General features: G+C 68.4%; 47 protein-coding genes. 14 read left to right on the forward strand and 33 right to left on the reverse strand.

The genetic code is table 11. From position 1 onward, the window contains the following. Positions 1-717 (forward strand): aminotransferase class I/II-fold pyridoxal phosphate-dependent enzyme (locus RMO97_RS16895; RefSeq protein ID WP_310542188.1); only part of this gene is annotated, 717 nt, incomplete at its 5' end. Positions 718-759: 42 nt separating this feature from the next. On the opposite strand, the gene RMO97_RS16900 is transcribed toward RMO97_RS16895, so the two are convergent. Beyond that, positions 760-996, reverse strand: a complete 237-nt coding sequence (locus tag RMO97_RS16900) for a DUF2171 domain-containing protein (RefSeq protein ID WP_310542189.1) — start codon at positions 994-996, stop codon at positions 760-762. A 126-nt stretch (positions 997-1,122) separates the two neighbouring features. Between RMO97_RS16900 and RMO97_RS16905 the strand changes: the two genes are divergently transcribed. Together RMO97_RS16905 and RMO97_RS16910 are read left to right on the forward strand one after the other, a co-directional pair. Next, positions 1,123-2,010 (forward strand): DUF6807 family protein, encoded by an 888-nt coding sequence (locus tag RMO97_RS16905; RefSeq protein WP_310542190.1) that lies wholly within the window; start codon positions 1,123-1,125, stop codon positions 2,008-2,010. Next, complete coding sequence (locus tag RMO97_RS16910) at positions 2,007-2,183, forward strand: DUF4169 family protein (protein WP_310542191.1); 177 nt, start codon at positions 2,007-2,009, stop codon at positions 2,181-2,183. Before RMO97_RS16905 ends, RMO97_RS16910 begins: the two co-directional genes overlap by 4 nt. Here the strand turns inward: RMO97_RS16910 and RMO97_RS16915 are convergent. Both RMO97_RS16915 and RMO97_RS16920 read right to left on the reverse strand, forming a co-directional pair. Then, positions 2,180-2,899 carry a Coq4 family protein gene (locus RMO97_RS16915; RefSeq protein ID WP_310542192.1) on the reverse strand — a complete coding sequence of 240 codons (720 nt, stop codon included), beginning with the start codon at positions 2,897-2,899 and terminating at the stop codon, positions 2,180-2,182. The two genes, RMO97_RS16910 and RMO97_RS16915, sit on opposite strands and share 4 nt — an antisense overlap. 56 nt (positions 2,900-2,955) lie before the next feature. Then, positions 2,956-3,726 carry a Coq4 family protein gene (locus RMO97_RS16920; RefSeq protein ID WP_310542193.1) on the reverse strand — a complete coding sequence of 257 codons (771 nt, stop codon included), beginning with the start codon at positions 3,724-3,726 and terminating at the stop codon, positions 2,956-2,958. A gap of 135 nt (positions 3,727-3,861) precedes the next feature. Here RMO97_RS16920 and RMO97_RS16925 point away from each other — a divergent pair, with 135 nt between their 5' ends. Then, positions 3,862-4,071, forward strand: a complete 210-nt coding sequence (locus RMO97_RS16925; RefSeq protein WP_310542194.1) for a ribbon-helix-helix domain-containing protein — start codon at positions 3,862-3,864, stop codon at positions 4,069-4,071. 130 nt (positions 4,072-4,201) lie between these two features. Here RMO97_RS16925 and RMO97_RS16930 read toward each other — a convergent pair whose 3' ends face one another. Further along, a complete protein-coding gene (locus RMO97_RS16930) occupies positions 4,202-4,417 on the reverse strand; it encodes a hypothetical protein (protein WP_310542195.1) in 216 nt (71 codons plus the stop codon). Between the two features lie 2 nt (positions 4,418-4,419). Next, a complete protein-coding gene (locus tag RMO97_RS16935; protein ID WP_310542196.1) occupies positions 4,420-4,602 on the reverse strand; it encodes a hypothetical protein in 183 nt (60 codons plus the stop codon). A 120-nt stretch (positions 4,603-4,722) separates the two neighbouring features. On the opposite strand from RMO97_RS16935, the gene RMO97_RS16940 reads away from it, so the two are divergent. Then, on the forward strand, positions 4,723-7,065 hold the full coding sequence (locus RMO97_RS16940) for a UvrD-helicase domain-containing protein (protein WP_310542197.1): 2,343 nt from the start codon (positions 4,723-4,725) through the stop codon (positions 7,063-7,065). A gap of 39 nt (positions 7,066-7,104) precedes the next feature. On the opposite strand, the gene RMO97_RS16945 is transcribed toward RMO97_RS16940, so the two are convergent. Further along, positions 7,105-8,961: a hypothetical protein gene (locus RMO97_RS16945; protein WP_310542198.1), complete on the reverse strand. Its 1,857-nt coding sequence runs from the start codon at positions 8,959-8,961 to the stop codon at positions 7,105-7,107. Positions 8,962-9,176: 215 nt separating this feature from the next. Between RMO97_RS16945 and RMO97_RS16950 the strand changes: the two genes are divergently transcribed. Then, positions 9,177-10,079, forward strand: coding sequence for an alpha/beta hydrolase (locus tag RMO97_RS16950; RefSeq protein WP_310542199.1), 903 nt, complete (start codon positions 9,177-9,179; stop codon positions 10,077-10,079). Here the strand turns inward: RMO97_RS16950 and RMO97_RS16955 are convergent. After that, positions 10,076-10,246 (reverse strand): hypothetical protein, encoded by a 171-nt coding sequence (locus RMO97_RS16955; RefSeq protein ID WP_310542200.1) that lies wholly within the window; start codon positions 10,244-10,246, stop codon positions 10,076-10,078. The two genes, RMO97_RS16950 and RMO97_RS16955, sit on opposite strands and share 4 nt — an antisense overlap. A 252-nt stretch (positions 10,247-10,498) precedes the next feature. Here RMO97_RS16955 and RMO97_RS16960 point away from each other — a divergent pair, with 252 nt between their 5' ends. The 3 genes from RMO97_RS16960 to RMO97_RS16970 all read left to right on the forward strand — a co-directional run bounded on the left by RMO97_RS16960 (position 10,499) and on the right by RMO97_RS16970 (position 12,376). Then, entirely contained in the window at positions 10,499-10,963 is a 465-nt protein-coding gene (locus RMO97_RS16960; RefSeq protein WP_310542201.1) for a hypothetical protein, read from the forward strand. A gap of 41 nt (positions 10,964-11,004) precedes the next feature. Beyond that, positions 11,005-11,871 carry a 50S ribosomal protein L11 methyltransferase gene (locus RMO97_RS16965; protein WP_310542202.1) on the forward strand — a complete coding sequence of 289 codons (867 nt, stop codon included), beginning with the start codon at positions 11,005-11,007 and terminating at the stop codon, positions 11,869-11,871. Positions 11,872-11,941: 70 nt separating this feature from the next. Beyond that, on the forward strand, positions 11,942-12,376 hold the full coding sequence (locus RMO97_RS16970; protein WP_310542203.1) for a hypothetical protein: 435 nt from the start codon (positions 11,942-11,944) through the stop codon (positions 12,374-12,376). Positions 12,377-12,392: 16 nt separating this feature from the next. Here the strand turns inward: RMO97_RS16970 and RMO97_RS16975 are convergent, their stop codons facing one another. The 3 genes from RMO97_RS16975 to RMO97_RS16985 all read right to left on the reverse strand — a co-directional run bounded on the left by RMO97_RS16975 (position 12,393) and on the right by RMO97_RS16985 (position 13,972). Then, positions 12,393-12,932: a carbonic anhydrase gene (locus RMO97_RS16975; protein ID WP_310542204.1), complete on the reverse strand. Its 540-nt coding sequence runs from the start codon at positions 12,930-12,932 to the stop codon at positions 12,393-12,395. A gap of 66 nt (positions 12,933-12,998) precedes the next feature. Then, the gene (locus RMO97_RS16980) at positions 12,999-13,340 is read right to left on the reverse strand and encodes a GIY-YIG nuclease family protein (RefSeq protein WP_310542205.1); all 342 of its coding nucleotides are present in this window, start codon (positions 13,338-13,340) and stop codon (positions 12,999-13,001) included. A 68-nt stretch (positions 13,341-13,408) separates the two neighbouring features. Then, positions 13,409-13,972, reverse strand: coding sequence for a GNAT family N-acetyltransferase (locus RMO97_RS16985; RefSeq protein ID WP_310542206.1), 564 nt, complete (start codon positions 13,970-13,972; stop codon positions 13,409-13,411). A 249-nt stretch (positions 13,973-14,221) separates the two neighbouring features. Here RMO97_RS16985 and RMO97_RS16990 point away from each other — a divergent pair, with 249 nt between their 5' ends. Continuing rightward, positions 14,222-16,036 carry an aminopeptidase P family protein gene (locus RMO97_RS16990; RefSeq protein WP_310542207.1) on the forward strand — a complete coding sequence of 605 codons (1,815 nt, stop codon included), beginning with the start codon at positions 14,222-14,224 and terminating at the stop codon, positions 16,034-16,036. Here RMO97_RS16990 and RMO97_RS16995 read toward each other — a convergent pair. The 10 genes from RMO97_RS16995 to RMO97_RS17040 all read right to left on the reverse strand — a co-directional run bounded on the left by RMO97_RS16995 (position 16,033) and on the right by RMO97_RS17040 (position 30,203). Further along, on the reverse strand, positions 16,033-17,226 hold the full coding sequence (locus RMO97_RS16995; RefSeq protein WP_310542208.1) for a class I SAM-dependent methyltransferase: 1,194 nt from the start codon (positions 17,224-17,226) through the stop codon (positions 16,033-16,035). The two genes, RMO97_RS16990 and RMO97_RS16995, sit on opposite strands and share 4 nt — an antisense overlap. Beyond that, a complete protein-coding gene (gene ligA, locus RMO97_RS17000; protein ID WP_310542209.1) occupies positions 17,226-19,574 on the reverse strand; it encodes an NAD-dependent DNA ligase LigA in 2,349 nt (782 codons plus the stop codon). The genes RMO97_RS16995 and ligA overlap by 1 nt, the downstream gene beginning before the upstream one ends. Next, positions 19,567-21,264, reverse strand: a complete 1,698-nt coding sequence (gene recN, locus RMO97_RS17005; RefSeq protein WP_310542210.1) for a DNA repair protein RecN — start codon at positions 21,262-21,264, stop codon at positions 19,567-19,569. Before recN ends, ligA begins: the two co-directional genes overlap by 8 nt. Positions 21,265-21,304: 40 nt before the next feature. Next, on the reverse strand, positions 21,305-22,210 hold the full coding sequence (locus RMO97_RS17010; protein ID WP_310542211.1) for an outer membrane protein assembly factor BamD: 906 nt from the start codon (positions 22,208-22,210) through the stop codon (positions 21,305-21,307). Between the two features lie 160 nt (positions 22,211-22,370). Continuing rightward, positions 22,371-23,264: a UDP-3-O-acyl-N-acetylglucosamine deacetylase gene (gene lpxC / locus RMO97_RS17015; RefSeq protein ID WP_310542212.1), complete on the reverse strand. Its 894-nt coding sequence runs from the start codon at positions 23,262-23,264 to the stop codon at positions 22,371-22,373. 244 nt (positions 23,265-23,508) lie between these two features. Then, complete coding sequence (ftsZ, locus tag RMO97_RS17020; protein WP_310542213.1) at positions 23,509-25,119, reverse strand: cell division protein FtsZ; 1,611 nt, start codon at positions 25,117-25,119, stop codon at positions 23,509-23,511. Between the two features lie 384 nt (positions 25,120-25,503). Next, positions 25,504-26,829: a cell division protein FtsA gene (gene ftsA / locus RMO97_RS17025; protein ID WP_310542214.1), complete on the reverse strand. Its 1,326-nt coding sequence runs from the start codon at positions 26,827-26,829 to the stop codon at positions 25,504-25,506. 23 nt (positions 26,830-26,852) lie between these two features. Further along, positions 26,853-27,764 carry a cell division protein FtsQ/DivIB gene (locus RMO97_RS17030; RefSeq protein ID WP_310542215.1) on the reverse strand — a complete coding sequence of 304 codons (912 nt, stop codon included), beginning with the start codon at positions 27,762-27,764 and terminating at the stop codon, positions 26,853-26,855. Continuing rightward, positions 27,712-28,707, reverse strand: a complete 996-nt coding sequence (locus RMO97_RS17035) for a D-alanine--D-alanine ligase (protein WP_409035333.1) — start codon at positions 28,705-28,707, stop codon at positions 27,712-27,714. The genes RMO97_RS17030 and RMO97_RS17035 overlap by 53 nt, the downstream gene beginning before the upstream one ends. Positions 28,708-28,916: 209 nt before the next feature. Next, a complete protein-coding gene (locus RMO97_RS17040) occupies positions 28,917-30,203 on the reverse strand; it encodes a M28 family peptidase (protein WP_310542217.1) in 1,287 nt (428 codons plus the stop codon). Between the two features lie 224 nt (positions 30,204-30,427). Between RMO97_RS17040 and RMO97_RS17045 the strand changes: the two genes are divergently transcribed. After that, positions 30,428-30,898 (forward strand): MAPEG family protein, encoded by a 471-nt coding sequence (locus tag RMO97_RS17045; RefSeq protein ID WP_310542218.1) that lies wholly within the window; start codon positions 30,428-30,430, stop codon positions 30,896-30,898. Between the two features lie 397 nt (positions 30,899-31,295). On the opposite strand, the gene RMO97_RS17050 is transcribed toward RMO97_RS17045, so the two are convergent. From RMO97_RS17050 to RMO97_RS17080, 7 genes are all read right to left on the reverse strand, one after another. After that, on the reverse strand, positions 31,296-32,336 hold the full coding sequence (locus RMO97_RS17050; protein WP_310542219.1) for a sulfate/molybdate ABC transporter ATP-binding protein: 1,041 nt from the start codon (positions 32,334-32,336) through the stop codon (positions 31,296-31,298). Between the two features lie 15 nt (positions 32,337-32,351). Beyond that, positions 32,352-33,194, reverse strand: coding sequence for a sulfate ABC transporter permease subunit CysW (gene cysW / locus RMO97_RS17055; protein WP_310542220.1), 843 nt, complete (start codon positions 33,192-33,194; stop codon positions 32,352-32,354). After that, on the reverse strand, positions 33,191-34,054 hold the full coding sequence (gene cysT, locus RMO97_RS17060) for a sulfate ABC transporter permease subunit CysT (protein WP_310542221.1): 864 nt from the start codon (positions 34,052-34,054) through the stop codon (positions 33,191-33,193). Before cysT ends, cysW begins: the two co-directional genes overlap by 4 nt. Beyond that, positions 34,051-35,094 carry a sulfate ABC transporter substrate-binding protein gene (locus tag RMO97_RS17065; RefSeq protein WP_310542222.1) on the reverse strand — a complete coding sequence of 348 codons (1,044 nt, stop codon included), beginning with the start codon at positions 35,092-35,094 and terminating at the stop codon, positions 34,051-34,053. The genes cysT and RMO97_RS17065 overlap by 4 nt, the downstream gene beginning before the upstream one ends. Positions 35,095-35,131: 37 nt before the next feature. Further along, positions 35,132-36,646, reverse strand: a complete 1,515-nt coding sequence (locus tag RMO97_RS17070) for a porin (protein WP_310542223.1) — start codon at positions 36,644-36,646, stop codon at positions 35,132-35,134. A gap of 412 nt (positions 36,647-37,058) precedes the next feature. Next, positions 37,059-37,652 carry an NUDIX hydrolase gene (locus RMO97_RS17075; RefSeq protein WP_310542224.1) on the reverse strand — a complete coding sequence of 198 codons (594 nt, stop codon included), beginning with the start codon at positions 37,650-37,652 and terminating at the stop codon, positions 37,059-37,061. 32 nt (positions 37,653-37,684) lie between these two features. Beyond that, positions 37,685-38,194 carry a GrpB family protein gene (locus RMO97_RS17080; protein WP_310542225.1) on the reverse strand — a complete coding sequence of 170 codons (510 nt, stop codon included), beginning with the start codon at positions 38,192-38,194 and terminating at the stop codon, positions 37,685-37,687. A gap of 164 nt (positions 38,195-38,358) precedes the next feature. Between RMO97_RS17080 and RMO97_RS17085 the strand changes: the two genes are divergently transcribed. The 3 genes from RMO97_RS17085 to RMO97_RS17095 all read left to right on the forward strand — a co-directional run bounded on the left by RMO97_RS17085 (position 38,359) and on the right by RMO97_RS17095 (position 43,326). Then, positions 38,359-39,882: a phospholipase D-like domain-containing protein gene (locus tag RMO97_RS17085; RefSeq protein ID WP_310542226.1), complete on the forward strand. Its 1,524-nt coding sequence runs from the start codon at positions 38,359-38,361 to the stop codon at positions 39,880-39,882. A 171-nt stretch (positions 39,883-40,053) separates the two neighbouring features. Then, positions 40,054-40,923: a phosphotransferase gene (locus RMO97_RS17090; protein ID WP_310542227.1), complete on the forward strand. Its 870-nt coding sequence runs from the start codon at positions 40,054-40,056 to the stop codon at positions 40,921-40,923. Between the two features lie 270 nt (positions 40,924-41,193). Then, positions 41,194-43,326: a TonB-dependent siderophore receptor gene (locus tag RMO97_RS17095; protein ID WP_310542228.1), complete on the forward strand. Its 2,133-nt coding sequence runs from the start codon at positions 41,194-41,196 to the stop codon at positions 43,324-43,326. 36 nt (positions 43,327-43,362) lie between these two features. Here the strand turns inward: RMO97_RS17095 and RMO97_RS17100 are convergent, their stop codons facing one another. From RMO97_RS17100 to RMO97_RS17125, 6 genes are all read right to left on the reverse strand, one after another. After that, complete coding sequence (locus RMO97_RS17100) at positions 43,363-44,151, reverse strand: alpha/beta hydrolase (protein WP_310542229.1); 789 nt, start codon at positions 44,149-44,151, stop codon at positions 43,363-43,365. Then, positions 44,148-45,107 carry an aldo/keto reductase gene (locus tag RMO97_RS17105; RefSeq protein WP_310542230.1) on the reverse strand — a complete coding sequence of 320 codons (960 nt, stop codon included), beginning with the start codon at positions 45,105-45,107 and terminating at the stop codon, positions 44,148-44,150. Before RMO97_RS17105 ends, RMO97_RS17100 begins: the two co-directional genes overlap by 4 nt. Beyond that, complete coding sequence (locus RMO97_RS17110) at positions 45,104-46,066, reverse strand: phytanoyl-CoA dioxygenase family protein (protein WP_310542231.1); 963 nt, start codon at positions 46,064-46,066, stop codon at positions 45,104-45,106. Before RMO97_RS17110 ends, RMO97_RS17105 begins: the two co-directional genes overlap by 4 nt. Before the next feature lie 91 nt (positions 46,067-46,157). Then, a complete protein-coding gene (locus RMO97_RS17115; RefSeq protein WP_310542232.1) occupies positions 46,158-46,736 on the reverse strand; it encodes a histidine phosphatase family protein in 579 nt (192 codons plus the stop codon). Then, positions 46,706-47,611 carry a UDP-N-acetylmuramate dehydrogenase gene (murB, locus tag RMO97_RS17120; protein WP_310542233.1) on the reverse strand — a complete coding sequence of 302 codons (906 nt, stop codon included), beginning with the start codon at positions 47,609-47,611 and terminating at the stop codon, positions 46,706-46,708. Before murB ends, RMO97_RS17115 begins: the two co-directional genes overlap by 31 nt. Continuing rightward, a partial coding sequence (locus tag RMO97_RS17125) for a glutamate ligase domain-containing protein (RefSeq protein WP_310542234.1) occupies positions 47,608-48,179 on the reverse strand: 572 nt, incomplete at its 5' end. The genes RMO97_RS17125 and murB, both read right to left, overlap by 4 nt.

Below are 48,179 nucleotides of genomic sequence, written 5' to 3' on the forward strand. Positions count from 1 at the left end.
CCGAAGACCAAGTGGGTGTTCCTGAACTCGCCGTCCAACCCCTCGGGCGCGGCCTATACCAAGGCCGAACTGCGGGCGATCGCCGACGTGCTGATGCGCCATCCCCACGTCTGGATCCTCACGGACGACATGTACGAGCACCTGGTGTTCGGCGACTTCCAGTTCTGGACCATCGCCCAGGTGGAGCCGGGCCTCTACGACCGCACCCTGACCATGAACGGGGTCTCCAAGGCCTACGCCATGACCGGCTGGCGAATCGGCTACGCCGCCGGCCCCGAGGCCCTGATCAAGTCCATGGCCAAGGTCATGAGCCAGACGACGTCCAACCCCTCCTCCATCTCACAATGGGCGGCGGTCGAGGCGCTGAATGGCACTCAGGACTTCATCAAGCCCAACGCCAAGCTGTTCGAACAGCGCCGCGACCTGGTTGTCTCCATGCTGAATCAGGCCAGCGGCCTGCACTGCCCCACCCCGGAAGGCGCCTTCTACGTCTATCCGTCGGTGGAGAAGCTGATCGGCAAGACGGCCCCCAGCGGCAAGGTGATTGAGAGCGACGCCGACTTCGCCGTCGAACTGCTGGAGCAGGAGGGCGTCTCGGTGGTGTTTGGCGCGGCCTTCGGCCTCTCGCCCTACTTCCGCATCAGCTACGCCACGGCCAACAGCGTTCTGGAGGACGCCTGCGGTCGCATCCAGCGATTCTGCGGCTCGCTGAAATAGGATGCGAAACCACCCTCTCCTTTCATGGGGAGGGTGGTGTCCCTAAGGCCTTTCGCGCCAGGCGGCCTTGGCGGCGTCCTTGGTCATGTTGAGCTGCACCTTCTGGTCGACGATCTGTTCGACCCAGGTTAGTGGGATCAGGTGGTGCTTGAGGCCGGCGCCAAGGTCCATCTTGGCCAGCTCGATGTCCGTGCCGAGCACGTGGTCCACACGTCCGACGTGACCGCCGTCCGAGCCGACGACCTCCATATGTTCAAGGATATCTGAAGTGGCGATCATGCTCGTCTCCTGGGTTTGGGTCAGGGACAAACCCCCAGCAGCGGGGCTGGGTTTCATAACGCCGGCTTTCCAAAGTTTCATGCGTGGCCGGATGCGCGACGCCGCGTCAGAAGCTAGGCTGCAATCATGAGCAAGCTCGCCTCCGCCCTCGCCGCCCTGCTGGTCCTGTCCGCGCCTGTCGCCGCGCAGGCGGCCATCGACGCCAAGCTGGCGGCCGACAGCGTCACCCTCACCGACGACGGCCGAACGGTTCTCATCTACCGGACCCAGACCAACGACCTGGCCCAGCCCGGCCGGCTGAACTACGTCCATCCGCTCTACGCCCCGGACGGCACGGTGCTGACCGAGGACCGGCCCGCCGACCACCTGCACCAGCGCGGTCTGTTCTGGAGCTGGCATCAGGTACGGCTCGGCGACGAGGTCGTGGCCGACGGCTGGTTCATGAAGGGCCTGACCTTCTTCGTGCGCGGCACGAAGTTCCAGGGCCAGCCGGACGGGTCGGGCGTGCTCACCGTCGACGTCGACTGGATCGTCAATTCCAAGCCCGAGCTGGTCTATGTGGCCCGCGAGATCACCAAGGTGACGGTCCGCCCGGCGACCTCGGCCGGCCAGAGGATCGAGTTCGACACCACCCTCACCGCGCGCATGCCCGGCCTGAGCCTCGGCGGCAGCGACGATGTGAAGGGCTATGGCGGCTTCTCGATGCGCCTGGTCCAGCCCGACCGCCTGAGCTTCGCCTCGCGCGGTGAAGCGGTGACGCCGGCGGTCGAGGCCGTGGCGGCCGGCCCCGCCATGGGCTTCGCCTGGCCCGTCGCCAACGCTTACCCGGCCTGGGCCGTCGGCCTGGCCTGCAAGGCCCAGGGCCAGCCGATCACCCGCTGGATCCTGCGCCGCGAGCTCTCCATGCAGAACTGCGTCTTCCCCGGTCGCGCGCCCTACGCCATTCCCGTCGAGCGGCCCCTGCACCTGGAATCGACGGTGGTCATCCAGCCCCGGGAGTCGGCGGCGCGATGAACGACGTCGTGAACTTCAACAAGGCGAAGAAGGCCCGCGCCAAGGACACCGCCAAGGCCCAGGCCGCCGCCAATCGCGCCAAGTTCGGCCGTACCAAGGGCGAGAAGGCGGTTGAAAAGGCTGAGGCCGCCAAGGTCGTCCGCCTGCTGGATGGCGCCAAGCGCGAGGATTAGGCCGCGGCGGCCATCTGTGGCGCGAAGGCCCGCAGGATCTGGCGGTAGGTGTCGGGCGGGCTGATGCCCAGCCGTTCACAGGCGCTCTCCAGGGGCTCGGCGAACAGCCGCTCATAGTCCTCCCCCGGCAGCCAGGCCGCGCGGCGCCCGGCCAGGTAGGCCCGCCAGACGGCGGCGAAGAACGGCAGGTCGGGCCGGGTCTGCTTGCCCGTCCGAGCCACGTGCAGGGCGATGAAGGCCAGGCCCAGGCTGCCAGTCTGGGCGTAGGAGAAGGCCACGACGCACCCCTCCCCCAGCCCGTCGGTCCCGTAGCCGGTCAGCACGTGCCAGACATCGTGGATGTCGCGGCTGCGGCGGCCATACCAGGCGTGGGGGTGCTCGTACTGCGGCTGGCCCACAGCGGCCCGCTTGCTGGCGTCGGCCAGGCCGGCGGCGGAGATGTTGTTGCGAGCGATGAAGTCCCGGTAGGCCGCGCCCACCGTGCCGGGCGCGAAGCTCCGCAGCCAGGCGTCATCGCCGAACCGCTCGCACAGCTCCACCCGCTCATAGGCCATGCGCCCCCCCTGGGGGGTGGTGAGCAGGCGGGCATAGCCGGCCGGCGGCTTGCGCGAACTTAGGGCGCGAGTGATCTCGAACACATGCTTGGTGTCACCGGTGGCGCGCAGGCGCCCCAGCGCCGCGATCGCCTCGCCAAGTCCGCGCTTGGGCTCTTCCATGGCGTCCATCCCTTGTTTTCGAAAGGATGCGCCCGACCGAGGCGTTAGAGCAAGAGTTAGGCGGCCATCGCCAGTTGCTCGGGGCTCCAGTCGCGAGCCTCCGGCGGGATAGCGATGTAGTGAGTCGCCGGCGTGATGTTCAGGCGCTTGCGGGCGGCCTCGAGGGGCTCGTTGAGCAGGCGCTCATAGTCCTCGCCCAGCAGCCAGGCGGCCGCCTTGCCGCGCTTATAGCCCTGCCAGATCGCCTTGGCGTAGGGATGGTCGCCCTTGCGGGAACGGATCGCGGCGCCGACGCCGATCAGCGCCCAGCCCAGGCCACCGGTCTGGGCGTAGGAGAAGGCGACCAGGCAGGCCTCACCCAGGCCGTCGCGGTGATAGCCCGACAGGATGTGCCAGATGTCATGCACGTCGCGGGTTCGACGGCCCATCCAAGCGTAGGGGTGCTGCAGGTCGATGCCGCCCTGCGCGCCCTCGCGGCTGATCTCGGCGAGGCCCTCGGCGGATAGTTGCTCTGTGCGGATGAAGTCACGATAGGCCGCGCCGACGGTGCCTGGCGCGAAGCTGTCGAGCCAGGCGTGGTCCATCAGCTTGTCGGCCAGTTCGGGACGCTCATAGGCGATGCGCCCGCCCTGTGGCGTGGTCAGCAGCTTGAGATAGCCGTCGCGAGTCGAGGTGCCGTTCAGGGCCCGCATGATCTCGAACACCTGGTCGGTGGCTTCCTTGTCGTTCAGCAGGCGGCCCAGGGCCTTCAGAGCCACCCGCCACTGCAGGGCGGGCTTGGGCATCGGCTGGGTGGAGTAGCGCACATCGACAACGGCGGGGGTCATGGGAGGGACCTTTCGAACCATGTTCGGATTAAAGATGACGCCAGCGTCATTTTTTGGCAAGTCCCATTTTCGACGGCGCGCGCTCGTTCGAAGGATGTTGCGTCGCCGCCGCGACACCTGAAACTAAGGGTGCAAATGCCCAGATTGCGTAAACGCTCGATCCTGCTCGCCGGCCACGCCACCTCGATGGCGCTGGAGCCGGAGTTCTGGGCGGTGCTGGAGGAGATGGCGCAGGGCCAGGGGTTGAGCCTGGCTGGCCTTATCGCCCGCCTGGACGAGACCCGCGGCGAACGTCCCCTGGCCTCGGCCTGTCGCGTGGCGGCTCTGACGTTTGCAAGGGGCTGACATCGAGCAGAGTCATCCTGGAAAGCGTGTCAGCGCTTGTCCGGTCTTCATAGGCGCGGGGCGTGCAGGATGGATCGGTGCTTCTGGGCCCCGGTCATCCGCGCTGCGGAAACGGGGATGACACCAGGAATTACCTCGGAACCGGGATCGGAGCGTCAGGTAGCCTTGGCGCGTCCGGCATCGGCGGCGGTTTGGGCAGGGTCAGGTTGAAGTCGACGTTCTGCCCGAGGTCCGGCGCGGCCTGCCGTCCCGCATAGACGAAGTAGCTGATCACGGCGACCGCCACGATCAGCCCTCCAACCAGAAAAGCCAGCCAGGGGCCCGTCCCGTCGGAGCGTTTCGCCAAGTTCAGCCGCCCGGTTTTGCGGGGGCGGAGATGTCCGGCGCCTTGATGTTGACGTCCACGCTCTTGGACTGACCAAGGCCACCGCCCGAATACATCATGAAGCCTATGACCGCGACGACCACCAGCAGGCCGCCAACGATGAAGGCCAGGACGGGGGTTCCGCCGTTTCCAGAGTTCTCAGCCATTCTTGCCTCCCAGGTTTAAAGTCGGGAAGATAACGAACTCCCGTGGTCAAGGTTCCTTGGGGCGCAGATCGAGGCGCGCGGCCCCTTAAGTCGGCGAGCCGATGTGCTACATATGTTCCAATGTCGTCCTATGACTCGTTTGAAGACTCCCCCCTCCCCGCCCCGCGGATCAGCGATCTGGCGCGGGTTCGGGGCCCCGATTATCTGGAGGGGCTAAACCCCGAGCAGCGGGCCGCTGTCGAGGCCACCGAGGGCCCGGTCCTGGTGCTGGCGGGCGCCGGCACCGGCAAGACCCGGGTGCTGACCACGCGGCTGGCCCACATCCTGGCGACGGGCCGGGCCAAGCCGTGGGAACTGCTGGTGGTCACCTTCACCAACCAGGCCGCGCGCGAGATGCGCGAGCGGATCACCGCCATCATCGGCCCCCAGGCCGAGGGCCTGCGCTGGCTGGGCACATTCCACTCCGTGGCCGCCCAGGTGCTGCGCCGACACGCTGAACTGGTGGGGCTGAAGTCGAACTTCACGATCCTCGACACCGACGACCAGGAGCGGCTGATCAAGCAGGTGCTGGAAGCCGAGAACATCGACGCCAAGCGCTGGACCCCCAAGACCCTGGCCGGCCTGATCGACCACTGGAAGAACCGCGGCTGGACGCCCGACCGCCTGCCCGCCAACGAGGGCAAGGAGTTCGCGAACGGCAAGGGCCAGGCCCTCTACCGCCTGTACCAGGAACGCATGCGGGTGCTGAACGCCTGCGACTTCGGCGACCTGCTGCTGCACAATCTGACCATCTTCATGAGCCAACCCGAGGTGCTCGCCGAGTTCCACCGCCGGTTCCGCTACATCCTGGTGGATGAGTACCAGGACACCAACGTCGCCCAGTATCTGTGGCTGCGCCTGCTGGGCCAGGCCAGCCAGAACGTCTGCTGCGTGGGGGACGACGACCAGTCGATCTATGGCTGGCGCGGCGCCGAGGTGGACAACATCCTGCGCTTCGAGCGCGACTTCCCGGGCGCGACCGTGGTGCGCCTGGAGCGCAACTACCGCTCCACCAGCCACATCCTGGCGGCCGCCTCGGGCCTGATCAGCGCCAACAAGGGCCGCCTGGGCAAGACCCTGTGGACCGAGCAGAACGGCGGCGAGAAGGTCATCGTGCGCGGGGTCTGGGACGGCGAGGCCGAGAGCCGGCTGATCGCCGACGAGATCGAGCGCGCGAAGAAGGGCGGCACGGAGAAGGAGCCGCGCAAGTACCGCGACATGGCCATCCTGGTGCGCGCCTCCTTCCAGATGCGCGCCTTCGAGGAGCGGTTCGTGCTGCTCTCCAACCCCTACACGGTGGTGGGCGGGCCTCGGTTCTTTGAGCGCGCCGAGATCCGCGACACGCACGCCTATCTGCGCCTTATCCAGTCGCCCGACGACGACCTGGCCTTCGAGCGCATCGTCAACACCCCCAAGCGCGGGATCGGCGACACCACGGTCCAGAAGCTGCTGCAGATCGCCCGGCTGAACGGGGTGCCGGTGATGACGGCGGCCCGCGAGGTGGTGCTGACCGACGAGCTGGCGGCCCGCACCCGCACGGCGCTGTCCAACTTCCTGCGCGACCTCGACCGCTGGCGGGCCCAGGCCGAGACCCTGCACCACGCCCGGCTGACCGAGCAGGTGCTGGAGGAGAGCGGCTATACCGACGCCCTGCGCCTGGACAAGACGCCCACCGCCCAGACCCGACTGGAGAACCTCAAGGAACTGGTTCAGTCGATGGGCAATTTCGACACCCTCCAGGGCTATCTGGAGCACGTCTCCCTGGTGATGGACATGGATCGCGGGCCCCAGGCCGACGCGGTGCAGATCATGACCCTGCACGCCGCCAAGGGCCTGGAATTCCCCCTGGTCTTCCTGCCCGGCTGGGAGGAAGGCGTCTTCCCCTCCCAACGCAGCATGGACGAGAGCGGCGAGAAGGGCCTCGAGGAGGAACGCCGGCTCGGCTACGTCGGCATCACCCGGGCCCGCGAGGAGGCTCGCATCTCCTTCGTCGCCAACCGCATGGTCTACGGCCGCTGGACCAGTCAGCTCCCCAGCCGCTTCGTCGACGAGCTGCCCCTGGCCAATGTCGAGGCCTCGTCAGAGACGGGTTATTACGGCGGTGGCCCCGGCATGCAGCAGCAGCACGGCAGCACCTGGGATGCCACCCCCGCCTTCGGCTCCGGCTATTCCTCGCCCGGCTGGCAGCGCGCCCAGTCCCGCGGCTACCAGGGCAGCCATCCGGGCCGCCAACAGGTCATCGAGGGCGAGGGCCGCCTGGTGGCCGAGAGCTCGGCGGCCAGCGACTACAAGCGTGGCGACCGCGTGTTCCATCAGAAGTTCGGCTACGGCCAGGTGAAGGGTGTCGACGGCAATAAGCTCACCGTCGCCTTCGACAAGGCCGGCGAGAAGAAGGTGATCGACTCGTTCGTGGAGAAGGGGTGAGCCCCCTTTCCCTTCTCCCCTTGCCGGAGAAGGGCGTTCTTACGCCGGCACCGCCTCGGCCACAGGCGCCGCCACCACCGTCGGCGGCAGCGTCGAGATCTCCGGCGGTTCCCCGCCGTCCTTGAAGGCCACGTGGATGTGGCTCTTGCCCAGGTCCCTGCCGAGGAACTCCAGGCCGCTGGGGATGATCCGGGCGTAGCTCTCCAGGTCCTTGGTTTCGATGACGATGGTCCGGCCGAACTTGGTGTCGGTCAGCTTGATCACCGGCGGCATGGCCTCCAGGCCCAGGAACGACGAGAAGCCGTTGGTGGTCAGGATGCCCAGCTGGCGCCACTTGCCCGGCTGCGGATCGACGCCGTTCCAGTTCAGGCCCAGCGAGGTCGAGGAGATGTGGTCCACCTCGATGTCGGTGATACCGATCAGGTTGGCGGTCGCCCACTGCTGGAAGAACCAGGTGTCGACGCTGCCGGCCGAGCAGAAATCCTCGCTGACGATCTTCGGCCAGGTGTCGCGGATCGCCTTGGCCCTGGCGTTGAACAGCTGGAAGTAGCCGTTGGGCTCCAGGTTCACCTTGTCGAACTGGCCCTCCACCGGGGCGTTGTCGCGCCGCGCGGTGAAGTAGAGGCAGCCGGGGTTCCAGGAGTGGCCGAACATCACGTCGCGCAGTTGCGGGTTCACCGCGATGTCGGCGTCGGTGAAAACGATCCAGTCCGGCTCCTTCAGCACCGCCAGGCCGTCATTGAGCATCTTGCCCTTGTTGAAGGCGTGGTCGTCGTCGAAGCAGCGGTCGGAAATCACCACCGTGGCGCCATGCTCGGCGGCCACCTCCTGGGTGCGCAGGTCGGTGGAGGTGGTGACCACGATCATGTCGTCGAACTGGTCGATATTGCGCGGCAGGGTCTGGGCCAGGGCTTCGCCATAGCCGACCGAAACCAGCACGCAGGACAGCTTCTTGGGCTTGGTGGAGTTGTGGCCGATGCCGACCCGGCGGCCGGCGCCGTCATTGCCGACATAGTTGTCGCGGCTCTCGACCTCGCGCTTTTGCTTGTGCAGGTCGCGGTCGAAGATCTCGTAGTTGTGCTTCTTGATCGCCGGGCTGCCCAGCTTGCGCAGGATGTCGCGGTGCTGCGGGCTGATGATGTCGCGCTCGAGGATATCGAGCTGCGACGGGCCGGGCTGGGCGAGCGCGCAGTAGTTGCAGAGCTCGAGCTGGTCGCCGAAGTCGCCCGGCTGGCGCTGCCACCAGCCGTGCTCGACCGGCCAGGCGTGCTTGCCGCCGAAGTACAGCCGGTCGATGGCCCCGGCGACCTCGCAGAAATAGGCCCCCTTGTCGTTGATGGTCGCCGACCAGAGCTTCTGGACCCAGCAGTTGTCGCGGTTCTGCTCCCACTGCAGCTCGGAGATTCCCGTCGCGGCGATGTAGTCGGCCCGGGTGATCAGCAGCGCCTGGTGCTGGCCGGCGGACTCGTGGGTGTTGGTGTTGAAGTGGCTATAGACCGACATGATGGTCTCGTAGTTGCGGTAGAAGCCCGCGCCGAGACTGGTCCACAAGCCGCGGCCGTTCGAACGGTCGAACAGGCGCTCATTGGCGAAGTCGTTGAAGTCCTTGATCGGGAACTTGCCGTTATTGGTGTTGTCCCCGCCCCACAGCTCGGCGAAGCGCAGCGAGATCTGCTCGAAATTGGCGTGCAGGGTCGGCTCGCCGGCGATGATGCCGATCAGCTTGTTGGGGCCGTTCCAGCCCTCCATGCTCTGCACGGCGCGCTCGAAGGTCTCCAGCTCCATGTCCGCCCGCTGGGTCTGGTGCGGGATCAGCCGGGTGCAGTTGGAGCATTTTAGGTGGCACTTGGTGCTGATGTCGATCTGGACGATGTCCATGTCGGCGGGCGATCGCATGGTGTCTTCTCCAGGTCGCTCTCGCCGGGGTCCGGGCAGCGACGGAAGGCGTCGCCAAGACGCCGATCAACGCTCTTTGACCCTCCTTTGAGTCGCTCGGAAAGCTAAACTTTTTGCCGGGTCGTGCGGCAAACAGTTGCATCCCTGCGTGGCCTTGCGGACCCGGGTCTTCGCAAGCAGAGTGACCGTCAATCATCACCTGTCCGGGAGGGCGAATGCCCCAGATCACCGCCAACGGCATCCCCCTCGAATATGCGGTCTACGGCCCGGAGAAGGGCGAGGCGGTCCTTCTGATCATGGGCTTCGGCGCCCAGATGACCCGGTGGTCGCCGCAGTTCATCCGCGAGCTCACCAACCGGGGCTACCGCGTCATCGTCCACGACAACCGCGACGTCGGCCTCTCCCACCGTTTCGAGGACCACGGCGAGCCGGACATGACGGCGATCTATACCGCCCTGATGAGCGGCCAGACGCCGGACGTGCCCTACCATCTGGCCGACATGGCGCGTGACAGCGTCGGGCTTCTGGACGCCTTGGGCGTTTCGCGGGCCCACGTCGTCGGGGCCTCCATGGGCGGGATGATCGCTCAGCTGGTGGCGGCCAATCATCCGGAGAAGACCGCTTCCCTGGTCTCCATCATGTCCACCACCGGCAACCCGGCGGTCCCGCCGGCCAAGCCCGAGGCCATGGCGGCCCTCACCAAGCCTGGCGTCGACCCCGCGGTGGATATGGATAAGCACGTCTGGAGCGGGCTTGAGAGCCAGAAGGTGATCGGCAGCCCCGGCTACCCGACCCCCGACGAGATCCTGATCGAGCGGATCCGCGCCGACGCCCGGCGCGCCTACTATCCGGTGGGTCGTGCGCGCCAGATGGCCGCCGTGGTCGCCTGCGGCGACCGTCGTCCGCTGCTGGCCGCGATCACCGCGCCCACGGTGGTGATTCACGGCGAGGCCGATCCGCTGGTGCCGGTCGAGGGCGGCCGCGACACCGCCGCCTCCATCCCCGGGGCGGAGCTGCATACCATCCCCGGCATGGGCCACGACCTGCCGCACCAGCTCATCCCGCGCATCGCCGACCTGATCGAGCGGGCGACGGCGCGGGCGCGGGAGAGCGCCTAGGCGGCCGTGGGCCTGGCGCTGGCCAGGCGGTCGATCAGGGCGAAGGCCGGCCAGAAGAGCACCAGCAGAACCAGGGCCACAGCGTTGGCGGCGTGAACCAGCAGCATCGGCGCCCAGTGATCGAAGAACGGGTCTTGGGTTTCTTCCTCAAGAGCTTCAAGGGTCATGGTCGTCTCCTTCAGGCGAACCGGCGTGAACCACGCAGGTCCGCCTGAGCCCTGCGCAAGAGCAGGGCCAGCCGCCCCCCCGGGACATTCCCCGGACGGTGAATCTTCAAGGGTTCGACATATTCATCTGGGCGAGTTCGCCGTCGGCGCCGCGAACCGGCCGCTTCCTCTCGCATCGTATTGGCACACGCCAACCTTGACTGAACCAGATCGGCTTTTGCGCGCTATAGTCAGCAATAGGGGAGTCGAGAGATGCACGATTTGCGGCAGGCCTTTTACGGAATGGCCATCGCCACCGTGGCGGGGCTAGTGATCGGCGGTGTCTCCAAGCCCGACATCCGCGAAATGACCCATCTGGACGGCCCACAGCTGCTGTCGGGGACGTCGGGTGAGCGGCTCGGCCCCGGCATCCGCCAAAACGCCAGTTGGACCAGCTATGGCGGTCAGGTCCCCGACTACGTCATCGGCACCGACTGGACCCAGCCTGCCTATCCGGTGGAGATGGCCCAGGCCGAACCCGAGCCCGAACTTGAGCCGGCGCGCGTGGTCGACGAAGGCCCACCCGTCCGCATGGCCCCGGTGAAGTACGTATCCGAAGTCGCCCCGGCCCCCTCCTACCCGTCCATGGGCGGTGATATCCTCGCCGGACTGCAGGCCGCAGACCCTTCGCCCACGCCCGAAGCGGCGCCCGACGAAGCCGCGACGCCGCCGGCCTAACCCCCTCGCCTTTCCGCGCGTCCGCCTCTAGACGGATGCGCATGACGAAAGACGCCGTTCAGATCATCGCCCGGGGCCCCCGCGCCGTCGCCGAAGCCGCCGCTGAGGCCATCGACGCCGATCCCATGCTGGAGAGCGCCACCTACTCCATCCTGGAGGAGGACGAGGACCGCGACGTCTGGCGCATTGACGCCTTCCCCACTTCCGACGACGAGGTGGAGGGCCTGACAAACACTCTCTCGGCCTATCCCAAGCTCAAGGTGCTGGTGGAGAAGCTGGCCGACGCGGACTGGCTGGCCATGGCCCTGTCGGGCCTGCCGCCCGTGCGCGCCGGCCGGTTCTTCGTCTATGGCGCTCACGACAAGGGCCGCGCCCCGGTCAACGCCGTCAACGTGAGGATCGAGGCGGGCGCCGCCTTCGGGACCGGCCACCACGGCACCACCGTCGGCTGCCTGCAGGCCTATCATGACCTGCTGAAGGCGCACCGCTACCAGCGCGTCCTGGACGTCGGGGCCGGCACCGGGGTGCTGGCGATCGCCGCGGCGCGGACCGGCACGCCCATCGCGGTGGGCACCGACATCGACGCGCCCTCGGTCCGCATCGCCGGAGAAAACGCCGTGCTCAACAAGGCCAGGGTTCGCTTCCTGCACGCCTCGGGGCTGGGCCATGCCTCGGTGCGGGAGAAGGCGCCCTACGATCTGGTGTTCGCCAATATCCTGGCGCCGCCCTTGGTGGCCCTGTCCCACGACATCAAGCTGGCCTTGAGGCCCGGCGGGGTCGCGATCCTTTCGGGCCTGCTGCGCACCCAGGAACGGCGCGTCCTGGCGGCCTACCGGTCAAAGGGCTTCACCCTGGTCCGCCGCATCCATCGCGACGCCTGGGCGACCCTGGTGATCAAGCGGAACTAGGAACCGCCCTCGCGGATCGGCGTTTTCAAGCGCGACGGTGGTCTTCACCACCGAAATTGAGGACGCCCCCATGAGCAATCCCAACGACCCCTACGTTGAACGCACCGTTGTCGAGCAGCCGGCCACCGTCCGCACCGAGTACACGGCCGCTCCCGCCGCTCGCGGCTCAGGCGCCGCCGGCTGGTGGATCGCCGCCATGGTGGCCGTGGTCGCCGTCGTCGGCCTGCTGTTGATGTTCAACAACAACCCCGACTCGACCGACCTGCAGGCCGCCACCGAGGCGGGCCGTAGCCAAGCGATGATGGAAACCGCCACGGCCCAGGCGCAGTCTGCGGCTCAGGCAGCCAGCGAAGCCTCGGCCAACGCCGCCTCCAGCATGGCCGCCTCCACCCAGGCCGCCGCCGATAGCGCCCGGAACGCCGCCAACCGCACCGCTGAAGCGGCGCAGGATTCGGCAGCCGCCGCGTCCAACGTCGCTGAAGAAGCCGCCGACGCGCCCCAGTAGGCTTAGGGAGGGGCGGTCAGACGATCTGCGTGACCGCCCCGTCCAACCCCATCAGGCCAAGCTCCACCTCCATATGGGGGTGTTTCGTGGTGACCTGGGACCGCAGAGCATAGAGCTGCCTTACATGGCTCCTGAATTCGGTCTCGGCGTCCTTCACCGCGCCCTCGCCCAACACCAGCTTGTAGGCGCCGCAGTCGCGGTGATCGATAACCATCAGGCGATGCACCTGGTGCAGCTGCACCGCCAGGTCCAGGTGGGTCCAGAACACCTCGTTCCATATGGGGTACTTGTCGTTGAGAGCGCCCAGAGATGCGCCCGCCAGCACCACGTGATCGAATTTGTGCCTCAGGCCGCGGGCCGTCATGTAGGCGTCCACCTCACTGTTCAGCCGATAGTCCATGCAGGTGAGCAGCAAGGCCTCGCAGTGGCCGGCCGCTCGCGAGACGCCAGGCTTGAGACCGCTGTTCAGGAGAACCCCGCCCCCCACCGCCATGGCGCCCATGACGCCGCGCCGGGAAAGCTGGGGCCAGCTGGCATGCTTGGAACAACAGGTCATGGCGGTCTCCGATCACTTTAGGCTGCACCTTGCCGCGCGACCATTAACCAACCCCCACCGTCAAGCTCAGGCGACGATAGGGCGAGCCTCCAGGGCCGCGATCCAGTGTCGCAGTCGCGCCTTGAGCCAATCCTCCTTGCCGATCGGGGTGAGGTCCTCTTCCAGGCTCTCGACCACCGCATAGGCGAAGGCGGCCTCGCCGTGTGACTTCCAGGCCGCCTGCAGGGTGGCGTTGCGGTGCGAACCGAGACGCAGGCTCATCAAGGCGGAATTGGCGGCCCCGTCCAGGTTGCGGCTCATGCCGATCCAGGTCTCGCCGGTCGGTTCGCAGCGCAGACTGAAAATGCCCACGGGGACCTTCCGCTCCTTGTATTCCCGGGCGATGTCCCGGCGGCGTTGCTTGTCCACGGTCTGATCCTTGGCTGGAGGCGGACCTTCTAGCGCGCGGGCCCGCCTCCGTCAATTATACCCGGCTATTAATGTCGGTTAGCCGCCCGCCATTCGTCGGCGAGCAGGGCGTAGACATAGCTGTCGCGCCAACCGTCATGGGCCTTGGTGTCCTTCAGCAGGTGGCCCTCCCGGCGCATGCCCACCTTCTCCATGATCGCGTAGGAGCCGCGGTTGCGGGCGTCGCAGGTGGCCCAGATGCGGTGATGGCCGAGTTCCGTGAAGGCGATTCTGGCCAGGGCCTTGGCGGCCTCGGTCCCATAGCCTCGCCCCCAGGCGTCACGGCTGTAGCAGTAGCCGAAGGAGCTGTTGTCGGTGTTGACGTCGTGCAGGGACACGACGCCGATCATCGCGCCGGTGGCCTTCACCTCCACCGCCAGGTCCAGTTGCTCGCGCGGCCAGGCCTTCTGGCGCTCCAGATTGCGGTCCAGCACCTCGCGGGTGACCTCCGGCGTGTTGGGGCCCCAGGTCATGTAGCGCACGACCTCGGGATCGGTGGCGTAGGCGTGGATAGGGTCGAAGTCCGCCTCGCGGAAATCACGCAGCAGCAATCGCTCGGTTTCGATGGGTAGCCAGGGCGGGGTGGTGGTCATGAGAACGCTCCGATTTGAAGAAGATCGGACGGGTTCTCTGGTCTGTCAGACCCCGGCCGATGCTGGCGGGGTCTGGTTCGAGGCGGCCCTGGCTTAGGGCGTGCGCGTCCGAACGACCCCGATGGGACCGCTGGAATTGGAGCAAGCGAAGGCCTGGGCGCGAACCATGGGTCGTTTCTAGCCGAGCTTGCCGCCAAACCGCAAGCTTGGGCCCTTTGCGAGCCCGCGCCGAACGGCTTACATGCGCCCATGCGCCAGACCTTCGAAGAAACCACCGACCGCTCCTTCGGCCCCCGCCACGTCCCCCTGATCCGCCAGGCCATGGCCGCCCAGGGCCTGGACGGCTTCCTCGTGCCGCACGAGGATGAGCATCAGAACGAATACCTGCCGGAGGCCAACGATCGGCTGGCCTGGGCCACCGGCTTCACCGGCTCGGCCGGCGCGGCGGTGATCCTGACGGACAAGGCCGCGGTCTTCGTCGACGGCCGCTACACCCTGCAGGTTCGCGACCAGGTGGACCAAGCCACCTTCGAGATCCGTGACCTGGTGGAGGGCGGCGTCCCGGCCTACCTCGAGACCGCCACGGCCAAGGGCCAGGTGGTGGGCTACGACCCCCGCCTGCACAGCCCCGACGCCCTCGATCGCCTGAAGACCGCCATCGCGCGGGCGGGCGCTCAGTTGAAGCCCGTCGCGGCCAACCCGCTGGACCAGGCCTGGGGCGCCGCGCGCCCCGCCCAACCTGTCGCCCCCGTCGTCGCCCAACCTTTGGAGTATTCCGGCGAGGACTCCGCTGACAAGCGCGCCCGTATCGGCAAGGCCCTGGCCGCCCGGGGCGCCGACGCCACCGTGCTGACCGCCCCCGCCTCCATCGCCTGGTTGTTCAACGTCCGGGGCGGCGACGTCATCCGCTCGCCCCTGCCGCTCGCCCAGGCCATCCTCAACAAGGACGGCACGGCGCGCCTGTACCTCGACCCGGCCAAGGTCACCGCCGACCTGCCGGCCTGGCTCGGCAACCAGGTCACCCTGGAGACCCCAGACGACCTGCCGGGCGCGCTCGCCGACCTCAAGGGCAAGCGGGTCCTGGTGGACCCGGGTCTCTCCTCGGCCTGGTACTTCGAAACCCTCACGCAGTCCGGTGCCGAGGTCGTGCGCGGCGAGGACCCCTGCGCCCTGCCCCGAGCCGCCAAGAACAGCGTCGAGATCGCCGGGACCACTGAGGCTCACGCCCGCGACGGCGTGGCGCTCGCCCGCTTCCTCCATTGGCTGGCCACCGAGGCCCAGACCAGCCTGCCCGACGAGGTGGAGGTGGTCACCAAGCTGGAAGGCTTCCGCGAGGAGACCGGGGCGATGAAGGACCTCTCCTTCGACACCATCGCCGGGGCGGCCTCCAACGGGGCCATCGTCCACTACCGCCCGACCACGCGCCTGAACAAGCAGACCGTGTCAGGCTCCCTGCTGCTGGTGGATTCCGGCGCCCAGTACCTGGACGGCACAACCGACGTCACCCGCACGGTCGCCATCGGCGAGCCCAGCCAGGAGATGCGGGAACGCTTCACCCTGGTGCTGAAGGGCCACCTGGCGCTCGCCGCCATCCGCTTCCCGGCCGGCACCACCGGCTCGGCCCTGGACATCCTGGCCCGCGCGCCGCTCTGGGCCCGAGGCTTCGACTTCGACCACGGCACCGGCCACGGAGTGGGCTCCTATCTCGGCGTGCACGAAGGCCCGCAGCGGATTTCCAAGCTGCCCAACTTCGTGGCCCTGCAGCCCGGCATGATCCTGTCCAACGAGCCCGGCTACTACAAGGAAGGCGCCTACGGCATCCGCATCGAGAACCTGCAGTATGTGACCGAGGCCGCCCCCATCGCGGGCGGGGAGCGCCCCATGCTGGGCTTTGAGACCCTGACCCTGGCCCCCATCGATCGTCGCCTGATCGAGGTGTCGCTGCTCTCGCCCGAGGAGCGCGCCCAGATGGACGCCTATCACGCGCGGGTTCAGGAGGTCATCGGCCCCCGCGTGCCTGCCGACGTGCGGGCCTGGATGGAAGAGGCCTGCGCGCCGCTCTAGGTGGTTCGCATCCAGAACGAGGCGCCATAGAGATCGAGGCCGCTGAGCGGCCCCTTCTGCAGCAGGCCCTTGGCCTGGACGCGGAGCGCGGGATCGCGGCCGATGAACCAGCAGGGGAACAGGATCTCGAAGCGGTCTGGCCCAAACAGCAGGGCGGTGGCCAGCAGGTATTGCTCATTCCAAAGTCGCCATAGGTGGCCGCTGAGATAGTCGTCAGGCAGGTAGATGTCGTGGATGTGGACGATCACCCCGGGCTTCAGCCGCGGCAGGATCTCCAGGAAGAAGACCGTGACGTCTGAGCCTTGGAAACTGCGGTGGGACGAGTCCAGGAACAGGATATCGCCCGCCTCCAGGCCGGCGAACATCGCCAGGTCCACCCGCTCCAGCGGCTGCCGGATCACCCGGTCGCACAGCCTGTCGACCTCGCTACGCGGCTCCGGATCGATGGAGGCCAACTTGGTGCGCAGGCCGTAGGTCTGCACGGCGCGGCGGGCGAACTTGGTGGAGAGGCCCGAGCCGATCTCGACGAAACGCTGCGGATTGTAGCGCCGCAGCATCTGGGTCAGGGCCATGCCGTCCAGGGCCGGGAACCAGCTGTTCAGCCAGAAGGGCGTCGGGTCGTCGTAGTTTCCCCCCAGCGGGATCTGCGCGAAGTCGGCCTGAATGTCCCCGAGCTCGGTGAGAAAGGTCTCGTACCGCTGACGCCCCGCGCCGATCTGGGCGGCGAGCTCCGGATGCGACGGACGGCCCGACCCGTACCGGACGGTGGCGGTGTAGGGGTAGTCCACCATGGTGAAGCCGTGGACCAGGCGGTCCGACGACAGCGAGAGTTGGGCCAGGGGCGGCAGCGGGACGGCGTCGGGATCGCTCCCCAGCAGGCTGACAGCCCGGGCGTGGGCCTGGGCGGCGGCCTCGCCCTCGCCCACGTCCCGCAGCACGATAGAGAGGTCCCACCAGCCGATCTGGACGTCGGGCGCCAGGGTCGTCGCGGCCCGCAGGCGTTCGAGGGCCGTGCCGCTGTTCCCCAGCTTGTGCTTGGTCACGCCAGCCAGCCGCAGGGCCACGGCGTTGTCGGGCGCCTTGACCACCACCCGGTCGAAGATCAGTTCGGCCAGGTTGAGCATGTGCTCGCGCAGCCGCTGCAGGCCGATGTTGAGCTCTTCCTCGATGGTGGGCGCGGCCTCGGGCATCAGCCCGCCACCAGGGCCAGCCATTCGTCCTCGGTGATCACCTCGATGCCCAGGTCCGTGGCGGTCTTGAGCTTGGAGCCCGCGCCGGGGCCCGCCACCACCAGATCGGTCTTCTTGGAGACCGACCCGGAAACCTTCGCCCCGAGCCCCTCGGCCTGGGCCTTGGCCTCGTCGCGGGTCATCTTTTCCAGCGCGCCGGTGAAGACGACGGTCTTGCCCGCCACGGCGGTGTCGGTCTTGGGCCGGGCCACCGCCTGCACCTCCCGCAGTTCAGAGGCGAGGTTGGCCACCATGTCGCGGTTGTGCGGCTCGCCGAAGAACTCGGCGATCATCCGGGCGGCCACCACGCCGACGGCGTCCACCGTGGCGAGCTCCAGGAAGTCGTCGCCCGGCCCCTGCCCCGCGGCCTTGGTCACCGCGGCCTCGAAGGTCGCCCAGTCGCCGAACAGGTCCACCAGGGCCTGTCGCGCGCGGCTGTTGATCCTGGGGATCGAGAGCCGCAGTCGTTCGTCCATCGAGGCCTGCGCGGGGACGAGCACATCGGGCTTGGCCCGCGCCCAGGCGATGATCGCCTCAAGCGCCGTAGGGCCGATGCCGTCCAAGGTGGATAGCCCCAGGTAGTCAGGGCCGAGCCGCTGCTCGGCCGCGGATTGTCCCGCCTGGATAAAGGCCTCGACGGTCTCATAGTGCCGCGCCAGGGCCAGCGACGTCGTCTCACCGATGTGGCGGATGCCCAGGCCGAAGATGAAACGGTCCAGCGGGATATGCCGACGCGCGTCGATCCCGGCCACCAGGTTGCTGATGCTGGTCTCGCCATACCCATCACTGCCCCGCAGCTCCGCCAGGCGTTCCTCATCACGGGCCAGGCGGAAGATGTCGGCGGGCTCGCGCATCCAGCCGCGCTCATAGAAGGCGGTGAGCTGCTTTTCTCCCAGGCCCTCGATGTCGAAGGCGCGGCGGCTGACGAAATGGCGCAGGTGTTCGATGCGCTGGAAGGGACAGGCGAACTCGCCGGTGCAGCGCCGCACGACCGTCTCGGCGCCGGACGCCGTGGTCTCGCGGGCCAGCGGCGTGCGCAGCGGGCACGGGCAGTGGGTTGGGTACTGGAAAGGTACGGCGTCGGCCGGCCGCTCGGCCAGCACCGCCTCCACCACCTGGGGGATCACGTCGCCGGCGCGCTGGATGATGACGGTGTCGCCGACCCTCAGGTCCTTGCGCGCGATCTCGTCAGCGTTGTGCAGGGTGGCGTTGACCACCACCACGCCGCCCACCGTGACCGGGCGCAGCCTGGCCACCGGTGTCACCGCGCCGGTCCGACCCACCTGCAGGTCGATGGCCTCCAGCACGGTGCGCGCCCGTTCCGCCGGGAACTTGCGCGCGATGGCCCAGCGCGGCGTCCGGGTGATGAAGCCCAGCCGCGCCTGCCAGTCCAGGCGGTCGGCCTTGTAGACCACCCCGTCGATGTCGAAGGCCAGCTTCGGCCGCGCGGCCTCCATCTCGCGATAGGCGGCCAGCAGGCCTTCGCGGCCCACCACCCGCTGCGACTGCGGCGTGGTCTGGAAGCCCCAAGCCTTCAGCTTGGCGAGCGCCTCCCACTGGGTGTCGGCGAAGGGGGCGCTGATCAGGCCCCAGGCATAGGCGAAGAAGCGCAGGGGCCGGGTCGCGGTGATCCTCGGATCGATCTGGCGCAGGGAGCCCGCCGCGGCGTTGCGCGGATTCGCGTAAGTCTTCTGCCCCGCCGCCTCAGCGTTGGCGTTCAGCGCCGCGAAACCGTCGTGGCAGAGATAGACCTCGCCCCGCACCTCGATGACATCGGGCCATCCTGAGCCCTTCAGGCGGTGAGGAATGTCGGCGACGGTCCGCAAGTTCTGGGTGACGTCTTCCCCGACCCGGCCGTCGCCGCGGGTCGCGCCCTGGACCAGCACGCCTTTCTCGTAGCGCAAGGAGGCCGACAGCCCGTCGATCTTGGGCTCGGCGGTGTAGGCGATGGGTTCGGCGTCGGCCCGAAGGAACCGCCGCACCCGGGCGTCGAACTCCACGGCCTCCTCGTCGGAGAAGGCGTTGTCGAGGCTCAGCATGGGCACGCCATGCTCGACGGGCGAGAACTGCTCGGCCCGCGCGGCGCCGACCCGCAGCGACGGGGAGTTCTCGCGGATCAGCTCCGGGAACCGCGCCTCTATCTCCAGGTTTCGGCGCTTCAGAGCGTCGTATTCGGCGTCCGAAATCGTCGGCGCGTCCTGCTGGTGATAGGCGAGGTCGTGCCTCGACAGCTCGTCGGCAAGCTTGGTCAGCTCCTCGACGGCCTCGCCCTCGTCGAGATCGGCGACCGGTTTGGCGGCCTCAAGCATGCATCAACGCCCGGGCGGCGGCGCGGGCCGCGTCGGTGATGTGAGCGCCGGCCAGCATGCGAGCGATCTCTTCCTCGCGGTCGGCGGGCGACAGGGTCTCCACAGCGGTGCGCAGGCGCTCTCCGTCCCCGGCCTTGGCGATCCGCCAGTGGGCGTCGGCGCGGGCGGCGACCTGGGGGCTGTGGGTCACCACCAGCACCTGGGCGTCGGCGGCCAGGCGGCGCAGGCGCAGGCCCACCGCGTCGGCTACGGCGCCGCCCACGCCCTGGTCCACCTCGTCGAAGATCATCAGCGGCTGCACCCCCTCGGCGCGGCCGGCCAGGGCGGCCTTGAGGGCCAGGGCGAAACGCGCCAGTTCCCCGCCCGATGCGATGGCCCCCAGGTCGCCGAACGGCGCGCCCGGATTGGTGGCGATCTCGAAGACGATGCGGTCGGTCCCGGTCGGTCCCGCGCGGTCCTCGGCCAGGGTCTCGACGGCCACCTGGAAGCGGGCCTTGTCCAGTTTCAGCGGCGGCAGCTCGCTCATCACGGCCGCAGCCAGGCGCTCACCGGCGGCGCGGCGGAAAGCCGAAAGCTTCTGCGCCTCGGCCATATAGGCGGCGCGGGCCCGGGCCACGGCGGCATCGGCGGCCTTCAGGTCGTCCTCGCTGGACTCCATCGCCCGCAGCCGCTCGGCGAAGCGGACACGCAGGGTCGGCAATTCCTCGACCGAGACCCGCAGCTTGCGGGCCATGCCGCGCAGTTCGAACAGCCGCTCCTCGGCCTTCTCCAGACGGTCAGGGCGGAAGTCGAAAGCCTCGGCGGCCGCGTCCACGGCGGCCTCGGCCTCCTGGGCCTCGCCGAACACCCGGTCGATGGCCGCGCTGGCCACGGTGAGGCGGCTGACGGCGGGCCCGTCCTCGGCGGCGCCGGCCTGGATGGCGCGGGCGCGCGCATGCTCCACGGCGCGGACGGCGGCCGCCAGCTTGCTGCTCAGGCCCTCGAAGGCGCCCCGCGCGTCATTGATGTCGGCGATGGCCTTTTCGGCGGCGCCCAGAATGGCGCGCTCCTCGGCCAGGGCCGTCTCCTCGCCCGCCTGTGGGGCGAGGCGGTCCAGCTCGGAGAGCCGTAGGGTCAGTTCCTCGGCGTCGGCGGCGGCGCGTTCCACCGCCTCGCGCAGTTCGTCAGCCTTGGCGCGCGCGTCGCGCCAGGCGGTCCAGCGGTCGCCCACGGTCCTGGCCAGCGGCCGCAGTGAGCCATAGGCGTCCAGCAGCGGCCGGTGGGTGCGGGCGTCCAGCAGGCCGACGGTCTCGTGCTGGCCGTGGACCTCCAGCAGGTGCTGGCCCAGCTCCTTCAGCACTCCCACGCTGGTGGTCTGGTCATTGACAAAGGCGCGGCTGCGGCCATCCACGGACAGGGTCCGGCGCAGCACCAGATCCTCGTCCCGGGCATAGGCCAACCCCTTCTCCTCCAGAATCTCCCACACCGGGTGGTCCAGGGGCGGGGCGAAGACGGCTGAGGCCATGGCCTGGCTGGCGCCCTGGCGCACGAGGCCCGCGTCAGCGCGCGCGCCCGTCGCCAGGCCGAGCGCGTCGAGGATGATCGACTTGCCTGCTCCGGTCTCGCCGGTAAGCGCCGTCAGGCCCGGCCCGATGGACAGGTCCAGGGCCTCGATGAGCACGACGTCGCGGATCCAAAGCCCGATCAACATGGCCGGCAAGATCGCCTGGAATCAGACGCGCTGGAAGGGATCAGTTCGCCTTAGGTTCTTCAATCGGAGCGGACGGCGGCTTGATGGTCGCGGTCTTGTCCTTGCGGAACGGCAGGTTGCGCAGCAGGCCGCCCTTCTTGCCCGTCGGCTCGATCGCGGGACGCAGGCCCCGGTCGGTCAGCAGCTCGTAGGCGTCGCCGTACCAGGCGTCGCCCGGATAGTTGAAGCCCAGCACCGCACCATTGCGCTTGGCCTCCTCGGCCAGCCCTAGGGTCAGATAGGCCTCCACCAGGCGGTAGAGGGCCTCTGGCGCGTGGCTGGTGGTCTGATAGCGGTCGATCACCGTGCGGAAACGACCCAGGGCCGCGATGGTGTCGCCCTGACGCAGGTACCAGCGGCCAATGGTCATTTCCTTGCCGGCCAGTTGGTCATTGACCATGTCGATCTTCAGACGCGCGTCGGCGGCGTATTCGCTACGCGGATAGCGCTGAACCACCTCCTGCAGGTTGGCCAGCGCCTGGCCCGTAGCGGCCTGGTCGCGTCCCACGTCGACGATCTGCTCGAAATAGCAGATGGACTTCAGGTAGTGGGCGTAGGTGGCCGCCGGGTTGCCGGGGTACAGCGAGATGAAGCGGTCGGCGTCGCCGATGGCCTCGGCGTAGTTGTTGGCCTGATAGTGGGCGTAGGCGGTCATCAGGATCGCCCGGCGCGACCATTCCGAATAGGGGTGCTGACGCTCCACCTCCTGGAAATAGTCGACGGCCTGGTTCCACAGGCCCCGGTCCAGCCGATCGGCGCCTGTAGCGTAGAGCAGCTCCACCGGGCGCTCCTCATAGGCCAGCTTGGGCCGCTTTTCTTTACCGGCGCAGCCGGCCAAGGCGAGGGCGACGATGCAGGCGACGAGCGCCGGGCGACCCCAGGAATTGCGAAGCAAGGACACCGTCACCTCAAACAGACCAAATGCGCGGCCCCGCGCTGCGAGTCCTCGCTTCTACACCACGCTCGGCGGGGCGCAAACGGAAGGGCGGCGAGGACGCAGGGAACCACCCGACGATGGTCGAGCTAAAGCTCGAGATTGTCGAAAGAGAGGCGAGCCCGAAAGGGGCTCAGACCGCCTGAGCCAGATTGTCCACCAGGCTGCGATAGCGCCAGGCCTGGGGCTGGGCCACTAGGGCGCGGACCACGGCGTTATTGATGCCGTGACCGGCCAGCACGCCCTCGAAGCGGCCAAGAATCGGCGCGCCGAGGACGAACAGGTCGCCGATGGCGTCCAGCGCCTTGTGACGCACGAACTCGTCCGGACGGCGAAGGCCCTCCGGGTTGAGAATGCGGTCGCCCTCGATGACGACGGCGTTTTCCATGGAGCCGCCACGGGCCAGACCCATGGCGCGCAGGGCCTCGACCTCGTGCAGGAAGCCGAAGGTGCGGCAGTTGGCGAGTTCGCTGCGGAAGGCGCGCTCGTTCATCGGCAGGTCGACCCGTTGACGGCCGATGGCCTTGGAGTCGAAGGCGATCTCGAAGGCGACCTCGAATTCGTCGGCGGGGCTAAGGGTGGCGCGCTTGTCGCCGTCCACGACTTCGACGGTGTCCAGGATCTCAATGTAGCGGCGCGGGGCGTCCTGGCCCCGGCGGCCCGCGCGGTCGAGAATCTCCACGAAGGGCAGCGACGAGCCGTCCATGATCGGCATTTCGGGGCCGTCGAGCTCGACGACGGCGTTATCAATGTTCAGCATCACCAGGGCGGCCATCAGGTGCTCGATGGTGGCTACGGTGACGTCGGCGGCGTTGGTGATCACGGTGCCCAGCTGGGTCTTGCAGACCGCTTCGGCGCTGACCGGCACGCGGTTGTCGCGATCGGTCACATCGGTGCGGACGAAGACAATGCCGGTGTTGGCGGGCGCGGGGCGAACCGAGACGCGGGTGTGGGCGCCGGTGTGCACGCCGACCCCGGCGAAGATCGCCGGGCCCTGCAGGGTGTGTTGAAACGCGGATGCGGTCAAAACCGGAGCCCTCTTCGAGTCGGGGCGCGGGCCGGAAGTGGCCACGGCACGCCCCAGCTGCCCTTTTACGGTTATGCTGCGGCGCCGCAAGACACGTCCTGTTTCCGAATGTTTCGATTCCGGAGTTAGGATTTGTTAGCGGAATCAAGACGTAGCGTCCCTCGCCTCACACGCGAACAGCCGCCCCCAATGCAACAAGGCCGGGGTTGAGCCCGGCCTTGCGCGAAGTGTGGATGCGGATCGCCTAGTTGGCGAGGCGGCGCAGGAAGGACGGGATTTCCAGATCTTCCTGCCCCTCGACCTGCTCTTGCGGAGCCGGAGCCTCAACGGGTTGGGCGCCGCCCCGGGCGGCGGGACGGGCTGCCGGCGCGGGCGCCGGGGCGTCGTAGCGCGGACGGCTGCCGAACAGGCTCAGAAAGCCGCCGCTGCGTTGCGGACGGCGATCTTCGAAGGCCGCGTCGGTGAACAGCGGCTCATCCTCGTCGTCGGCCACGGACGGATCGACGATCCGGGTTATGGGCGGAGCGGGCGGGGCCGGGGGCGTGGCGGCCTGAGTGATCTGCGGCTCGACCCGAACCGGCGCGGGGGCCGGAGCAGGCGCGGGAGCCGCGGCGTAGAGATCGCCCTGGGCCTCCAGGTCCTCGTCGAAGCTGGCCTTTGGAGCCGGCGTCGGCGCAGGGGCCGGAGCGGCGGCGACCGGGGCGCGATAGGCCGGCGCCTCGTAGCGAGGCGCCGGCGCCTGGGCGGCCGGAGTGGCGTAGATCGATCGCACCGGCTCGGGGGCGGGCACGGGCGGCGGCGAATAGGGCTGGTGCGCCTGTTCGGTGGCGCGCAGCGGCGGCGCGGTTAGCGGGCGACGCTCGACCTTGGGCTCGATGGCGGCGATCGAGGCGCCGTCCATTCCGGTGGCCACGACGGAGACCCGGATCATGCCCTCAAGGGTCGGATCAAAGGCGGCGCCGAAGATGATGTTGCCCTCAGGATCAACCTGTTCGGAGATCGCGTTGGCCGCCTCGTCGACTTCCAGAAGGGTCATGTCGAGGCCGCCGGTGACGTTGACCAGCACGGCCTTGGCGCCCTTGAGCGAGACCTCGTCCAGCAGCGGGTTCTGGATCGCGTTCTGGGCGGCCATCAGGGCGCGGTCCTCGCCCGACGCCTCGCCGGTGCCCATCATCGCCTTGCCCATTTCGGTCATGACCGTGCGGACGTCAGCGAAGTCGAGGTTGATCAGGCCGGGCAGCACCATCAGGTCGGTGATGGAGCGGACGCCGGAGTGCAGGACCTGGTCGGCCATGCCGAAGGCTTCGGCGAAGGTGGTCCGCTCGTTGGCGACCCGGAACAGGTTCTGGTTCGGAATGACGATCAGGGTGTCGACATAGCGTTGCAGCTCGCTGATCCCGGCGTCGGCCAGGCGCATGCGGTGACGGCCCTCGAAGTGGAAGGGCTTGGTGACCACGCCCACCGTCAGGATGCCCCGCTCGCGGGCGCACTTGGCGATGATCGGCGCGGCGCCGGTGCCGGTGCCGCCGCCCATGCCGGCGGTGATGAAGACCATGTGGGCGCCGTCGAGGTGCTCACCGATCTCGGGGATGGATTCCTCGGCCGCGCTCATCCCGACTTCCGGGTGGGCCCCGGCCCCGAGGCCCTGGGTCACCTGGACCCCCAGCTGGATGCGCCGGTCGGTCTTGGAGAACGACAGCTGCTGGGCGTCGGTGTTGGCGACGACGAACTCGACGCCCTCCAGCCCAGCTTCGATCATGTTGTTGACGGCGTTACCGCCTGCCCCACCGATGCCGAATACAACGATGCGCGGCTTCAACTCGGTCGCGCGCGGCGCGGAAAGTGCAATAGCCATTGGGACCTCTACGTCCTCCGTCATTCATTCTGGGAGACAAGGCGACCCGCCCGCCAGGCTCCCTCGACGGATGGCGTTAAGGAAACGCCTACCATCGTTAATTGGCGGTTAACTGCATAAGGCGAGTCGGAGGTCCGTCGAGCCGCTAACCAACCTAAATTTGTTGGCGCGTAAGGCTTGGGTGCGTTTCGCCAACCCGAACTGCGACACCCTGACTCACACTTTTCGTCAAGCCGCTGATCACATTCGAAGAACAGGAACGCGACTCAACTGAGTCGAATGTGAGTCGGCAGGCGATGACGAGTCGCTTTGAGGTCAAAAACCCAAGTTGAGGTCACTACAGCTTCAGCATGAACCTGTGGATGAACCGCCGAGATCGGTGGGTTAAAGGTTCTCGCGGAGCCAGGCGGCCGCCTTGGCCACCGGGTTGGCGCCCGGGTCCACCGGATCGCGGCGCAGCTTGGCCGAGGCGAGCGCCTTGGCCGAGACCGCCTCGCGGGGACCAAAAGCGTGACGGTGCAGGACCCCGGCCGCCGCGCAGAAGGCGGGACCCGAGGCGGCGTCGGCCAGGTGCGGCACGCGGCGCGGACGGCCCAGTCGCACGGGACGGTCGAAGACACGCACGGCGACTTCCCGGACGCCGGCCAGCTGGCTCGCGCCGCCGGTGAGCACCAGGCCCGCGCCGGGCTCGACAGGCGCGCCCGAGGCCTTCAGTCGGTCGCGCAGCAGCTCAAGGGTCTCTTCGACGCGGGGGGCGATGATGCCCTTCAGCAGGGAGCGGGGCGCGATCACCGGGCCCGCCCCCGGATCGTCGCCGCGCGGCGGCGCTTCGATCATCTCGCGGTCTTCGTTGGCCGAGGCGATGGCCGAGCCATGCAGGGTCTTGATCCGCTCTGCGCCGGCGATGGAGGTGGAGAGGCCGCGCGCGATGTCGGCGGTCACGTGGCTGCCGCCGACGGGCAAGGTCTCAACGTGGACCAGGCTGCCGCCGGAGAAGACGGCCGCCGAGGTCGAGCCGCCGCCCATGTCGATGCAGACGGCGCCCAGGTCCATCTCATCCTCCTCGAGGGCCGCCAGGGCCGACACGAAGGGAGCGGCGACCACGCCATCGAATTGCAGGTGGGCCCGCTCCACGCAGGCGCCCAGGGTCTGGAAGACGGCCTCGGAGACCGAGACCACCAGCAGCTCCACGGCCAGGACACGGCCGAACATGGCCCGCGGATCGCGGATGCCCGACTGGCTGTCCACCGCCCAGGCGACGGGTAGGATGTGCGCAGCGCGGCGCCCGGGAAGCTTGATCTGCCCCAGGGCGGCCTGGATGGCGCGCACTAGGTCGTGATCGGAGATCGCCCGCGCGCCCAGGGACACCCGGCCAGAAATCCGATGGCTGGTGAGCGCGCCGCCGCCCGTGGCGACCGTGACGCCCTGCACCTGGACGCCGGCCACGTTCTCGGCCCGCTCGACGGCCTGGGCGATGGCGTCCGACGCCTCGTCCAGATTGACGATGGCCCCGCCGCGCACGCCGCGCGACTGCACATAGCCGACACCGGCCGCGGTCAGGGTGCGGTCGGAACGGCGCACGCCGTCAGGCTTCATGATGAAGCAGCTCACCTTGGACGCCCCAAGGTCCACCGCGGCGATCACCGGCTGGCGGCCAAGCGCGGCCTTCAGCCCTTCGCGGCTCTCCTTGCGGTCCTCAACACGGGTCACCAACGGGTCCGCCCTCTTCTTCCTCAAACGCCGTTCGCGACGAGTTGCCCGGGAAGGGCCCCGTCGCGCGGCCGCACCGCCACCACGCTCGGATCACGCAGATCGATCCGCTCGAAACCCAGTTCCAGGATGCGCTGGCTCTGATCCAGCTGCTCCAGTTTTATCAGGGCGCCGTCTTCGTCCACCGCCGGCAATTGCACCAGCGAGCCGTCCTTCAGCCGCAGGTCCCAGCGGCGGTTGTCCACGCGCACCAGGGCCTCGATCCGCTCCATCAGGCGCGGCCGCGCGGCCACCTCCGGCAGGATCTGGGCGGCGTATTCGTTGGCCCCCTCGCCGACGATCAGCGGCAGGGTCGGAAACTTGTCGGACCGGGCTTCGGGAATGATCCGGCCATGGTCGTCGATCACGTGGCTCTGGCCGCCGTGCTGCCAGACGGCCAGCTGCCTGCGCTCCACCACCGCCAACACCAGGGTGTCGGGGAGCAGGCGCACGATGCGGGCCTCCTTGACCCAGCCGACGGCCTCGACGCGTTGGCGCAGGGCTTCCAGGTCCAGGCCCAGCAGAGGCTGATCCTTGTAGACCCCGGCGGCGGCCAGGATGTCGGCGGTGGCCATGGCCGAGGCGCCCTGGACGTGGACGGCCTTCAGCCGGAAACCGAGGTGGGCGAACTGCCCGCCCACGGCGCCGCTGATCGCTTCGGAAGCCTTGTGGGCGCGGTCGCCGGTGGCCAGGGTCGCGATCAGGACGAGGGCCAGCACGCCGCCGGCGGCCATCAGGGCGTGCTGCGGGGAGAGGCCGACGTTTCGGGCGGCGCCCAGCTTCGCGGGGGCGTACCCCGCAGGCGCCTTGGCCTGGGAGCGAGACTTGGAGCCAGCGGGCTTTCTAGCCCGGGGTTTCGCCGAAACTCGCGATCCCCCCCGCAGCACCGCGGGCATAAGCGTCCTCCGTGATCCAAAGCACCAGGTTGTCAAAGTCCACGCCCTTCATGGCCGCTTGCTCGGGGACGAGCGAAGTCGGCGTCATGCCGGGCTGTGTGTTGACCTCCAGAAGGACCAGAATGTCGTTAATGTCGTCATAACGAAGATCAGATCGGGTAACCCCGCGACAACCAAGCGCAGCGTGGGCGCGCTCGGCCAGCTCCATGGCTTTCTCCAGGGTTTTCAACGGAATCCTGGCCGGCAGGATGTGCTCCGACCCCCCATCCCCGTATTTGGCCTCGTAGTCATAGAAACCCGATTTGGGCACAATGTCGGTCACGGTCAGGGCCTTGCCGTCCATCACGGCCACGGCGAGCTCCTTGCCGCGGATATAGGGCTCGATCATCACCTCCTCGCCGAAGGTCCATTCGGGCGCGATGATCTCCTGGGGCGGCCGGTTGGCGCCGTCCAGGACGATGAAGACCCCGACCGAGGACCCCTCTGCGTTGGGTTTCACCACATAGGGTGGGGGCATGACGTGCTCGGCGGCGGCCTCGAAGCGGTTGAACAGGCCGCCGCCCGGGACGGTCACGCCGGCGGCGGCCAGCACCGCCTTAGACTTGGCCTTGTCCATGGCGAGCGCCGAGGCCAGCACGCCGGAGTGGGTGTAGGGCAGGTTCAGGGTCTCCAGCACCCCCTGGACGCAGCCGTCCTCCCCCCACTCACCGTGCAGGGCGTTGAAGCAGACGTCGGGCTTCAGCCGGGTGAGCACCTGAGCCAGGTCACGCCCAGCGTCGACCCGGGTGACCCTGGCGCCCAGGCGCTCCAGGGCGTCGCCGCACTCGCGGCCGGAGACCAGGCTGACATCGCGTTCAGAGGAGAGGCCGCCAAGCAGCAGGGCCACATGGCGGCCGGAAAGGGGTTGGCTCACTTGGCCTCCGTGGCGAGCAGGGCGGCCCAGGCGGCCGCGGTCTTTTCATCCTTCGGCGGTGCGACAGGTGGGGCGGAGAGTCAAGCCGGGCGCCCTCGTTTCACCGGTCGGTCGGCGTGGATGGAAGACAAGGCCCTTCACGCGCCCCGCATGGGCCGCGAGGCGTTGCGGCACAAGGCGTCGCGGACTTGGCGGCCGGCCGACGAGGGCCGACATGTGACCGTCGAGGTCCCGTGCGTCTAGGCCAGGGACGCCGCGATCGCCGCCCGGAAGGCCGCGGCCACCGGCGCCACCAGGTCACCCGAGACGCAGCGCAAATCGTCGCCGGCGGTGTGGAAGTAGCGATGGCCGCCATACTGGCCGATTGCCGGGGCGTAGCCCGCCTCGATCACGTTCACCAGTTCGCCCCCGGCGTGGGCCCGGTCGGCGGGATAGACGGCCTCCAGGCCGCTGATCCCCTGGAAGGCCGCGCGCACCGCGTCGATCACCTCCGGGGTGGCGGTCAGCACCCGCTGGGTGTCGGCGCTGGGCAGGGGCCGCAAGCGGCCGCCGAACTCGTGCCAGTCGCGCGCCGCTGCGCTGGCCCCGATATGGACCCACATCCGCGTGGCCGCCGGCCGGGGCGCGCGGTGCTCGAGATACTGCTCGCCGCCGAGATAGATGTACTCGTGGCCGCTGGTGGCGACGAACTCCAGGTTCACCCCGGGCGCGGTGGCCGCCAGCCCGTGGGCCAGGGACAGCCAGACCGCCAGGCCCGACCCCCGCTCGGCCACGCAGTTGTGCCAGCCGGAGCGGGGCGTGGTGACGATCAGGGTCTTGGCCGCGCCGCGGTCGAGGCGGGCGATCAGGTTGAAGGCCGGCCGCCGCCCGGACGCGGCGTCGACGGTGAGCGTGGCGCCCTGCCCCTGCCGGGCGGCGGCCACAAAGGGCTCGGCGTCCTGGGGCGCCAGGACGGCGACGGGCTTGCCGAAGCCCGGCTTGGTGGCGCTGACGTTCAGGGCCACGGCCTCCCCCGTCGGTCCGGTGGTGACCAGCACCGCCGCCGCGGCGCCACGGCCGAAGGCGTCGGTGAGGGCGCGTGAGACCGCAGGCTCCGCCAGGCTCACCCAGCGCCGGAACGGCAGGACGATCAGCGCGATCGCCCCCTCCAGGCGCCCCTCCGAAGCGGCCAGCCGCAGGGGCGCGGACAGTCCGCCGGGACCGGTCGCGATCACCAGGGCCTGGGGAAACACCGTCGCCTGGTGGTCGCCCGCCGTGAGCGTCGCCGTCCGCACCTCGGCATAGGGAACCTCGAAGGCCTGACGTTCGCAGGCATAGCCCAGCCCGGCGAGCTCGGCCTCGAGCCAGGCGCCGCACGCGGTGTCGCCCGGCCCGCCCGAGGCCTTGATCCCGAAGCCCGCGAAGCGCTCGAGCACCGTCTGGAACCAGGCCGCGTCGTGCTCGACGGCCGGCGTCGCAGCCTGCGCCCCCGTCCCCGCCGCCAGGGCGCCCGCCCCCAGAATCACACCCCGACGTGACGCGCCCATGCCGACCTCCGTGTCTGGCGGCACCCTAGCATCGGTCGATGGCACCCGCGCGGCGGATCGTGGGCCTTGAGCGCCCCGTCCCCAACCCGCCCCGCGTATGGCGGACGACGGCTTGCGGCCGCTCGCGACCCGAAGCGGACCTTGTGCAGCCTACCGCGCAGAGCGACGCGCTTTCGCCCTCAGTCATTTCGGCTAGGATCAACCTAGACGCGCCAGTAGAGGGCATGATGGATAAGCTCAGCCTGCACAATCCGCTGTTCAATACCTACGTGGTGGCAGCTACCCTCATGATCCTCAAGGTGGTCGGGATGTCCTGGCTGACCGTGATACGCATGATGCAGGTAAAGGGCGGCTTCCGTTCGCCCGAGGACCTGAAGAAGACCGCTTTGAATCCTCACCCGAATCCGACGCAGACACAGCCGAACGAGTCCGTTGATCGCATCCGGCGCATGCAGCTCAACGACCTGGAGAACGTTCCATTCTTCCTGGTCGCCGGCTTCCTGTTTGTTCTTGCGGACCCTCCGCTGCTCCTCGCGCAGTGGCTGCTCTATGGCTACGTCATTTCCCGTTTCGCCCACTTCGCGGCCTATTTCACGGCTCGAACCCATGACACCCGTGCAGCGCTCTGGACCATCGGCTCGCTCATGCTTGTCTTCATCACGTGCTGGACCCTGGTCGCCGTGCTGAGGGCGTGAAGTCGCAACCTCCCCCTTGGCTGACGTCGACAAGGTCCGGTTTCCGGCGATCTCGGGAACGTCTGCTTGCGGCGGCCTTGCTCGAGACTGCTCGCGACCCGAAGGAGACATTCAGCTCGAGGGACGCAGTTGGCCGCTACGGGCTGATTGTGTTGAGAAAGTCCGCGCGCAGTTCATCCCGCCCAAATTTGAGCAACACACATGCGCCATCCGGAGTGTAGTTGAAATTATGCTTTGCTTAATTGAATTTTTCTAGGTGAACTGACCCCGTCCTGGAGCCCTCCGAGACTTTTTCAACACAATCGCCTCATTGCCGACGTTGGAAAGGTCTGGAGCCAGGAGAGAGCCAAGTCGGCCCGAATGCGGCAGCGTTAGGCGGCCAAGCTGTCTTCCGGACCTACCGTTCTCCAAACAACCTCACCGCCTTGGGCGCCACGCGCACCGCGCGGCCGGGGGCGACGAGGTCGGGGACCTCGCCCGGCGGCAGCAGCAGCTCGATCGGCTGGCCCAGCGCCTCCAGGTCGATACGGACGGCCGGTCCACGCTGGACAAGGCCGGTGACGACGGCGCTGAAGCCCTCGCCGCCGAGGCCCTGCAGGCTGGCCTGATCCTGGCGGAAGAAGACCTGCACCGCGCCCGACGGCGCGTCGGCGGGGGCTGCGCCGGCCCAGTCGCCAAGCGTCAGCTGGCCGCCCTCGACCCGTCCGGGCAGCCGCACCGCGCCGCCCAGGAAGTCGAACACGAAGGCGTCGGCCGGGTCGTTGTAGACAGCCTGCGGCGCGCCGACCTGGACCAGGGCGCCGTCCTTCAGGATGGCCACCCGGTCGGCGAGGTCCAGCGCCTCCTCCTGGTCGTGGGTCACGAAGATGGTGGTGACGCCGGTCTCGTCGTGGACCTTGCGCAGCCAGCGGCGCAGCTCGCGGCGCACCTTGGCGTCCAGCGCCCCGAACGGCTCGTCCAGCAGCAGCATGCGCGGCTCGATGGCCAGGGCGCGGGCTAGGGCGACGCGCTGGCGCTGGCCACCGGACAGCTGGGCCGGATAGCGGCCCTCCAGCCCCTCCAGCTGCACCAGTCGCAACAGGTCGGCGACGCGCGTCGCGACCTGAGCCTTCGACGGCCGGGTGGCGCGCGGCCGCACGCTCAGGCCGAAGGCGATGTTCCGGGCTACGGTCATGTGCCGGAACAGCGCGTAGTGCTGGAAGACCATGCCGATGCGCCGCTCGCGGGCCGACAGGGCCAGCAGGTCTTCGCCGTTGAAGCTGACGGCGCCGACGTCGGGTGTTTCCAATCCGGCCAGGATGCGCAGAAGGGTGGTCTTGCCCGAGCCCGAGGGGCCGAGCAGCGCCAGGAACTCGCCCTCCCGGGCCTCCAGCGAAACGCCGCCCAGGGCCGGGAAACGACCGAAAGCCTTGGCGACGGAGTCAACGATAAGCGTCATGAACCAGCCTGGAGATCAGTGACGGCGCGTAGCGGCGAGCTCGCCGGAAAATCGCCATTCGAGAAGGGATTTGGCCGCCAGCGTCAGCAGGCCGAGGCCCGCGAGCAGGGTGGCGACGGCGAAAGCGCCGACGAAATCGTATTCATTGTAGAGGATCTCGACGTGCAGCGGCAGGGTGTTGGTCAGGCCCCGGATATGGCCGGAGACAACGGAAACGGCGCCGAACTCGCCCATCGCCCGGGCGTTGCAGAGCAGGACGCCGTAGAGCAGCGCCCACTTCACATTGGGCAGGGTGACCCGGAAGAAGGTCGACCAGCCGCCGGCGCCCAGGGTCATGGCCGCCGCCTCTTCGTCCGCGCCCTGCTCCTGCATCAGAGGGATCAGTTCGCGGGCGACGAAGGGCAGGGTGATCAGCACGGTGGCCAGCACCAGGCCGGTGACCGTGAAGATGACCTTGATCCCAAGGGCGTCCAGCGCCGGGCCGAAGTAGCCCTGGGCCCCGAACAGTAGCACCCAGACCAGGCCCGAGATGACCGGCGAGATCGAGAAGGGCAGGTCGATCAGGGCCATCAGCAGGCTCTTGCCCGCGAACTGGAACCGGGTGACCGCCCAGGCGGCCGCCAGTCCGAAGACGGCGTTCAGCGGCACCGAGATGCCGGCCACGATGAGCGTCAGCTTGATCGCCGACCAGGTGTCCGGCTCGCGGAACGGCTCCAGAAAGCCGTCCACGCCCTTGGCCAGCGCCTGGACGAAGACCATGGCCAGCGGCAGCACGACCAGGGCGGCCATGCCGACGACAGCCAGCAGCACGATCAGCGGCGCCCAGCCGGGCAGGTGAATCTTGCCTGCGCGGCTCATCCCCCGGTCCTCCGGGTCAGCCAGGTCTGGAGAAGGTTGAGGACCAGCAGGATGGCGAAAGAGATGGTCAGCATGCCCAGACCAACGGCGGCGGCACCGGCGTAGTCGAACTGTTCCAGTTTGATCACGATGAGCAGCGGCGCGATCTCCGAGACCATCGGCAGGTTCCCGGCGATGAAGATCACCGAGCCGTACTCGCCGACCGCCCGGGCGAACGCCAGGCCGACCCCGGCCAGCAGGGCGGGCAGGATGGCCGGCAGAACCACGCGGATGATGCGCTGGTAGTCGCTGGCCCCCAGGGTGCGGGCGGCTTCCTCCACTTCACGGTCGACCTCCTCCAGCACCGGCTGCACCGCGCGCACAACGAACGGCAGGCCGATGAAGGTCAGGGCGATGACGACTCCGAGCGGGGAGTAGGCGGTCTTGATCCCGACCTGCTCGAACAGGGCGCCGAGCGGCCCGTTGGGCGCATAGATGGCGGTGAGGGCGATGCCGGCCACGGCGGTCGGCAGGGCGAACGGCAGGTCGACCAGGGCGTCGAGCAACCGGCGTCCGGGGAACCGGTAGCGCACGATGGCCCAGGCGACGATCAGCCCCAGCACAGCGTCGGTCGCGGCTGCGATCGCGGCTGCGCCGAAGCTCAGCCTGAAGGCAGCGACCACCCGCTCGTCGGTCAGGGTGCGCCACACGCCGTCCAGGCCCAGTTCCCACGGCCGGATGACCAGGGCCGCAAGGGGAATGAGAACGATCACGCTGAGCCAGGTCAGCGTGATCGCCATCGACAGTCCAAAGCCGGGCAGAACGCCGGCGTCTCGCCAGCGTCCCTTCCTCGGCCTGCCGGCGATCAGGGGCGTGCTCACGGGCGGTAGATCCGGTCGAACACGCCGCCGTCGGCGAAATGGGTCTTCTGGGCCTTCGCCCACCCGCCGAAGGTGTCGTCGATGGTGACCAGGGGGATCTTCCTGAACTTGCCGGCATACTTCGATGCGGCCTGGGCGTTGCGCGGCCGGTAGTGGTGCTTCCCGATCAGGTCCTGGGCCAGCGGGCTGTAGAGGAAGTTGAGGTAGCCCTCGGCGATGGTGCGGGTCTTCTTGCGGTCGACGATTTTGTCGACCAGCGCCACCGGCGGTTCGGCGAGGATCGACAGCGACGGGTAGACGATGTCGAACTTGGGCCCGAACTCCTCGTTGGAGAGGAAGGCCTCGTTCTCCCACGACAGGAAGACGTCGCCGACGCCGCGCTGGGCGAAGGTGGTCAGGGAGCCCCGAGCGCCGGTGTCCAGGATGGGCACGTGCTGGAAGAGCTCCTTCACGAAGGCCTCGGCCCTGGCCGGATTGCCGCCCGGCTGCTTCAACGCCCAGGCCCAGGCCGCCAGATAGTTCCACCGCGCCCCGCCCGAGGTCTTGGGGTTGGGCGTGATGACGTCGATGCCGGGCTTCACCAGATCGCTCCAGTCCCGGATCGTCCAGGGATTGCCCTTGCGGACCAGGAACACGATCGTCGAGGTGTAGGGCGTGGAGTTCTGCGGCAGGCGGGCCTGCCAGTTGGCCGGCAGGAGCTTGGCCTTCTGCGCGATCTCGTCGATGTCGTAGGCCAGCGCCAGGGTGACGACGTCGGCCTGAAGCCCGTCGATCACCGACCGGGCCTGTTTGCCCGAGCCTCCGTGGCTTTGCTGGATGGTCAGCGTCTGGCCGGTCTTGTCCTTCCAGAACTTCGCGTAGGCGGCGTTGACCTCCTTGTAGAGCTCGCGAGTCGGATCGTAGCTGACGTTGAGCAGGGTCGCGGGCTTGGGCGCGCCCTGGGCCATGGCCAGGCTGCCACCGGCTAGGGCGGCCGGGCCGGCGAGCGCTGCGGCGCCGAGCAGGCCGCGACGGGAGAGGTGTCGGGTATCGTCGGTCATGATGTCCTCGATGTCGAAGAAGGTAGCGTCGCCGGACTCAGAAGGCGTACTGGGTGCGGAAAGCGAAGATGTTCAGGTCCTGGCCGACCTTGGTCCCCAGGGCCGGGGTCGCGGCGCCGGCCCCGAAGGCGGTTCCGCCCGGCGATGTCCGGTCGACGGACACGTTGCGCCAGGCGGCCTGCAGCGTGACGCCGTTGTTCACGTACCAGTTCAGGCCGAGCGAGAAGATCGACTGCTCGCCGCCCCGGACCGAGCCCAGGGCCGGCAGGTCGCCCTCGCGGTAGTCGAGGTCCAGCACCGAGTAGCGCGCGGCCAGCTCCCAGGCCCCCCAGGTTCCGGCCTTCAGGTCGAAGGGCTTGGCGGCGCGCGGTCCGTCGAAACCGCCGGCGGCGTTGTAGCGGCGCGCCTCGCCGGTCAGGGTCCAGCCGGCCTGCACATACCAGCCAGAGAAGTCGGGGTCGGCCAGGGCGCTCGAACGGCGCTCCACGGCGATGTCGAAGTACTCGGCCTGCAGGTAGAGGTTCTTGCGCTGGGCGCCGAACTCCACGCCCAGGGCGGTGACTCCGTCGGCGTCGATGTTGCCGGTATCGACCAGACGCGTGCCGTCGACGCGCAGTTCGGGTCGTTCGCGCAGGCGGATCGGACTAGCCGCGCCGCCGGGGAGGCCCGGGCCGGTTGCGGCCGGGCTGAGCACCAGGTTCACATTAGCCCCGACGTGGATCAATGCGTCCGTCCGTTTGAACGGCGCATAGGACACCCGGCCGACGAAGCCGGTCTGCTCGTCATAGGTCTGGGTTCCCACCAGATTGCTGGTCAGGACGCCGGCCGCCGTCCAGCGATCGCCGCCGGCGTAGAGGCCCAGGCCAGTGCGGCCGTCGCCGCCGGCCAGGCCGCGCACAAGCTCGGCCGGGGCCGGTCGCTCGGCGAACAGGGAACTGGCGTTGGAAGCGGCGTCCTCAAGGCTGGTCGGCGGCGGGAAGGCGCCGATCCGGATCTTGGCGAAGCCCAGGCCGTTGTACTGCACCCAGGCGGCGCTGACCTTGCCGCCCTCCTCGGTTCCAGATCCGCTGAAGTCGTAGAGGAAGTTGTACTCGAAATCGCCGAACGCCTTGCCCTCGATGCCGAGGCGAACCCGCCGGAAGTTGAGGCCGTCCGAGAGATCGCGGGTCCGTTCATTCTCCGTCGCGTCGTTGAACGAGCCCCGCCGGAAGTCCGCGGCCAGCGGGCCGGCATCATCCTGATCATGGATCGCGCCATCCAGCTGGAAGACGCCCCGGAAGGCCGCCGTGAACTGGCCGTCGCCGGTGGCCAGGGTCGGTCGGCCGTTCGCCAGACTGACGGTGGTGGCCTGCTGCGCGGCCCGGACCTGGGCGATGCCGGCCCCCGAGGACGCCTTCAGGTCCGCGAGCTGCCCCTGGATTTCGGTCAACGCGGCTTCGAGCCGCGCGATGCGGTCGGCGTCAGACTCTTGCGCAAGGGCGGGGCTCGCGACGGCGGCGAAGGCCACGCCCGCGAGAAGGATCACCCTCAGAGTGCTGGAAGTCGATGTCATGGGGGAGCCCCTCGCTAGTTGCGATCACCAGGGACAATAAGAACATTATGCCTATCGGATCACTAGGATATAAATCGCAAAGCTTTCAGAAAATCTGGTCCCGGCACTTTCGCCCGGCGCGTCAGCGCGCCAGATCGGCAAACACCAGAAAGCCCCGACGTCCCCGTCTTGCGCGGAAGCAGCGCGGGGAAGCGTCCGCTTGTCTGCAACCTGTCGAGGTTAGCTTAGGGCGCATTGCGGTGGTGGCGAGGCCCTGAAAGGGATAGCCGCTCTCCACCCTTCGCGGGCGTCGGGAAGGTCTGGTTGGGTGCGAGCTCTGGAACGGCTGCTTGTAGCGACCACGCCAAGGCCCGGTCACGATCCTAAGCTGACGGTCAACGGCCCGCTTCCGTCGGAGACGTCCTGCCCGCGCCTAAGATCCTGCCCGCGCCGTTCGTCTGGCCGACAGGGCCGCCGCGAGGATCGCCCGGTGACGATCGGTGACGGCGCCCAACGCCGCCTTCGCCGACATCAGCCGCGAACCTACCTTGCCCTGCGTTGCGTCGAGGGCTCGCCGGTCGTAGCGGGTGGCCTCTGCGAGATAGATGACGTTGGCGAAGTCGCACCAGTCGCTCGGGGGCGTGGGGCCTGGATGTTGGAAGTGCAGGATCGCGAACGGCCGAAGTTCGCCCACATGCCATCCGCACTCCTCCAGGAGTTCCCGCCGCACCGTGGTTTCCTGACTTTCGCCGGGCTCGCGGCGGCCTCCGGCCATGACGTGGCGCGTGCCGTCGGACTCGCTCACCACAACGACTCGCGGGCCTCTGAACACCACGGCTCGAACCGCCGAAACCAGGACGTCCGGCACAGGCATGGCGGCGGCGTAACACCGCGATCGCAGCCGTCCTTGCGGCCGCTGCACCTCATGGTCGAAGAAAGGATCGTGGGCGGCGAGCACCGACGCGAACGCGGCGGCAGCCTCGGCCTGGCTCAGAGGACCGGCTGCTGAGCCTGCATCGATGGGCATGTCTGCTGAGGCCCCCTGAGGGACGCCCCGCGTCACCTCGTGATTCCGATCTGCGCCAGGACGCCGGTGATGAAGGGACGCTTGCGCGAGAGATACTCCCCGATCCCGGCGACGTTTTCGCGCTCCAGTCTGAGCTTTAGGTCTTCGTAACTCCGTCGATCTTCCTCGCTGATGCGAAGGTGGTCCCTGAAACCCAGCATCTCGGTGATACTCGGGTGTCCGGCGGTGCAAAGGTGGACCTTGTGTGTCCTGACGCCGTCCGCGTCCCGCTTGAAGAAGCGGTGGCCAGGTGACAGATCGCCACCGCGTCTGAAGCCAAGCATCCCGAGGCTGTCGAGCCAGCTGTCTGGCGTATCAGACGTCCTGACGATGGCGAGGATGTCGATCTCCGGCTTGGCTGCGAGCAGGGGCACCGCGGTGCTGCCGACGTGGTGGATCGCCACGAGACTTGGCTCGAGGATCGGAGCGAGCTGGCCTGCGGCTTCGGCATAGCATTGCGGCCAGCGCGGATCGTAGGCCGTGATCGAACTGGTCAGCGCCATGGGAGGCCCAGTGTATCGCGGCATGTTCCGCTGACCACCCTTGGCGGACGATGCCGACGGAGCCTCAAGCTTCGCTTTGCGTTGAGGCATGCGCGGACGGTTTGTGCGCGGACATTTTGGTCAAATCTGCGGGCTCGGCCGCAAGCCGCCACGGGAGACTACGCATGTTGTTGAAGCCTGGAACCACCTGCTGGCGTACGGAGACCACCCCCCGAGCTGCAGTGTTTATCGATGTTGAAGACTACTTCTCAGCTGTGATGTCGGCGATCTCCAAGGCCACCCGCTCAGTGCATGTGCTGGGATGGGCCTTCCACCCCATGACCGCCTTCGAGCCTCAGGTCGATTGCGCCGACGCCGACAGCAGCCGCATCGCTGAATTCTTGAAGGCCACAGCCCTCAAGCGCCCTGAACTCGACATCAGAATCCTTTGCTGGAAGGCCGCACTCCCGATCGCGGTGACCCAGGAATTTTATCCTCAGCGCGCGGCCAAGGTGTTTCGGGGCACAACCATCCGCTACCACCTCGACGGCAGGCTACCGGTCGGCGCCAGCCATCACCAAAAGGTGGTTGTGGTGGATGACGCGGTCGCCTTCTGTGGTGGCTGCGATTTCGGTCCGGATCGATGGGATACCTGCGATCATGAGGACGATAACCTTCGCCGGGCCGCCAAGCCGGGCGCACCGCCCTGTTTCGATCCCCGCCATGAGGTCATGAGCGCGGTCGACGGACGCGCTGCAGGCGCCCTGGGCGAACTCTTTCGAGATCGGTGGTTTCGAGCGACGGATGAACGTCTGCCGCTGCCGGACGCCCACCCTGAATCCGATCCCTGGCCTGAAGGTGTCATCCCACAATTCCGAGACGTTCGGGTCGGCATCTCTCGCGCGGCGTCGGCCTGGCGCAAGGAGCCTCAGGTGCGAGAAATCGAAGCCCTCTACCTGGCTTCCATCGCGGCGGCGAAGTCGTGCATCTACCTTGAGAACCAGTATTTCACCTCCACTGTCATAGCCGAGGCGCTCGCCCAAAGGCTAGCCGAGCCTGACGGTCCAGAGGTTGTCCTTGTCTCAACCGAGCACGCGCCGAGCTACTTTGACCAGATGACGATGGACCGGACCCGGTCGTTCTTCATCGAGCGGCTGACGGCCGCCGATGAACATGGGCGCTTTCGCATTTACAGCCCGGTCACGACCCTTGGTCGAACCATCATCGTCCATGCCAAACTCGCCATCATTGACGACGTCCTGCTACGGATTGGATCGGCTAACGTCAACAACCGCTCCCTTGGTCTCGACACCGAATGTGATCTGTCGATCGAGCCCATGGGGTCAAACCGGACACAATCGCGCGCCGCGATCCGCGCCGTGCGCACCCGGCTGATTTCACACTGGCTCGGCTGCGGCGACACGGTTTTTGACGAAACCGTCCGGATCGCCGGCGGCGTTGGTCCTGCAATCGAACGGCTCCGCGCCGAGGGGCGCTGCCGGCTTCGCCCCATCCCAGCCATACCGTTAAAGCCGTTGGCCACACTGGTGGCGACGTTCCACATCGGCGACCCGGTGGGACCCAGAGACTCATGGCGCCCTTGGCGGCGGCGCGCTGCGGTAAGGGCGGAGCTGAAGACCGTCATTGCGGCCTTGAAGAAGGCCCAGCTCGCCAGGACAAGGGCGAGACTTGGCAAAAAGGCGGTTTGACCTCTGCCGGGTTGGGCGCCCTCACAAGCGCCACGATCCCTGACATCACCGCCGTCTGATGACGTTGTGGTTTAGCCTAGTGGTGGCCGTATTCTTTCATCATGGTGGAGCGAGATTTCGATCCGGGCCGGCCCCTGCTCGGCCGATCCTTGAGCGCAAAGCGAGCACCCCTTGCAGGCCCGGGAACTTCAGCGTGCGGTGGCTGCGGCCATCTCGACCACCAGGGCGCTTGGCCTCCAAGCCGACGACGCGGTCGTTCTTCACAACTCCAACAAGCTCGCCTTGCGTCTGCAGCCCTGTGACGCCTTCGCCCGGGTCGCGCCCATGACGGGGCAAGTGGCGCAGTTCGAGGTCGAGCTTGCCGGACGGCTCGACGAGACAGGGAGCCCCGCGGCGCTTCTCGATCCCAGGGTTCCGCCCCGTGTCTATGAGCGCGACGGCTTTGCGATCACGCTTTGGACCTACTACGCGCCCGTGACACCAGGCGTCACGCCGGCCGAATACGCAGATGCGCTCTGGCGCCTGCACGCCGGCATGCGGACGATCGAGATTGCGGCGCCGCACTTCACCGACCGCGTCGCCGAAGCCCAGGACCTCGTGGCCAATCGGGCCCTGACACCGGAACTCGCCGACGCGGACCGACGCCTTCTCAGCGACATGTTGCAGAGCCTCAGGGCGACGATTGTCGATCGCGGCGCAGCCGAGCAGTTGCTTCACGGCGAACCGCACTCCGGCAACGTGCTGAGCACCAAGATCGGGCCGCTGTTCATCGACCTTGAGACCTGTTGTTTCGGGCCCATCGCGTTCGACCTGGCCCACGTCCCTGAGGCGGTCATCGAGCACTATCCGGACGTGGATCAGACGTTACTGAGCGCATGCCGCGCCCTGGTTCTGGCGATGGTCGCAGCATGGCGGTGGGATGTCGCCGACGAGTTCCCGAACGGCCGACAGTGGGCTCAGCACTTCATCGACACCCTGCGCAAGGGCCCGCCATGGCCGTCGCTCGAAGCGATGGCTCGGCGACTTGAGGGGCCAGGCTGACGGACCGCCGCCGGGAGGTAGGGGGACAGGGGCAGCCTTCCCCGGACGGCGGGTGATCGGGGCGGCTTTTCGGTCCGGTTCGGGGCTCCGTTCGCCGGGCGCGATCGCGCGGCGGTGCGGCCGTTCCCTTCAGGAAGGATGCTCCTGTACCCCGAATTGCGGGGCGCCCCGGCGCCATTGGCAATTTTGCGAACGGTTCTCATTGCCAAGGCTGAAACGATCGCCTAAGAACGCCTCGCATTTGCAGTATTATCTTCAAAGAGACCGCCCGTGAACCCTCGTCGGAACGCCGCCCTTGTCGCCCTTGCGCCGCTCATGCTCGCTCTGGCCAGCCATGAGGCGCGGGCGGCCGACGCCGACGCCGAGGTCGCCGGCGTGACGGTGACCGCGCCGCGCGACGACGCCTATCGGGCCCTGAGCACGACCACGGCCACCAAGACCGACACGCCGCTCCGCGACGTTCCGCAGGCTGTGACGGTCATCACGGATGAGCTGATCCGCGACCAGGCGATGCAGACGATGGCCGACGTCGTTCGCTACGTGCCTGGGGTCACCATGGGCCAGGGCGAGGGCCATCGCGACGCGCCGACGATCCGGGGAAACGCCACGACCGCCGACTTTTTCGTCAATGGCGTGCGGGATGACGTCCAGTACTTTCGCGACCTTTACAACGTCGAGCGGGTCGAGGTCCTGAAGGGCCCCAACGCCATGATTTTCGGCCGCGGCGGCGGCGGCGGGGTGATCAACCGCGTCACCAAGATCGCCGACTGGACCGACGAGCGCTCGCTCTCCCTGGAGTTCGGGTCGTGGGATCATCGCCGTCTGACCGCGGACGCCGCCCATGCCATCGACGACGCCTTCGCCGTCCGCCTCGTCGGCCTTTACGAGCGCTCGGAGAGCTTCCGCGACTTCACCAACATCGAGCGCTGGGGGCTCAACCCATCCGTCGCGTGGCGCAATGGCGCGGGCCTCACCGTCTCGCTGTCCTACGAGCACTTCGATGACGACCGCACCACCGACCGCGGCGTTCCCGCCTTCGCCGGCCGTCCGTCGCCCGCGCCGCGGGGGGCCTTTTTCGGCGATCCTGAACGCAGCTACGCCACCACCAAGGTCGACCTCGTGAACCTGGGGGTGGAATACCAGGTCACCGACAGCCTGGTGGTCCGCAACCGCACCGTCCACGGCGACTACGACAAGTTCTACGCCAACATCTTCCCCGGCGGGCCGGCTGTGGCGGTTGGCGGCGCCGCCTCCACCTATCCGCTGCAGGCCTACCAGAACGACAGCCCGCGGGAGAACCTGTTCAACCAGACCGACCTGGTGTGGAAGACCGCGCTGGGCGGCCTGCAGCACACCGTCCTCGCCGGCGCCGAGTTCGGCCTGCAGAAGACCTCCAACCTCCGGCGCACCGGCCACTTCAACACGGTGACCGGCCCGACCACCCTGGCCGGCAACCCCTTCGCCGACCCCACCCGCCGCGGCCTGCCCATTTTCTTCACCACCACCGGCGGCGACGCCGACAACCGGGTCAAGGCGACGGTGGCGGCGGCCTATGTCCAGGACCAGATCGAGCTCACGCCCCGGCTGCAGCTGATCGCGGGCCTGCGCTTCGACAGCTTCGAGGTGGACTTCTCCGACCGCCGCGCGTCGGTGACCGGCCGGCGCGACTTCTCGCGCCAGGACGACCTCTGGTCGCCGCGTCTGGGCCTGGTGTTCAAGCCCATCGAACCGGTCTCGCTCTACGCCAGCTACAGCGTGTCCTACCTGCCGAGCTCGGGCGATCAGCTCGCGTCGCTCAACGCCACCAGCGAGACCCTGGAGCCCGAGGCGTTCGAGAACCGCGAAGTGGGCCTGAAGTGGGAGGTGACGCCCGACCTGCTCTTCACGGCGGCGCTCTACCGCCTCGACCGGGAGAACACGAGCGCGCCCGATCCAACCCGCCCGGGCCAGGTCGTGCTCACCGGCTCCCAGCGTACGGACGGTTTCGAGGCGGGCCTCGCAGGCCGGCTCACCGAGCGCTGGGTGGTGATGGGCGGCTACGCCTGGCAGGACGCCGAGATCACCAGCACCACCTCGGCCGCCCCGGCCGGGCGGGAGGTCCCGTTGGTGCCCGAGCACACGGTCTCGCTGTGGAACAAGTACGACTTCAGCGATCGGTTCGGCGCGGGCCTGGGCGTCGTCCACCAGACGAAGATGTTCGCCTCGGTCTCCAACGCCGTGACCCTGCCTGGCTTCACCCGTGTCGATGCGGCGGTGTTCGTGCGGCTGACGGAGAGGCTACGGGCCCAGGTCAACATCGAGAACCTGTTCGACAAGCGCTACTTCCCCACCAGCCATGGCGACAATAACATTATGCCGGGGGCGCCACGCGCCGTGCGCCTGTCCTTGAGCGTCGGCTTCTGAGGTCCCTTTCGGGATTTCGATGATAGGGGCGCGAGGTCAGCCCGCAGGGCCCAGAAACGCGCGAACCGCCGCCAGATAGTCCGGGAAGTTCTCCCGGCGGGTGTTGTGGCCTGCGCCGGGGACCAGGACCGTGATGATGTTGGGATTGAGGGCGCGGGCTTCGTCGGCGATCTGCGGGGTGACCAGGCCGCCGTGGGCGCTGTCGCCGTGGATGAGCAGGGTCGGGGCGGTGATCTGGGTGAGGATCGCCTGCCAGGGGGTCGCGTAGACCGGCATGGCTTGCGGGTCGGTCTGGTGCTTGGCCTCCGCCCAGGCGGGGAAGTCGTCGTCGTGCCACAGGGGCGACTGCGCCTTGCCCATGGCGATCAGCTCGGCCAGGGACATGGCGCGGAACCTCTCCACCTGTTCCCGGAACCGCACGGCGCGGCGGTCGGCCTGGGCCTGGTCGATAAGCGGCAGGAAAGGCGGGTCCTCCAGCACGACCTTCGACACCCGGCCGGGATGGGCGTTGGCATAGGCCGCCGTGGCCCGCGCCCCGACCGAGTGGCCCATCACGATGGGCTGTCGCAGGCCAAGCTGTTCGATCGCCTCGGCGAGATCCTGCGCCGGGTCATGGTCGCCCACCGGCGAACTGTCCCCGTGGCCACGGGCGTCCAGCATGATGATGTCGAACTCGGGCGCCAGGGCCTGGGCCAGCCTTCGCCAGCACAGGCCGTTGTCCGTCAGGCCGTGGGACAGAACCAGGGCCGGCCCCACCCCGCCCGTGCGGTGATAGGCCAGGTGGCCGCCGGAGACCTCGACCCGCCCGGACGCCCAGGGGGTCACCAGGCGTAGGCCTCGGGCGCCGGGCCGACGGGGGGGAAGATGAAGTCGATCTTCGCCAGCAGGTCGACGTCGAGCGCGATGTCCGGCACGTGCAAGATAGAGGTCAGCTGCTCAAGGCCGCCGGGTCCGATAATCGTCGAGGTCAGGCCCGGCTGATGCAGCAGCCAGGCCAGGGCCACCGCGCTTTGGGATTGCCCCAGCTCCGCGCAGAGATCGGCGAACCGGGACAGTTGATCGGCGCGCGCCGCGGCCGCGCGCTTCATGTCGTCGCTCTGGCGGCGGCCGGCATCGGCCGGGGCGTTCCCGGCAAGCAATCCGCCAGCCAGCGGGCTCCAGGCGATGAGGCCCAGGCCATAGGCCTGGCAGGCCGGGAGGACTTCCATCTCCGCGCGGCGTTCGATCAGGTTGTAGAGGCCCTGCTCCGACACCAGGCCCAGCCGGTCGCGGGCGCGCTCATTGAGCTGGGCGATCTTCCAGCCGGGGAAGTTGCTGGAGCCGACATAGGTGATCTTGCCCTGGGCGATCAGCCGGTCCATCGCCTGCCAGATCTCCTCCGCCGGGGCCAGGCGGTCGATGTGGTGCATCTGGTAGAGGTCGATGTGGTCGACCTGCAGGCGCTTCAGGCTGGCGTCGCAGGCCATCTGGATGTGGCGCGCCGACAGGCCCCGGTCGTTGATGTCGTCGGACATCGGCTCATGGACCTTGGTGGCCAGGACGATCCGGCCACGTCGGCTCGGGTCCTGGGCCAGCCACTTCCCCAGTATGGTCTCGGTGGTCCCGACGCCCAGGCGGCCGCCGTACTGGTTGGCGGTGTCGACGAAATTGATCCCCGCCTCGACGGCGGCATTCAGGACGGCGAAGGACTCGGTCTCAGAGGTCCGCGGGCCGAAGTTCATGGTGCCGAGGCAGAGTTCGCTGACCTTCAGCGCCGAGCGGCCGAGCTGGCGATAGTTCATGGCGCCCGCAGGGTGGGGCCGGTGACCAGGGTCTCGCTGGAGTCGGCGACGCAGTGGCGGACCAGGCGCTGGGCCTGTTCCGACAGCTTGCGATAGTCCTCGTAGCTGATCCCCGGCACGATCGGCTCGCGGAACCAGGGGGCGTAGAACTCCAGGTTCGGGATGGCCCGCATGCTGTCGGAGACATTGGGGGTGCCGCCGTGCCAGGCGCGCACGTCGCGGATCATGATGCCGCCGGCCGGCGCCGGGCAGACGGTGCTCAGCCGCATCCAATCCGGCTCGTCGTCCAGGCGGGGAATGCGCACGCGGGAGTGCTGGGTGCCCGGAATCTGCCGCGTCGGCCCGTTCAGCCGGGTGACGTCCTGGGGCAGGAAGTTCACGCAGACATAGGGGCACGGCAGATCTCGTATCGTCACCTGGCCGCGGGGGTCGTGATAGGCGCTGAAGGGCGTCCGCTCGTCGCTGCGCCAGTCATTCACGTCGGCATGGAGGGGTTGGTACTCCACCGCGCCGGGCAGGCAGAAGTCGCCGCTGGCGGCCCGCAGCACATAGTTCGGGCTCTCGAAGATGGCGGAGACGATCTCGGTGACGGCCGGGATATCCAGCAGCATCTGCCACTCGGGGCGGTGCAGCTGGCTGCGGGTCAGGCTGCTGCCGCCGAAGGAATAGCGGTGCGAGCCGCGGTTGCCCGCGCGGTCGCCATCGAGGGCGAGGATTTCCCGGGCCACTTCGTTGCAGCCCTTGGCCAGGAAATCGGTCTGCTCACTGCTCAGCACATTGGCGATCACCACGAAGCCGTCGCGGCGGAACAGGTTGACCGCGTGCTCGGTGTCGCCGGGCTCGAGGATGTCCAGGCCCTTGATGCCGTTGTGGGCCTCCAGGTGGGCCCGCAGCGCCAGGATCTCCGGGGTGTCCATCTGCCGATGGGTCCAGGCGTCGGGCGGCGTGGGCTTGTTCATCGCAGGCATCTCCACCCGGGGTCGCCGGCCTGGGGCCGATCTCATGCGCCGCGATCATCGCGGGCGGCGCCACGGTAGGCAATAGTATGTTTTAATCGTGATCCACCGGGGCGCTGATCCGCTCGATCAGCCGGCTCTCGGCGTCCAGCACCAGGGCCTCGGGCAGGCGCAGACTCTTCCAGAGCTCGGCGTCGTGGCGGCCGGTTTGCAGGCCCAGATAGGCCGCCAGGATCGTGCCGTGGGTGCCCACCATCAGCGGCCGGGCGGCGTGGCGGAAGAGGCCTTCCGAGAACCGTGCGGCCGCCTCGCCGGCCGGCTCGGCGCCCTCGATGCTCAGGTGGGGGTTTTCCAGCAGCGCGACCACGCGGGCCTCGAAGGTCGCGGTGTCGCTGAAGGGCCAGTTTGGCCGGTGCAGTTCGGCGAAGGCGGGATCGGTCTCGACCTCCAGGCCCAGGCCCTCGGTGAGGATGCGCACGGTCTCCAGGGCCTTGATCTCGGGGCTCGAGACGGCGGCGGCCGGCGCCAGATGCTTCAGCTTGGCGGCCAGGGCGCGGGCGGCGGCGCGGCCGTCCTCCGACAGCGACCACTGGGGCGGCGGCACATTCGGATCCTGGGCCGGCGCGGCGTGCCGGATCAGGATCAGGTCCGGCCGATGCGCTTGATTTCCCATTCGAGCTCGATCCCCGTCTTGGCCTTCACGTCGGCGCGGACGGCTTCGCCCAGGCCCTCGAGGTCGGCGGCGGTGGCGTCGCCGGTATTGATCAGGAAGTTGGCGTGCAGGGGCGAGAACATCGCCCCGCCGAACGGTTTGCCGCGCCAGCCGGCCTCGTCCACCAGTTTCCAGGAGGAGTGACCCGGCGGGTTCTTGAAGGTGGAGCCGCCGGTTTTCTCGCGGATCGGCTGGGTGGTTTCGCGGCGCGCGGTGATCTCCGCCATGCGGGCCTCGACGGCGGCGGGGTCGTCGGGGGTTCCCTCGAAGAGCGCGCCGGTGAAGATCAGGCCGCCCTGCGCGGCCTTGGCCGACCTGCGGTAGGAAAAGCCCATCTCGGCGTTGGAGACGGTCACTCGCTCGCCGCCCCGTGTCACGGCGTAGGCCTCGACGAGGACGTCCTTGGTCTCGGCGCCGTAGCAGCCGGCGTTCATCATCGCCGCGCCGCCGATGGAGCCCGGCACGCCGCGATAGAACTCCAGGCCGGCGATGCCCGCCTTGGCCGCCTCGCGCGCCACCATGGCGTCCAGGGCGGCAGCCCCGGCATAGATGCGGTTGTCGCCGCGCGGTTCGATCTTGCCGAAGGCCCGGCCGGCCAGGCGGATCACCACGCCCTCGACCCCGCCATCGCGCACCAGGGTGTTGGAGCCGACGCCGAGGACGGTCACCGGCACGGCGGGGTCCAGGCCGCGGAGGAAGTCGGCCAGGTCATCCTCGTCCTGCGGCAGGAAGAGGACGTCAGCCGGACCGCCCACCCGGAACCAGGTGAAGGGGGCGAGCGGCTCGTTGGCCAGCAGCTTGCCCCGCACCGTGGGAAGGTTATCGAGCCCGCTCATTTTGCGGACAGCGCCTCAAGTTGGGCCGGCAGGGCGTAGGCCCAGCTGGTGATGTCCCCGGCGCCGAGGCAGACCACCAAGTCGCCGGGCCTGGCTTCCTGCGACACCAGTTGCGCCAGCGCCGCCGGGCTCTCCAGGGCCAGGGCGCGGCGGTGGCCGAAGCGGCGCAGGCCCTGCACCAGGCCGTCGCGGTCGGCGCCCGCGATGGGGGTTTCGCCGGCGGTGTAGACATCGGAGACGATGACGACGTCGGCGTCGTTGAAGCAGCCGCAGAACTCGGAGAAGAGGTCGTGCAGGCGCGAATAGCGGTGCGGCTGCACCACGGCGATCACCCGGCCGCTGGTGACCGCCCGGGCCGCCTTCAGCACCGCGGAGATCTCCACCGGGTGGTGACCGTAGTCGTCGATGATGCGGACGCCGCCCACCTCCCCCACCGTCGTGAACCGCCGCCCGACCCCGCCGAAGGTGGTCAGGCCCTGGCGGATGTCGGCCTCCGACACCCCCAGCTCCCGGGCGATGGCGATGGCGCCCAGCGCGTTCATGACATTGTGGTGGCCCGCCATCGGCA

This window comes from Phenylobacterium sp. (assembly GCF_031425575.1).
Classification (GTDB): Bacteria; Pseudomonadota; Alphaproteobacteria; order Caulobacterales; family Caulobacteraceae; genus Phenylobacterium.

Coding starts and splice junctions, on each gene's coding strand:
- RMO97_RS17065 (WP_310542222.1), bottom strand. CDS start 35,094: ATGACCGACGATACCCGACACCTCTCCCGTCGCGGCCTGCTCGGCGCC.
- RMO97_RS17030 (WP_310542215.1), bottom strand. CDS start 27,764: ATGCCCGCGGTGCTGCGGGGGGGATCGCGAGTTTCGGCGAAACCCCGG.
- RMO97_RS16925 (WP_310542194.1), top strand. CDS start 3,862: ATGCCCAGATTGCGTAAACGCTCGATCCTGCTCGCCGGCCACGCCACC.
- RMO97_RS17080 (WP_310542225.1), bottom strand. CDS start 38,194: ATGGCGCTGACCAGTTCGATCACGGCCTACGATCCGCGCTGGCCGCAA.
- RMO97_RS16935 (WP_310542196.1), bottom strand. CDS start 4,602: ATGGCTGAGAACTCTGGAAACGGCGGAACCCCCGTCCTGGCCTTCATC.
- RMO97_RS17115 (WP_310542232.1), bottom strand. CDS start 46,736: ATGGGAAATCAAGCGCATCGGCCGGACCTGATCCTGATCCGGCACGCC.
- RMO97_RS16985 (WP_310542206.1), bottom strand. CDS start 13,972: ATGACCACCACCCCGCCCTGGCTACCCATCGAAACCGAGCGATTGCTG.
- RMO97_RS16960 (WP_310542201.1), top strand. CDS start 10,499: ATGCACGATTTGCGGCAGGCCTTTTACGGAATGGCCATCGCCACCGTG.
- RMO97_RS16945 (WP_310542198.1), bottom strand. CDS start 8,961: ATGCGATCGCCCGCCGACATGGACATCGTCCAGATCGACATCAGCACC.
- murB (WP_310542233.1), bottom strand. CDS start 47,611: ATGAGCGGGCTCGATAACCTTCCCACGGTGCGGGGCAAGCTGCTGGCC.
- RMO97_RS16940 (WP_310542197.1), top strand. CDS start 4,723: ATGTCGTCCTATGACTCGTTTGAAGACTCCCCCCTCCCCGCCCCGCGG.
- RMO97_RS17105 (WP_310542230.1), bottom strand. CDS start 45,107: ATGAACTATCGCCAGCTCGGCCGCTCGGCGCTGAAGGTCAGCGAACTC.
- ligA (WP_310542209.1), bottom strand. CDS start 19,574: ATGCTTGAGGCCGCCAAACCGGTCGCCGATCTCGACGAGGGCGAGGCC.
- RMO97_RS16995 (WP_310542208.1), bottom strand. CDS start 17,226: ATGCCCGAGGCCGCGCCCACCATCGAGGAAGAGCTCAACATCGGCCTG.
- RMO97_RS16950 (WP_310542199.1), top strand. CDS start 9,177: ATGCCCCAGATCACCGCCAACGGCATCCCCCTCGAATATGCGGTCTAC.
- RMO97_RS17040 (WP_310542217.1), bottom strand. CDS start 30,203: ATGGGCGCGTCACGTCGGGGTGTGATTCTGGGGGCGGGCGCCCTGGCG.
- ftsZ (WP_310542213.1), bottom strand. CDS start 25,119: ATGGCTATTGCACTTTCCGCGCCGCGCGCGACCGAGTTGAAGCCGCGC.
- RMO97_RS16975 (WP_310542204.1), bottom strand. CDS start 12,932: ATGACCTGTTGTTCCAAGCATGCCAGCTGGCCCCAGCTTTCCCGGCGC.
- RMO97_RS17050 (WP_310542219.1), bottom strand. CDS start 32,336: ATGACGCTTATCGTTGACTCCGTCGCCAAGGCTTTCGGTCGTTTCCCG.
- RMO97_RS17075 (WP_310542224.1), bottom strand. CDS start 37,652: ATGCCCATCGATGCAGGCTCAGCAGCCGGTCCTCTGAGCCAGGCCGAG.
- RMO97_RS16915 (WP_310542192.1), bottom strand. CDS start 2,899: ATGGAAGAGCCCAAGCGCGGACTTGGCGAGGCGATCGCGGCGCTGGGG.
- RMO97_RS17045 (WP_310542218.1), top strand. CDS start 30,428: ATGATGGATAAGCTCAGCCTGCACAATCCGCTGTTCAATACCTACGTG.
- RMO97_RS16970 (WP_310542203.1), top strand. CDS start 11,942: ATGAGCAATCCCAACGACCCCTACGTTGAACGCACCGTTGTCGAGCAG.
- RMO97_RS16955 (WP_310542200.1), bottom strand. CDS start 10,246: ATGACCCTTGAAGCTCTTGAGGAAGAAACCCAAGACCCGTTCTTCGAT.
- RMO97_RS16910 (WP_310542191.1), top strand. CDS start 2,007: ATGAACGACGTCGTGAACTTCAACAAGGCGAAGAAGGCCCGCGCCAAG.
- RMO97_RS16920 (WP_310542193.1), bottom strand. CDS start 3,726: ATGACCCCCGCCGTTGTCGATGTGCGCTACTCCACCCAGCCGATGCCC.
- RMO97_RS17070 (WP_310542223.1), bottom strand. CDS start 36,646: ATGACATCGACTTCCAGCACTCTGAGGGTGATCCTTCTCGCGGGCGTG.
- RMO97_RS17110 (WP_310542231.1), bottom strand. CDS start 46,066: ATGAACAAGCCCACGCCGCCCGACGCCTGGACCCATCGGCAGATGGAC.
- RMO97_RS16965 (WP_310542202.1), top strand. CDS start 11,005: ATGACGAAAGACGCCGTTCAGATCATCGCCCGGGGCCCCCGCGCCGTC.
- RMO97_RS16990 (WP_310542207.1), top strand. CDS start 14,222: ATGCGCCAGACCTTCGAAGAAACCACCGACCGCTCCTTCGGCCCCCGC.
- recN (WP_310542210.1), bottom strand. CDS start 21,264: ATGTTGATCGGGCTTTGGATCCGCGACGTCGTGCTCATCGAGGCCCTG.
- RMO97_RS17085 (WP_310542226.1), top strand. CDS start 38,359: ATGTTGTTGAAGCCTGGAACCACCTGCTGGCGTACGGAGACCACCCCC.
- RMO97_RS16900 (WP_310542189.1), bottom strand. CDS start 996: ATGATCGCCACTTCAGATATCCTTGAACATATGGAGGTCGTCGGCTCG.
- cysW (WP_310542220.1), bottom strand. CDS start 33,194: ATGAGCCGCGCAGGCAAGATTCACCTGCCCGGCTGGGCGCCGCTGATC.
- RMO97_RS16905 (WP_310542190.1), top strand. CDS start 1,123: ATGAGCAAGCTCGCCTCCGCCCTCGCCGCCCTGCTGGTCCTGTCCGCG.